The organism is Bartonella sp. AA126HLJHH, from assembly GCF_042197425.1.
Taxonomy (GTDB): Bacteria; Pseudomonadota; Alphaproteobacteria; order Rhizobiales; family Rhizobiaceae; genus Bartonella.
The window spans coordinates 1-57671 of sequence record NZ_JBHIRU010000011.1 but is presented as its reverse complement, the minus strand read 5'-3'; the positions used below and the strand labels follow the sequence as shown (position 1 = coordinate 57671).

Here is a 57671-nt window from a genome sequence, read left to right as displayed (position 1 = left end):
CGACGTAAACCTGCAGTATCAAAAAGTTTAATATGACGACCACGCCATTCCCAATCTACAGAAATAGAATCACGCGTGAGTCCTGCTTCTGGTCCTGTTAACAATCGCTCTTGTTTCAACATACTATTGATAAGAGTGGATTTTCCTGTATTGGGACGCCCCGCAATTGCAATCCTAATGGGCTTACTTTCATCGTAAATAAGCTCCTCTTCGTCCAAATCCTTTACATCATCACCAACAGATGTAGGTTGTATCATTCTATCTTCTTCTTTGTTGTTGCCAAAAACATGCTCTGACCCAACAGCATCTATAATTGCATCACGCAGATCACTAAGTCCCAAACCATGTTCAGCCGATATTGGGCATGGCTCCCCCAAACCTAATGACCACGCCTCATACTCTCCTCCTGTTGCCGCTCTTGACTCAGACTTATTGGCAACAAGCACAATTGGCTTTCCTGATTTGCGAACCAATGAAGAAAAATTTAAATCACTTGGTGTTATTCCGCTCTTTGCATCAAATACAAATAAAATAAGATCCGCTTCATCAATTGCAACTTTTGTATGAGAACGCATACGCCCCTCAAGTGTATGATCACCTGCTTCTTCCAGCCCAGCCGTATCAATCACATCAAAACGTAGATCTTGAAGTTTTGCCGCATGAATACGCCGATCACGTGTTACACCAGGCTTATCATCAACCAAAGCCAATTTTTGCCCAACCAAACGATTAAATAGCGTTGACTTCCCAACATTGGGACGACCAACGATAGCAATGGTAAGGCTCATCGATTTATTCCTTATTTGTCTTGCCCTCAGCTTGTATAAGCTCAAGCATCATTCGAGCCCGATCTGTTATTTTTAAACCCAAAGAACCTTCTTCAGAAATTTTCTTAAAATAATAAACCGCCTCATCCATTTTATCCGCCTTATAAGCAGCTAAGCCTAAAGCTTCTCTTGCAGACATACGCATAGGATCGGTATCACTTGCCATATCTTTAATGCGCTTTTCAACATCAGCTAATGTCCCTGTATCAACCAGAATATAAGCCGCCCGAATTTTTGCAACTTTCTGCAAAATCTGCGGTGCTTTCTCATCCGCTGCAACAGAATCAAAGATCTCCACTGACTTAATAATATCACCTTTCTCCATGAGTAAAGAAGCCTCACGTAAACGAGCAAGAAAAGGATATCCCCCAAAATGAGAGGTTTTAACAGTTTCTAATTGCTTTATCGCTTTATCAAAATCACGTGTATCCACAAGATCAAGACTCTTTACAAATGCATCACCAATATAACTAGCTTTCTTTATTTGTGTATGATGATAAACTTGATAAGCAACTATCATGAATATAAAAAGAATAGCTGCTCCAATAATTGAAAAACCATACCGTCTCCAAAAAGCAAGCGCCTTTTCCTGACGAAATTCTGCATTCACTTCAGCAATAAAACTATCATACGACATATATCATACCTTGAAAAAAGTTACTTCACCTGTGCTTTTACGCATAAATGGATAAAGATGGTAGCCCTAATTAACTAAAAATCTTTAAATTACTCGTTTATTTATTTTAAATCAACATGTAGCCAATTCAATCAGATTTTTGCAACAGTCTTAATCGAAAATGATGTAAGCACCCTGTTTGTTCACATTACAGCTTTTACATATTATGAAAAATTCACTGCCTTAATATTTATCATGATTGCCTATCATCTCAAGCGAACTTTCTCTCCATTATATAGAGGGATAATCTTTTAAAGTCTTCAACCGCAATCGTTGGTTGTATTGGATTATACAATTTATAATAGAAAAACCAATTCTTGAAAAAACTTGAATAAACAGTAAATTTCCATGAATATCTACTAAAACCAAATAGATAAATTTTTATCTGTATCCAAAATACCGAAGCGCCATGATTACAGTGTGGTATAATTCCAAATCTTCAGTTAAAGCTCTTTATATAAAGTATATCCCTTCAACTTATCTTCATACGATTAACAACCTTTTATAATTGATCCTTAAAGTTTCTAAAAATATCCTATTGTAAGGGCCAAACCCACATAAGCATTGGAACAGCAATAATAACGATCAACACCGCCAATGGAGCACCCAAACGTGGATAATCACTAAAACGATATCCTCCTGGCGCCATCACGAGCATATTACTTTGATGTCCAATAGGTGTAAGAAACTCACAGCCCGCACCAATTGCAACAGCCATCAAAAAAGCTTCAGGCTTATAATGAAGGGAATGAGCAAAACTTGACGCAATTGGTGCTACCATCATCACTGTTGCTGCATTATTCAAAAATGGCGTGACCAACATAGCTGTCACCAACATAAGCGCTAAAGCACCGGATGGCGGGAAAAATATTGCCAATTGGCTCAGCCATTGACCAATGAGATCAGTACATCCTGTTTTCTCTAACGCTTCACTCACTGGAATAAGAGCCGCTAATAGCACTAATATTGGGCCATCTAATGCCTGATACAGATCACGCGCGGGCAAAACACGAAAGATCACCATTGCAGCAGCAGCAGAAAAGAAAGAAAAAGCAACTGGAACAATATGAAAAGCTGTAAAAATAATTGCTATAAATAAAACAGCTAAAGAGATGAAACCATGTCGTAAATTTCCAAACACAATATTTCGTTTTGCTAGGGGCAAGCATTTCAATTCTCTTAATAAATTTGGAATAACTGCATCCTGTCCTTGCAAAACAATCACATCTCCAAGATGGAAAATAATATCATCAAGTCTTCCCCGCACCCTTTCATGTTGACGACTTAACGCAAGCAAATTTACATTATAGCGATCAAATAAAGAAAACTCTTTCGCACTAATACCGATAAGAGGTGAATTATGGGTAATGACTGCTTCAATAATATCAATATCACTGTCCTTATCACCTGCAACAATAGTTCGCCCCTTAGAAAACTCTAAACGAGCAGAGTTCATCACGCTATCTAACCCTGTATGTGATCCTTCCAGCAAAATAATATCATTTTCAGACAAAACAAAATCTGGTAATGGTGAAATAGATACTTTGTTTCTGATGATTTGAATCACCATAACATCACCACTTGATGGCTTAACCAAATCAACAATATTTTTTCCCACAATCGGTGAATTTATTGGAATATGTACTTCTGCAACATAATTACGAATATCAATGGCATCATCAAACGATACACCCGAACGCACACGCACAGGCAAAAGCCAATAAAAAAGAACCAAATATACAACACCAGCCGTCGCAACAACCGCACCAACTGGTGTAAAATCAAACATAGTAAAAGGTGTTCCTGCTAAACGTTCTTGCATCGCTGAAATAACAACATTGGGAGATGTTCCTATCTGTGTCATAAGCCCCCCCAACAAAGAACCAAAGGCCATGGGCATCAAAAAGACAGAAGGAGAAACCTGAGAACGACGTGCAAACTGAAAAGCTATCGGAAGCATAATCGCCAAAGCACCAATGTTTTTAACAAACATTGATAATACGACAACAGAAAGAACCAAAAAAGCTAATTGAAGACGCACCGATTTCACGTCTGGCCATATCCGTTGGATAATAAATTCCATTATACCAGAGCGAGATACAGCAGTACTGACAACAAACACACTCCCCACGATAATAACGATATCATTACTAAAACCGCTAAAAGCTTCCTTCGGACTGACAAGACCAAGGGCACAAGCTATTAATAAAGTACAAATAGCAACAAGATCATAACGAAATCGATCCCAAATAAAAACAACCATCATGAGACCAATGATCGAAAAAGCCATTATTTGATTTTCTGTCATAACACTTACCTCTCCCCATTAAATTATAATGAACAAGAACATATTTTTTATGTTTTAAATATTCCTATAAACAGCAGCAAGATAAAAGCAGACATCGAAATATTTTAGGATAATTTTAAAGTGATAAAAAATTATGATGCGCATAAACTTGCCTCTCCTTATTATGCGTGCTTTTCTATAAAGTGCTGAACCCAAAGAAAATTGATAAAAGTTGATAAAGCTATATTGTAAAAAAGATGAGAATAACTCTAATATAGAGAGTAGATAATTGTTGAAACTGGTACACGCTATATTTAAACCTTTGTCGTTGCTTAAAAGAATTTATCTTCACTCTCAATTCAAAGAGTGGTAAAAATGAAAGAAGAAAGAATGGTCAATCTTAATAGTGGGTATCAAAGTAACCTCAGATATTGGCTCACTTGCATTATTGGATTTGTTGCTATCTTAGCAATTATAATTGTTGGTGGATTTTATATTGCAAAACCCTATCTTGACAGTTTTGTAAGAAAAGAAATAGCCCGTCATTCCATAAAAGCCGAAACATCTGAAGTAAGCATTCTAGGTAAAATCAATTTGAAGAATGTGACATTACCTGTTCCAGCTGGTACATCACTTAAAATTGGTGCCATTTCTGCCCGTCCTCCTCTTTCCTTTATTCCCGGAACTTTTACATTTTATAATGTTGATTTAAAGCATAATAATATTCACGTGCAAATTCCCCAAATTTCTCTTCGGAATGTATCCTTAAAAGAAAAGGATAGAACGATAACATCACGTCTTTTACAATCAATGATGCGTATTGAGCTTTCCTCAATTATTGCTCCCAATATACAACTTTCTATAGAAAATAAAAATAACCGAACAGAAACGGTTGAAATCAAGAATTTCCAGCTTTCTGATTTTAGAAATAACCATATCCATTCAGTTAGTATCAAAAATATGGATCTTAAAACGGTCGTAGCAAATGGTGCCAAACAGATGCAACTTATGGCTAAAAGTGATACAATAAAAGCCCATGATATCGATATCAACTATGCCTACTCTATCATTTTTGGAAAAAACAATGCTCTCAATCAAGGTAAAACCGTTACTGGCCCCATTTCTTTGAATAATATAAGTGTCGATATTTTTGAAGAGGCAGAAAAAAACAGCTCTTTCTTCCTTGGACAGTTTAAAACATCTGGTTTAAAGATGAAACCGCTTGAACAAACTCCTGAAAAATTAATCAAAGCTTATCTTAATGCAAGAAAAGAGAATAATAAAATCGCTGAAAAAGTAGCACAAAATGGTCTTCTTCTAAACATACTGCTCGCCATTACCTCAGCGGATGCCAAAGTTGATAATATCACCGTTGATATACCGCAGTTGAAAGCAACGCTCGAATCATTCCAATTCAAACCAAGTTTGTGGAAACAGCCTATCCCTAAAAAGCTTTTTCTTTCTCTCAATAACCTTTCCGTTTTACCTAAAAAAATGAATGAAAAAGACTTAAATTTGCTTAAAAAAATCAATCTTGAGCGCTTTAATGTTTCAGGAAAAATTGATATTTCTTACGATGAAAAAAAACGTATGCTCTTTCTTGATACAATGTCTTTCAATATGAAAAACGTTGGATCTGGGAACATATCTGCTAAGGTTATTGATGTTGATGAAAAGCTTTTTTCTGGTCAGAAAAATATAATGATTGCTGCGTCTCAAGACCTTGGCATCAATGAAATTAATATACAATATACGGATGCAGGTTTCATTGATAAGCTTTTTTCTTATCTTGCGCAAAACCTTAATGACAGCCAACATGATCTAAAAAAGGAACTTTATGACGATTTCTATCTAATGATGACGCAGACCCCAAAAATTCTTATAAAAAATCATGACGAAGCAGAAAAAATTTCAAAATCCTTAGGAGAATTTGCTAAAAATTCACAAACATTGATCGTTAAAATTAAAGCAAACGATAATAAAGGTCTCGCAATAGTTGATCTCGAATCTGCTCTACAAAATGATCTATCCAAGGCTTTAAGCAAAGTACATCTCACTATTAAAAATGAAACATCACCTTAAACATTTTGTGCTTTAAACATGATGATCTTACCTATAAATTAAGAACTTTATTCCTCTTTTTTCTTTTATATGATACAGAAGGTATCACACAGAGTCATTTATACAGAGAATATAGAATCTAAAATTGTCGATTCTTGGAGTTGTTCATGTCTGATTTATCTTCAAATCGCCTGCCTAATCGCGCTTCTCGTGTCACCAATCAAGCGCTTTCTGCTATCGAGCGTTTTCTCCATATTGAAGCTCTTAGTGGTGTTGTTCTTTTATTAGCTGCTGCTGCTGCACTTATTTTTGCCAATTCTAAATATGCTGCTTTCTATGAATCTTTTTGGCATACACCTCTTGGCTTTAATTTGGGTCATTTCACTCTTTCATGGGATTTACATTTCTGGGTTAATGATGCCCTTATGACTATTTTCTTTCTCGTCGCAGGAATGGAAATTCGACGCGAAATTCATGAAGGTGCTCTTGCCGATTTTAAACAAGCAATCTTACCAATTGTTGCTGCAATAGGGGGCGTTTGTGTTCCTGCAATTATTTACTTTATCTTTAATTTTAACGAGGGACATATCCGCGGTTGGGCTGTGCCAACAGCAACAGATATTGCCTTTGCTCTAGGTATTCTTGCTCTTCTAGGAAAAAAAATTCCTTCTAATCTTCATATTATTCTTCTATCATTAGCAATTATTGACGATATTATCGCTGTTCTTATTATTGCTTTTTTCTACTCAACAAACATTGATCCTAGCGGTTTAATGATTGCAGGAGCGGGTATTGCTTTGGTACTATTTTTTCAGTGGATCGGGCTTGCATCAGCATGGCTTTACATTTTACCTGGTGCAATCATTTGGTGGGGTTTAATGGTAACAGGTGTTCACCCATCGCTTGCTGGCGTAATCTTAGGGATGATGACTCCCGTTCTTCCTACCCGTACTCTTGTAGCGCCACTCACCATGCTCAGTAACGCTATGCAAATTCTTCAAGAAAAAAATACAAAAACAGATCTGCATCATATTTCAACAGCATTGAAAAAGATGCGCAAAGGACAACGGGCCATGATTGCCCCAGTAACACGTGTTCAAAAAGCATTGCATCCATGGGTTGCATACGGTATCATGCCAGTTTTTGCCTTCGCAAATGCAGGAGTAAGTTTTGCAAACTTTGATCTTTCTTCTGACAAATCATTCTTGATTGTTCTGGGTGTTGTCATTGGTCTTTTCATCGGTAAGCCTCTTGGTATTATCACTGCCAGTTATATAGCTGTAAAATCAGGGCTATGCCGCCTACCCCCTCATATGACCTGGACAGGCGTTTTACTCATTGGTTTTTTAGCAGGAATTGGCTTTACAATGTCTATTTTTGTTTCAATGCTCGCTTTTAAAGATATTATTCTGCTTGATGCGGCAAAAATTGGGGTCCTTTGTGGCTCAGGTTTATCTGCCCTTATCGGTCTGGGATATGGATTTATTTATATTAAGCGCAATAAAGGAATTTCTCATAGTTCCTAACAAACTAACTGAAAATACATTTTTATGCAGAACTTTTAAAAAACGATTTCGCTCATTTGTTGGGTTCGGACGATATTTAATGTAAAAGCTGTTGTCTCGCCTCATCTTTACACTTATGAAGGAGAAAACTAACATCATCATACTATTTACGAGCCTCTAATGTTACAACACCTTTAACTCTTAAGAAGACTTATAAGAGATATTTTTATTTCTTTCTTCAATATTCTTTTACTCATGCACCAGCTCCACTCATGATATGCACAGAAATGATTTTAATTGTTTCAATATAAAAGGCTTCGTGGTTTCAGAAAAGCTACCTTTCGTCAGGACTATTATTCACTATAAAAAAATTAATTATTATGAATCAATATCTTATGTTTAATCATACGAAACAGATAAGAATAAGCAAAATTCAATAATCAGTTAAGTAATTCCATGGTTTATTTTTTTCCAATGAACCACCCTCCTCGTTACTGATTTTATTGCGGTATTCTAAATAACTTTAATTTTTATCTGCTTAAAAGCACATTATTTTTGGATAAAAAATATTTAATTTATCATTATAAATCTTGAATGGAGTTCAAATATCGTATGATTTCTTCATTTCAAATCTGTACATGATAAATCAATCAAGACTATTCTCTTACACGTCACAAGCCGAGGAGAAATATGGATTATTTGAAGAAAGAAGACTGCTTCACCATATCCATACAAGAGTTGTTCAACACGAAAACTAAAAATTAAATGATGACGGCCAACTGACACCTTTGATCTAAGAAGGAGATGGGGCGCACAATGGCTTTACCGTTATACCATTCATGGTCGGTGCCGTGAAATGGACTTGGGGGGCTTGAGAGATATTTTTTCAAAACAAGCGCGTAAATTGGCACTATAATAGCGTTTTGTTTTACGTGAAAGGTATATACGATTTAAATAACGCAATAAACAAAAACGTGAACCAATGTGTAATATCCATTATTTAAAAGATATTGCTGTCAATACCTTTGAAAATTGTAAAGCAGAATTAAAAGGAAGTTGGTTTTCACTTTTATGGCTTCATATTCTCACCCAATTAGGTTTTATCTCCATTTCAGAAATTACCCCACCAGGTATACGCAACATCCTTATTCCTATCTGGCATACAAAAACAGGAGTTGCTCGTAGGCCCCTTATCCGTCTCAATATACCATCAAATATGCATCTGCTCTGACATTAGATATTGATACAGGTAACAAAAAACAAAAGATTTATTTGGAATAACAACGTCATAACATCACTATTAAATTGACAATGGAGTGGAAAAATATTCCCGTTTTTTATCATCGACACATCGCTTGTCTCACTCCATGAAAGAATTAAACTTGAAGCATGCTTCCATAGGGAGCACTCTAGTTTACGTAATTAACTCGCGGGAAAAAAGAAACCCCTAGTCATTTAGACTATTCTAAAACATATGATTGATGGAAAAATAGAGCATATATATCGTTGTTCTCCCCTTTTTCCGCTCTTATTTGATATTTATTTTCTTTTTGTTTAAAGAGGTCGCTCTATATTTCTTGATACCATAAAATACTCTTCATAGATAATTTAAAAAGCAATGTTTCCGAGACTTTCGAATTTATACAACGCCACATAAAATACAAGAAGAGTAAAATAATATGGCTATATTTCTCACAAGAAGAGCTTTACTTACAAAGACCACCATTTGCAAAATATGTAAACATGATAAGAAACTAGCACAATATACTGCAAAAACGAAAGAATGTATTTCATGTGTGATTGGCAGTATGACACAGAAAATACTTATAATAGAGTAGTTAAGGGAAGAAAGTTAACCTAAAGAACATATGGAGGTATCAAAAACTTTGTAAATCTTAATCATAATTCAAAAAAGAGAAATAGACATGAAACAAATTTAAGTAATAAAATCATAAAAGCAACACACTGTAACATTATCATTAATTTTGATCTATATTTACATGATTTTATGAAAAGTACTTCTGAAGAAGCTATAAACGCATAAGACATGGTAATTTTATAACTTATAGTGCAACATAAATATTATCTATAGAGATATATTTTTTATTGCCTCGTAATACGGAAAAAATTAAATTTTCAAGATATACATAAAGTCATAAACAATCATTTGATGACAAACTAAACATCTCTAGAAAATACATCATCAATTCTATTTTGGTAATTCCGTCACTAATCCAATGAGCTCCCATTTCTCTAAGATTTATAATATTAAATCTGTATTCACGAGGCTGTCCCTCATGTAACATGCATTCTTTGAATAAACGCAGTGCATTGTTCCTTAGTTCTATTAAGGCTTATCGTAAAGTCTTCTCCATCTCACTCTATAGGCTCTAAAACGTTTATAGACGGCATATTTTATATCCCTTCTTAAACCGTTTTTTACCCAAACATCTTTCTCTTGTAATGTATAAGTGACCATTTTAAATTCATCATGAACAAGTTTAAAATGAGAGAGTCCTGCTGTATTAAATATTCCATTTAAGTTAAAATATAAATATCCTTAACAAAAATTATTAATATATATTAAAGCTTTACGTTATTGAAACTCTGTTGAAACTAAAAAATACTTATCCCTTATCAAGTGCATAAACAGCATGTAATGTTCTAACCGCAAGTTCAGTGTAAGCACTATCAATCAAAATAGAAATTTTAATTTCTGAGGTCGTAATTGCTTGAATGTTAATACCCTTTTCAGCCAAAGCCTTAAATGCTGTAGCGGCAACACCTGCATGGCTACGCATTCCAATACCAATCACAGATACCTTGGCGAGATCGCTTTCAAACTGGAGAACATCAAATCCAATTTCTTTGCGATTCTTTTCAAGAAGTGTAACGGCTTTTTCTACATCTGATGATGGTACAGTAAAAGTCATATCAGTTTTTGAGCCATCTTCAGAAATATTTTGCACAATCATATCAACATTAATGCTTTCTTCAGCCAAGGGACCAAAAATTGCTGCCGAAATCCCTGGACGATCGGCAAGCCGACGAAGGGAAATTTGTGCTTCATCCTTAGCAAAAGCAATACCAGTAACATTTTGTTGTTCCACAATTTCATCCTCATCGCAAATAAGTGTTCCAGAAGAACTCATTGGATCCTCCATGCCTAACGCATCAGGATCCTCAAAACTTGAACGCACAAAGGTACGAACCTTATGAACCATTGCCAATTCAACAGAACGAACCTGTAAAACCTTTGCACCAAGAGAAGCCATTTCTAGCATTTCTTCAAAAGCTACTTTTGGTAAACGACGCGCTTTCGGCTCTATACGTGGATCCGTTGTATAAACACCATCCACATCCGTATAAATATCACAGCGATCAGCTTGTACAGCAGCGGCTATAGCAACAGCACTTGTATCTGATCCCCCACGCCCTAAGGTAGAAATCCGGTTATCCGGAGATAACCCCTGAAAACCAGCAATAACGGCAACCTGACCTTCCTGAAAACACTCGATTAAAAAAGATCCATCAATATTAGTAATACGTGCACGGCCATGCGCATTGTCTGTATGAATAGGAATTTGCCAACCAAGCCATGAACGTGCATTCACCCCCATTTCTTGAAGTGTCAAAGCCAACAAACCTGACGTAACCTGTTCACCAGAAGCAACCACAACATCATATTCACGAGCATCTCTATGCATAGAGGAAGCATCACTTGTCCACTGAACAAGTTCATTTGTTTTACCAGCCATCGCAGATACGACAACGGCAACCTCATTGCCTGCATCAACCTCTCTTTTGACATGCCTTGCAACATTATGAATACATTCAATGTTTGCTACAGATGTTCCACCAAATTTCATGACAATGCGCGCCATTAATAACACTCTTACCTTTACATCTCTTATCTCAAACAGTAATGAGAATTAGATGCTGTATCAACTAACCATTTTCTCGACATAGCGAATATCTATCATTTGTGCAAGTTTCATTATGATTATATTAATTTCTCTTGACTTTGTATAAAATCTACTTGACCTGATCATTAAAAATAAAGGAAGGCAACATGATCGATGAAACACAAACGACTATTGATCAAAGTGAAATTGATCATTTTTCACGTATTGCTACAGAATGGTGGAATCCACAAGGAAAATTTCGACCTCTTCACCAATTTAACCCAACACGCCTTGCTTACATCAGAGAAAAAATCTGTTTAGAGTTTAATCGTGACCCTTCTTCACTTACGCCCTTTCACAATTTGAAAATTCTTGATATTGGCTGTGGAGGAGGCTTGTTATCTGAACCAATGGCACGTCTTGGTGCTATAGTTGTAGGCGTTGATGCTGCACAAACAAATATTGAAGTCGCAAAAACCCATGCAGCTCAAAATGACCTTTTAATTGATTACCGCACGACGACAGCAGAAGTACTTGCCAATGAAGGAGAAAAATTTGATATCATCCTTAATATGGAAGTTGTTGAACATGTCGCTGACGTTAATCTCTTCATAGCAGCTACAGCAAAAATGTTGAAACCACAAGGGTTGATGTTTGTCTCAACACTCAACCGCACATGGAAAGCATGGGGGCTTGCTATTGTAGGCGCTGAATATATTCTACGTTGGCTTCCTAAAGGAACCCATGATTATAAAAAATTCCTAAAACCTCTAGAACTTAAAAATTTCTTATCAAAAAACGCTCTGACTGTCGTTGATGAGATAGGTATTACTTATAACCCATTAAACGACAGCTGGAATCGCTCAAAAGACATGGGCGTTAACTATCTCCTTCTTGCAAAACGGTCTTAAGAATATGTAATTTACAAATATTATATGCCTTGTAATAAAGAATTGAGCTTTCCCTCAGCCTCTAAAGCATAAAGATCATCACAACCGCCAACGTGATAATCACCTATGAAAATTTGTGGAAATGTATTACGTCCATTTGCACGCTGTACCATTTCTTGGCGAAGGGATGTGGAAGCATCAATATCTGTATACTTTACGCCTTTTTTATTAAGCAAATCACGTGCTTTTGTACAATAAGGACAGTTAGGGCGTGTATAAATTATTACCTCTTTCATAGTATTATCCTCCAATATTTTTTAATAATATTCATTTTAAATTCCTCTTAAGAAGAGGGAAAAATAGAATCTTCTTTGAGAACACGCGAAAATGTTAGCACATCAACCTGTCGTGCACCTGCATCTTTTAATGCAGCAGCTGCTGCTGTAACTGTTGCACCCGTTGTAAATACATCATCAATCAGCAAAACAGAACATCCTTTGAGATATTTTTTAACTTTATGCGAAACCTTAAAAGCATTTTTTACGTTAAGTTTTCTCTCTCTCGAAGAAAGACTAACCTGCGGACGGGTATGCCGACAACGAACAAGCCAACTCGGTTTTAAAAGCTTTTTTTGTGATGCTGCAATATAACGTGCAAGCTCAGCAGATTGATTATAACGCCTCTCCCAAAAACGACGAAAATGCAATGGAATGGGAATAATAACATCACAATCATCAATAACCTCGCGTCCAGCAAACATCATCCAATTGGCCATAAATGATGCCAATTCTATATGATCACCATATTTTAAGCGCGTTACTAAAGTTCGTGCAAGCCCTTTATGAACAATGACTGAGCGAACACGTGAAAAAGGATGGGAATTACGGAGTGCTTCACCACTAAGAAAACCATCCCCCATATCACAAACAAAAGGAGTCCCCATAACAGGACAATAAGGTTTCGTGATAAATTGAAGTTCTTTCCAACATTCGGAGCAAATCGTACCATAAGTAGAAACATTTTGCTTACATCCAGGACAAATTGGTGGATAAAGCATCGTTTTCAAGCGTTCAACGAACTTACTTAGTATATCTCCGCTATTTAACGCCGCTTCTCGAAAATACAACATTATAAATTTAGGCTTTTACAAGTTTCCCTCAGAACAAAAGTTCCTTTGTATTTCCTCAATTTATAATTTTAATTCCTTTAAAAACTCTTACCTTCTATAAATTTATTTTCTTTCATATTATAAACTTGACAGAGCTTGCACAAATAATGAACCTTTTTAAAATATATTCTTTCATAGATCGAAAGTGTTCTACAATATGTCGCATCCTTTAATTTTTGATCATAACCGCATTGAACAATTCCGAAAACGTGCCTTTCAAAAAGCAAAAAAAGGATGTGACTTTTTACTCTCTCACATGGCAGAAGATCTCTATAAACGCCTTAGCACTGTTGATCGCCTCTTTACATTAGCTCTCGATTTACACAGCCATACAGACCTTGCTGCGCAAGCTTTAATGAAATCTGGAAAAGTTTGTTCCATAGAACGCATTGAGACCGATACGCTTTATCAAAGCCATGATAAAAAATTTCATTTACGTCATCGAGAATTTCTTGATTTACCTCAAAGTTACTGTGACCTTATTGTTTCACTTCTTTCATTACAATTGACCAATGATACCCCTGGTATTCTAAGCCAGATAAAAAATACTCTTAAACCAGATGGCTTATTTCTTGCTGTTATGGCAGGAGCTGGTACATTAAGAGAATTGCGGGAAAGCCTGCTGCAAGCTGAAAGTGAAATTTATGGTGGAGCAAGCCCTAGAATCTACCCTTTTGCCGACATTCGTGATGCAGGCGCTCTTTTACAGCGTGTTGGCTTTGCCCTGCCTGTAGCAGACGTTGAAGATATCACAATACGTTATAATACAATGTTTGACCTTATGCACGATCTTAAAGCTATGGGAATGCAAAATGCACTCATCAATCGTTCACGACGCCCTGTATCCAAACGTTTTTTTCTCCGCGCAGCTGAAATCTATGCACAACAATTTAGTGATCCTGATGGACGTATTCGTGCACATTTTTCTTTCATCTGGCTCTCTGGTTGGGCTCCTCATCCCAACCAACAAAAACCCCTACAACCTGGTTCAGCGCAAATATCTCTTACAGATGTTTTACAGCCCCAAAAAATATAACCTAAAATTATTTTTTTAAAATACTTTTATCTGTTGTCCGTAATATTTGACTAGTGACCGTTCCAGCTATCATTGAATCGCTCACGTTTAGAGCAGTACGTCCCATATCAATTAGCGGTTCAATAGAGATAAGTACAGCAACCAAAGTAACAGGAAGCCCCATAATTGGTAACACAATCAATGCAGCGAAAATAGCACCTCCCCCCACACCAGCAACACCAATAGAACTCAACGTTACAACACCAACAAGCGTAGCAATCCAAGTGGGATCAAGAGGATTAATACCCATAGAGGGTGCAATCATGGTCGCAAGCATTGCTGGATAAAGACCAGCACAACCATTTTGTCCAATTGTTGCCCCAAAAGAAGCTGCAAAACTCGCAATGGATTGTGGTACACCTATCCACTGTGTTTGCGCTTCAATATTCAAAGGAATACTTGCAGCACTTGAACGACTGCTAAAAGCAAATGTTAAAACTGGTAAAACCTTTTTGAAAAAACGAAAGGGATTAATCCCAGAAATACCAAGCAATACACCATGAATTCCAAAAATTAAAATAATACCGACATAAGAGGCAATGATAAAAACCAGTAAATTTAAAATATCTGTAATACGCGATATTGCTCCTACTTTCGTCATAAGTGCAAAAATACCATAAGGCGTCAAAGCAATCACAATACGGACTAACCGCATAATCCAAGCTTGTGCCACTTGAATAAATAAAAGCGCTTTTTCTCCTTTTTCTGGCTCATCTTTCTTTAAAAGAAGAACCGATGCACCTAAAAATGACGCAAAAATAACAACACTGATAATTGACGTACGTTTAGCTCCACTCAACTCAGCAAATGGATTTTTAGGAATCATAGACAAAATCATCTTTGGTATATTCATATCTCCAAGTTTAGAAATATGACCTTCAAGAAGAGCAGAAACATTTTGCCCTTCATGCACTAAACCATCGGTTGTTAATCCAAAAAAATTAACCACAAGCACACCAACCAATGCTGAAAGAGCCGTTGTAAAAAGCAATATTGAAATTGTTATTATACTCATCTTTCCAACAGCATAAACAGAATGTAAATGAGCAACTGCTGAAACGATAGAGATAAAAACCAATGGCATAACAATCATTTGCAACAATAAAATATAGCCCTCACCGACAATGTTAAACCATTCAACGGATTTCAATAAAGTGCTTTCACCCTCTCCATAAATAAACTGCAAAACACTTCCAAAAATCAAGCCAAGGATAAGCCATAGCATAACACGTAGTGAAAGACTCCATTGCATTTTCTTACTTTGAGAAACCAATAATAAAAAAATAACAAATAGAAATAAATTGACGAAAAAATTAAATGTCATTGTCTATACTCACTATTATTATGGTTGACATAAATAATCTGCATAATTCAAAATCAATGCATGATATTTAAAATTAACCTATAAAGCTTACAAGGCTTTTACAAAATCATTATTTTTTTAATTTATAGATTAAAAGAGAATTTTTTATCTACTAATAACTGTTTAAAGAAAATAAATAAAATTATTTTCTTATTCTTTAAATTTTCACTCTCATAAAATATTTAAAAAAGAGAAATATAAGCAACATTCATTGCATCTTAATACTGAATAATTACAGCATATCTTATCCTATAAATCTCCTTACCTCTCTCTTTTTCTATTTGAACTGAAGCGGGCTTTCCAAGCAAGGATGAATTAACAATTGAACATTCATGATTTTTCTAGAAAATACACCAACAAGCTACTTCTGCTCATTTTATGGACTGCACTCTCAATAGCTTTGATCAGCACTTCAAATATAATTATTTTATTGAAAATACTTTTTATACATTCTTTCTTTGCTCTCAATGAAAGCTTTTTTATTTTTCAAAACTCTTTTTATAGTCATAAAAAGGCTTTGAAATACAACATGTTGATTTATAATCATAATTTACTGTTTTGCATATTAAATTTGCATATTAAATGAGAGTCCCGAATAACGTAAGATTCTCTCATTTCAAACCTGTTTATCTTGAATCAATCAAAATCATTTGCTTGCACATCACAAGCAGGGCTGGCGTATGGGTAAAAATGTATAAGAAAGGAGTAAAAAGACCTTTTATGAAACATCTTAATGCAAGAGCTGTCGCAACATTGGAGGGCGGAGCTTGAGCAGCAAATATAAATAATATGATTGCTTTTTATAATAGCGCAGTAAAACGTTTTAACGATACCTATTCATATGCTGATCGAACAACACGTGCACATGCTATAGATAATTTTGTCACTTTAGATATAAAAAAGATAAGTTGGAGTTATAATCTTACGCAAGAACTAATAAGAGGAAAGGTTTTTGAATTTGAAGAGGCATGCCTCACTCAGAGTTCATATCATCCTTTTACGCAACAGTGGTTTTATTGTAATCGGAATCTCAACGATGGAATTTACCAAATGCCTCGTATAGTCCTGATAGGACAAAAAGTTGAAAATAGGATGATACAAATTACAGGCATAGGAGCACGAAGCGTTTTTTCTGTATTGATAGCTAAGAATTTGCCTAATCTAGATGCAATAGATACAGGTCAATGCTTTCCACGGTATCTTTATAAAAACGTTGAATCTCTGTAACTGTTCATGATGAAAAACAATCCCATTTGTTTGCAAATTCAATAAAGGAAAGAAAAACATCTGGTTTACAGAGGCGTGATGCCATTAGGGATGAAGGACGAGCACATTTTAAAGCTGCTTATCCTAGTGAGAGTATAACAAAGACGATTACAAATTTCTAGATAATGAAAACAATGGAAAAGACTGAGGATATATGATTAAAATGGGAGGCTTTAAGCCTAAAAATATTATAAATTTTATGAATAATACAGTTTAAAGCATTAAAAGCAGTCTTACAGTAGATTTACAATGTATGGGGATAATTAATTGCCTATAATAAGTTGCGCTCATACTGATAAAGATTATTCTGCTATAGAAATGTTGTGCTTTTTTGACTTTTTGTGCGTATTCAAACACTCATTCGTTGCAAATTCAATCTCTTTATCTCGTGCCTCTTTATCAAGAATAATAGTATTTTAATATAATACCCCTTTGCATACAAATAGTTATTTCTTATCTATGAATAGCTTATAATTTCATATAACTCTATGAAGATAATATTTTTTATTTATCAATATTTAATGATGTAATTAACACATTCATTATATATATATAATAATCTTTATTTCTATCTATTTACATAATATATTTCTTTTTTTATAAAAATAAAATTGAGTTATACATACATCGATCTATCGGTATTTTTTCTACTTTCTTTTTAGCGCACTGAAAGATTGATATCGTAATTTTTGTATAATAAAATACTCTTTCATATAAGCATCGTATATTGAATTATAATAATTGACTATTAACGGCAAATAATATTTTTTTATCCCTTTTAAAAGTAAAAAATATTATTTTCAGACCTATTCATAAGTAGGCTTAGCCAAGTGAATAAAAAATGTTTGATAATAAGCTTTATCTCTTATGAACTATCTTTTGTACAAAGGGACAACATTATGATTACGGAAATATCGTGATATTATTAGGTATAAAAATCACACTCCCCAAGAAATTTTTGTATTGTATCCTTTCCGTTATGAGAAATGTTAAAAGCAAGATAGGGTATGCTCTCTAGAGCAAATGAGTGAATGAACCACCACGGTGATATGTATTTTTAAAAAAATAGGAAGTATCTTTGCTTCAAATTTAATAGGCACATTCTAAAAATAAAGGTTCTACAGACTCATTCCAAATAGAATAGTAATGGGACAAATATTTTTCAGCATCTGTTTGTCCCATTGCAACAACCTCTTCTAAAGGATTAAGAAAATTTGTTTCATCAAAACCATTCGTATCATACTGTTTGCGATTTTTTAAGCCTTTGCGAGCAATAGTAAGAGCTTGACGTGCTAACTCTAAAAGAATAGTTTGACGAAAAGGAGTTCTTAACCCTTCTTTAGGAACACGTTGGCGCAACTCTAAAACTTCTTCAAAACACCAATCTTGTGTCAAAGCCTCTGCCTCATTAAGTGCTTCCCTATCATAAAGAAGCCCAACCCAAAAAGCTGACAACGCACAAATGCGCTTCCAAGAACCACAATCAGCTCCCCTCATTTCTAAAAATCTTTTTAATCGGACTTCAGGAAATAACGTTGATAAGTGATTAATCCAATCTCCCATGTTTGGAATTGAATTTGCAACTTGTCCTTTTAATGCTCCATTCATAAACTGACGAAACGTTATGTGTGTACAATCATAATAACGACCATCACGCACAACAAAATACATTGGAACATCAAGGGCCCATTCAACATAATCAGCAAAACCAAAACGCTCAGAAAATACAAAGGGCAGAACGCCTGTCCTCTGATTATCCGTATTACGCCAAATTTCAGAACGCCACGATAAAAAGCCATTTGGGCGCCCTTCTGTAAAGGGCGAACTTGCAAATAATGCCGTTGCAATGGACTGTAACTTCATGGATACTTGCATTTTTCGCCGCATATCACTTTCAGATGAAAAATCAAGATTAACCTGAACTGTTGATGTGCGATACATCATATTAAGACCATTATACCCCACTTTAGGCATATAATCAGTCATAATCTGATAACGTGATTTAGGCATTCGCGGCGTTTCAGCTAAAGTCCACTTTGGACTAGCTCCAAGACCTAGAAAACCTATACCTAATGGTTCTGCAATTTTTTTGAGAAGAGTTAAATGCTCCATCAACTCGTAATATGTATGGCTTACTGATTTTAATGGTGCACCAGATAATTCAAATTGTCCCCCAGGTTCCAAAGAAATGGCTCCCTGATCAACTGATCCTACGAGCCCAATAATATTCTCTTCATCTAAAATAGGTTTCCATCCTAAGGCGCTTTGCATCCTCTCTAAAAGCGCTCGGATTCCCCTCTCTCCTTCATAAGGAACAGGGTGAAAACCATCTCTATAAAACGGAAATTTTTCATGTTCTGTACCAATGCGCCAATCATCTTCTGCTTTATACCCCCCTTGGAAATAGCTAACCAAAGAATCTAAGTTATAAATTTCACTTTCATCAGTTATATCAAGCGCCATAACTTACCGTATCCTATAATTGGTATCATCATCTTAAATAAATTGTTTAGAATGATTTTACAGATTTCTCAATCCATTGCCCAATCCCCCACGGTAGCATTAAGAAGAGCCAAAGCAGCAACAGCGGCAGTATCAGCGCGTAAAATACGCGGACCTAGTGATATTGGAACCACAAAAGGATGTTTTTTTAAAAAGCTCCGCTCTTCTTCACTAAAGCCACCTTCCGGTCCAATAAGAATACCAGGTGTTGTAACGTCACGCTTTTTAAAAAAAGGTAATGGATTATGCGATTTATGCTCTTCATCACAAAAGAATAAAGGCTGTGTCTCATCCCACTGTGCTAAAAGTTCTGCTAATGATAGAGCCGATACGCATTCAGGAAGAGATAAAATTCCACACTGTTCAGAAGCTTCAATAACATTGGCTTCCATACGCGCCATATTGATACGCGTAACCTGCGTATGATGCGTTATAACAGGCTGCAAAATCGATACCCCCATTTCAACAGCTTTCTGCACCATATAATCCAACCGCGCATTTTTGAGTGGAGCAAAGCAATAAATAAGATTGGAATGCGTCGTCTGTAATCTTTCTTGATGGATAAGCTGAACCACAACAAATTTTTTCTTAACAGTGATAAGTTTAGCAAGCCACTCACCATCCTGTCCATTAAAAAGTAAAATTTCTGCTCCTTCTTTCATACGCAAAACATGCATAAGATAAGAAGCTTGTGCCCCCTCTATCTTTATTTCTTCATTCAAAGCCAATGTCTGTCGGATAAATAATCTTTTAAGTTTATAATTTATGCGCATAAAAATTTTGCCAATGCTCACTATCGTCATCAAGAAAATGAAGAAAAATATATAGCAAAAAGAAAAAATTATATCTATAGAACTATAATATATTAAAGAATTATAGAGTTTTTTTAGCTTTATGAGATAATAATAGGAACTTATAGATCCTTAAGTGATTCTGCTTTCATAAAAGTTTAAATAATGCACCATTCATCTTTGCATTCAGTCATTGATGCATCCGTGGAGGAAAAATATGTCTGCTAAAAAAGCTACAATTATTACGATTACAACCCTCTTAGCCTTTATTTTGATTACAGTGGGAATTGGTTCTGTTGGAGCCGACGGGAAGCATACAATTACCAAAGATGGCTATGGTATTTCTTCTGCGATTCAATAAGCACTGGCCAACATCCTCCTTAAAATTTTAATGTTTTTTAGCAATTTTTATAAGATTAGCACCAATATTATGAATCTCTTGTATTTGAAAGATTCCATAAGAAGGTTTTTTATTCCTCTCTTCAGTCATTTATCTATACCAACCTCACTTATTATGACGGTGAGGATGGTTTTTACTGCTTCACGACGAACGGATTTAAAATGAGAGAATCTTCCGATAATGGGAGCTCTGATTTAAATTTAAAAGACAATTTTAAGTTGCAAAAAGACGAATTACCATTATAGGATAGAATATTATACAGATGAAAAACGATACTCAATCTGCGTCAATATCTTTTGTAACCCAAAAATCACCATGATTTTGTCCTTTAGAGCTTAGAGAAAAAGTAAAAGGCCATGCAAGGCTATTAGCAAGACATTGGACATCTTTACATAAAGTTTCTGATCTATAGTTTTTGCGTAGTTGTGCCTGTAATATCAGTTCATTTTCCTTCCCTTGCGCAATAGCAGTTGCAATGGTTCCTTGAATGGATAAGCTCAAGTCTGCTGTACGCATTAATGACTCTGTTACCTTCATCATACCTTCTGAAAAGCTTGTCTGAATATCCCAGTAATCAAATGTTGTTAAAAAAGTATCATTATTCATTAAAAGAAATTGTTGTTTATTTGAAAGTCTTGTTTGTAATTCATTCAGATCATACCCTAATAGCCGACCAGAAGACATCTTCAGTGTTAACTCACCCTGCATTTTCGTAAAAATTTCTGGCCAAGAATCAGCAAGTGTTCGTACCGTTGCAGTAAAATTCGTTTTGCTTTGTATAAATGGAATAAATCCCCAAATTTCTAAAGTCTCCTGCATATCAATAGAAGCGCCTGAAATATTTCCTCCAATACGCACTTTCTGTCCAGCTGACGTAACTTCAATATTACTTTGCACGGATCCACCAAAAATATTCGCATGTCCAAGATCAAAAATACCATGCCCATCTCTTATTTGTATTGCAGCAGCTAAATTTGTGAGTGAAATATTTCCTATTTTAGCTTGTGGCGCAGAAAGTCGTATATCCACGCCAATACGATCAAAAATTCTCATGTCAAAGCAGGCATTTTTCTTTTTACCTGAAAAAAACATTGAACCCAAGAGGCTAAGGTCTAGGTTATCAAAAGCTAAAGAGCCCATGAGATTTGGTACATAATCTTGAAAATCGAGTTTTAAAGCTCCTCGCGCATTGGCTTTCCCCATCGTAAATGTAACATTGTTCATTTGGATATGCATTGGCTGCGCTAAAAAATGAGATTCCCATACAATGGGTATTTTTAATTTATGTCCCCAAAACTGATTTCCACCAACCCAAGACAATGTCTGATTCCATCCAGGAGAACGCATCGACACTTTTCCGTCAAAAATATAATATTCAGATAATCGAGCCTTTCCTGTAAAAGTTATTCCCCCACGTACAGAATTGAGACTTGCCCTAATATGACTTTTGCCTCCTGCAAGAAGCAGCAATGCTTGAGAAGCATCAAGTGATAATTTTGTAAATTCTCCGCGCCAACGCGCATCTGCACGTAACCGTACTTCCTGAGTTGATTCCGGCCAATCTAAAGTTGCATTTAATCCTGTTATTTTTTCTGCTACTCCTGAAAAACTATCGTGATACACAAGAACACCATTTTTAATGACAATCCGTCCAAAAGGTTGTTTTAAAAGGTGCTCTATCTCTGGATGCTCAGGATTATGTTTTAATATTTCACGCGTATTACGTATAGCCACCCCTAATGCACCTTGTGAGCGAGAAAACCGATCAAAAAAATCTGCTATTGTTTTAACAGGCTTTTCCATAACAAATTGAGGACGCATAATCCGCGTCTCTGAAAAAGAAATATGTCCCCAAAGAAGATCGACGACAGAAAGATCAACTTCTATTGATTCAGCTTCCATTAATGGCGCAACATCATCCATTTTTGATGTTAAAGTAACGCCAGAAAGAAATGCTTTAGGATAAGGAAAAAGATGTAACCGCGGTGGATCACGCAATTGCACATTGTAACCCGTCCATGCACTTAAATCCTGCGCTAAACGAATACGAATCGCATCTGTAGAAATAAGATAAGGTAAAACGAGAATCCCCACTCCAAATAAAAAGATAATTGTAATAAAAACTCCGCTCAAAAATTTTATTATTCTGATGCGCACATTATCCCTCTATACTTATCCCCCTATAACAGATTAAAAACAAACTTAAATGATCATAAAAAGTTTTTATAATCCTATAATTCACTATATCCACTTTGTATCTTCATTATTTTTGTTCTTTATCCAAAATTTATTCAAACAGCAATGTTGCTGCTTCTTTATAAAGCAATTATTTAAAAGTCTTCAAAACTATAAATCCACAACATTATAAAACCATTCTTACTGTTCTCATATGAATATTGCTATAAAACTCTATCGTATTATTAGAAAATGCTTTACAAAAAAAACAAACAGCCTTACCGAAAGGATCTCTGAATGAATAATATTATCGACGGAAAAAAACTTGCTGAAGAGATTATTGTGAAAGTTAAGGCCGAAACAGCAAAGCTCCGCCATCACTATAATATACAACCTAGTATCGCTGTTATTATCGTTGGAGATGATCCTGCAAGTCAAGTATATGTCACCTCAAAAAATAAAAAAGCCGAAGAATGTGGGTTTCTTTCAATCAAACATGTCGTTTCCAAAGAAACGCAAGAAAAAGATCTCCTTCAACTTATTACAACATTAAATTCTGATCCCAAAATTCATGGTATTTTGGTACAGCTGCCTCTCCCTGCTCATATGAATACAAATCGCATAACACAAGCCGTTGCTTTCCAAAAAGATGTTGATGGTTTTCATTATATTAATGTAGGAAAACTCGCGGCAAACGCACTTGAAGATGCGATGATTCCCTGCACTCCAGCTGGTGCCATGATGATGATTGAACAACAATGTGGGCAAGATTTATCTGGACTTGATGCTGTCGTTGTTGGACGCTCTAATATTGTTGGAAAACCTATGGCTGCCCTTTTAACAGCAGCCAATGCCACTGTGACAATTGCCCATAGTCGTACCCGTGACCTTGATGATGTGTGTCGAAGCGCTGATATTCTCGTAGCTGCTGTAGGCCGCCCACAAATGATTAAAAAAGACTGGGTGAAAAATGGTGCAATTGTTATTGATGTCGGTATTAACCGCGTTGCTGCACCAGAAAAAGGTATAGGGAAAACACGTCTTGTTGGTGATGTCGATTTTGAAAATGTAAAAGAAAAAGCTGCTGCGATCACCCCTGTTCCAGGAGGCGTTGGACCAATGACAATTGCCATGCTTATGGTTAATACACTCAAAGCGGCCGCGCGATCATACAATCTGCCTATACCAAAATTCTAAAAATTGTAACAATTCCTTGTATATGGTTTAATTGTATATGATTCAGCTTATTTATTTTTGCATTTTTCATGTCATAAAAACAGATGCCCCTTGATCTGCACGATTAACGGATTGACGAAAAACATGAAAAAGTTCGCGTCCAACACCATGTTCGTTTTTTGAAAGATCCGGAGATATGATTTTTCGCGCGTTAAATTTTGCTAAATCCTCCAAAAGGGTTAATTTACCCTCATGAGCATCAAGAAAAACAATATCACCATCCTGCAAACGTGCAATGGGGCCATTATCCACTGCTTCTGGTGTCACATGGAGAGCAGCAGGAATTTTTCCTGACGCTCCTGACATACGCCCATCGGTTATCAATGCTACCTTTTGACCGCGATCTTGTAAAACGCCTAAAATGGTCGTTAATTTATGAAGCTCTGGCATACCATTGGCTTTTGGTCCTTGATAGCGAATGACAGCGATAAAGTCTTTATTATGCAACACTCCAGATTTAAAAGATTTTTGTAGTTCCTCTTGATCATTAAAAACAAAGACTGGTGCTTTAATCTGCCAATACTCTGGTTTAACAGAGGAAACTTTTATAATAGCTGTTCCCAAATCTCCTGATAAAACACGAAGACCACCATCAAGCTGAAATGGCTTTCTCCACCCCGCTAACACCTTATGATCACCACTTTCCTTAAGAGCCGCTTCACGCACCACATGACCATCAGCAGAAAGCTTTGCTTCAATTGCATAAGCATTGAGATCTTTACCAAAAACCGTAGAAACATCTTCATGGACCAAGCCTGCCTCGATAAGCTCGCGAATAATAAATCCCATTCCCCCCGCAGCGTAAAAATGATTAATATCTGCTAAACCGTTAGGATAAATGCGCGCTAAAAGAGGCACAACGGATGAAATTTCTGCAATATCATGCCATGTCAATTTAATACCGCAAACAGCAGCCATAGCAATCAAATGAATCGCATGATTGGTAGAACCTCCTGTTGCATTTAATCCTACAATGGCATTCACAAAAGAACGCTCATCAATGATCATACCAAGTGGACTATAATGATCACCAAGATCTGTCATTTCAAGTACACGTTTCGTAGCTTCTTTTGTTAAAGCATCACGCAACGGTGTATTCGCATTAATAAAAGAAGCTCCAGGCATATGAAGCCCCATCATCTCCAGTATCACCTGATTAGAGTTAGCTGTTCCATAAAATGTACATGTTCCTGGCCCATGATAAGAACGTGCTTCTGATGCTAAAAGTGTTTGGCGATCTATTTTATTTTCCGCGTAAAGTTGACGTATCTTCGCTTTTTCATCATTACCTTGACCACTTGTCATGGGACCAGCTGCTATAAAAATTCCTGGTAAATGACCAAATGTTAGGGCACCAATCAATAAACCTGGCACAATTTTATCACACACCCCAAGATACAATGCTGCATCAAAGACATCGTGTGATAAGCTTATAGCTGTTGCCATTGCAATTACTTCACGCGAAAAAAGGGAAAGCTCCATCCCCGCATTTCCCTGCGTAACACCATCGCACATCGCGGGAACACCACCTGCAACCTGTGCAACACCACCAACCATACGGGCCGACTCTTTAATTAAGTGAGGAAATTTTTCAAAAGGTTGATGTGCTGAAAGTATATCGTTATATGCCGTGATAATGCCAATATTCCCAACGATATTTCCCTTCAAACGCTCTTTATCTATTGCACCACAAGCAGCAAAGCCATGAGCCTGATTGGCACATCCTAAAAAACTCCGTTTGGGGCGATGAACTTGTGCTTTTGCAATACGATCTAAGTAAATTTCTCGTGTTGATTGAGACCGTTCATAAATCCTTCGTGTAACTGTGGCAATTGTCTTGGAAAGTGCCATATTTCTCTCCCCCTTTCATTGTTGCTGCCCCTCATTCATTGAGAGAGATTACGTTTTTATTCACCTTGTGTCGCATATTTTGATTCACTTATTTCATTTTCTGCAGGCGACCAATAAACCTGAACGAGATGAGGGGAATTACGCAAAATTGCCCGAATAGGCATTTCTATTTCAGACCCGTCTTGACAAGCCTCTTCAAAACAATCGCGTTTCTGAAAACCTTCAAAATGGAGAATAATACAACGAGATTGCATAATAACTGGCAAAGTTAGTGAGAGTCTTGGCTCAACAGCACTCTTAGCATGAAGGGGTAAAACAAGTGCTTGTGTTCGTAAATCAAGCGCTTGCTTTAAACGATCAGCATCAGGAAAAAAAGAAGCCGTATGTCCATCCTCCCCCATTCCTAAAACAACAACATCAAAGGGTTTAGGCAAAGTATTAACACGACTCGCCGCTGAAAAAGCAGCAAGTTCAGCAGTAATTGCTTTATGATAAAGCCCTACAAAACGTGCTTTTTCGGCAAAATTTTGTAACAAATGACACCGTACCATATGTTCATTTGAACGTTCATCGTGTGTAGGGACAAAACGTTCATCGACCAACGTGATAATAATCTTTTGCCAATCAATATCCGCTTTTGACAAATAATGAAAAAACAATTCTGGTGTTTTACCACCAGACACCGCTAAAACAGCTCTCTTGCGCTCAAGAACAGATACACTAAGCTCTGCTGCTACTCGATCTGCTAATGCCAAGGCTAAAGTCTGAGGGGTTTCAAAATCTAAACGGTCAATATTCATTCTATACATACTTATTGCTCTAAACTAAATTGTTCCATATACGCCCATCACGTTCCATGAGGCTCATCGAAGCAGACGGCCCCCATGAACCAGCGTTATAACTGTGAACAGGCTGTTTTATTTCTTCCCATCCCTCAATGATTGGATCAATCCAACGCCAAGCAGCCTCAACTTCATCACGACGCATAAACAGTGTTTGATCTCCACGAATAACATCCATTAATAAACGTTCATAAGCATCAGGATTACGTTCAGAAAATGCGGAAGAAAAACTCATGTCTAATGGAATGTGACGAAACCGCATACCGCCATAACTTGGATCCTTAATCATCAACCATTGTTTTACACCTTCATCAGGTTGGAGACGAATTACAAGCCGATTAGAAAAAATTTCATCTAAATCCACATTAAAAATATTATGAGGAATAGGTTTAAAAACCACAACAATTTCAGACATTCGCGTGAACATGCGCTTACCTGTTCGTAAATAAAAAGGCGTATTAGCCCAACGCCAGTTATCAATCTTAACCTTAAGTGCTACAAATGTTTCACTCTTACTCACTCTTCCCAGATCATCAAAATAAGACTCTACCGATATACCATTTGATAGACCAGAAAGATACTGCCCACGTACAGTATGCTGCCCTACATTATGGACATCAAGCGGTGTTAAAGAATGTAAAACTTTAAGTTTTTCATCGCGCACAGCATTAGCACTGTTGGTAAATGGTATTTCCATCGCAACCAAACAAAGTAATTGTAGCATATGGTTTTGAACCATATCGCGTAGAGCACCAGTGCTTTCATAATATTCTGTACGGCCCTCTAACCCTAAAGATTCAGCAACGGTTATTTGAACATGATCAATATAATTGGAGTTCCATAGCGGTTCATAAAGTGTATTAACAAACCGCAATGCCATTAAATTTTGAACAGTTTCCTTCCCAAGATAATGATCAATACGAAAGATCTGCTCTTCATTAAAGGCACTTGCAAATACATCATTAAGTGAAACCGCTGTTTTTACATCGCAACCAATTGGTTTTTCAATGATAATCCGTGTTTGTGGTGTCACCAAATCATTTTTTTCCAACTTCATCGCAATATCAGCAAAAAGTGACGAACCAACAGCCAAATAAAAAGCTCGAATATCCGCTGAATCTTGTGACAGAAGGAGGGCTAAATCCTCCCACCCGCGATTTGAGGTCACATCAACAGAAACGTAAGTTAAACGTGCAAGAAAACGATTGAGTTCTGTTGAATTGAGATCTTTTGGATGGATATGTTTTTCTAAAGAAATGCGGACAAAATTTTGATATTCTTCACGACTTAAGGAAGTGCGCGAAACCCCAATAATACGTGTTGGCTCACTGAATTGCCCAGCACACTGACAATGATACAAAGCCGGCAAAAGCTTGCGCAACGCCAGATCACCATTGCCACCAAAAACAATACAATCAAAGGAAGAAACTGGAATAATTTTACGCACCATGAACTTGTTTATTTTTCTATTCGATTATGAAATCCCATATCACTTATAAAAGCTTTCATCATTAAAGCAGACAGATACTAAATAAGCCATTAATTTTCTTCATTTCAAGCAATGTTTCCATTAAAGGCGATCCAATAAAGAAAACCAACGCATTGCTAAAAATATAAGCGGATAACGCAAAACTCTTCCTCCCGGAAAAGATGAAATCTTTAAGTCTTGGAAATAGGAAAAACGTTCATATTTTCCAGTTAACCATTCTGCGTATAATTTTCCCACGAAAGGAGCCAACATAACGCCATGCCCTGAATAACCACCACAATAAGTTATCCTTGAGAAAAGTTGGCGAACATAGGGCATGCGCTCAACTGTAATCGCTACCGTTGCTCCCCACCGATGGCTTAAATTGATAGAATGTAATTGAGGATAAATTTCAACAATTTGCCGTTTTATACGTTCATCTAAATTTAGAGGATGCTTATTATCATAACTTTCTACACCACCAAATAAGAGACGATTATCAATGCTTTTGCGAAAATAGCGAACCATAAAACGGGAATCATCAACCGATTCCCCCCCTATAAGAATTGAACTATGCTTTGGTAATGGATCCGTTGCTCCAATATAAGAGCGAATAGAAACAATATTTTTTTCAATAAAACGCTCCAGACCAAGTTTATACCCATTTGTTGCAAGTAAAACATGTTCTGCTGTTACACTGCCTTTTTCTGTTATTACTTTCCAATGGGCTTGCTTGCGCCTTATGGTCGTTACTTGTGATTTCTCATAAAGCTTAGCACCAGCATCTTGGGCTTTTTTTGCCAATCCAATAATCAATTTTAATGGATTTATATGACCGGTATCCGCATCATAAATACCACCACAATAAAAAGTTGATCCAAGTCGCTCAAATGTTTCAGCCTTATCCATAAAAGTAAGCGCGTGATAGCCATAACGCTGCATCGCCTCAATATGCTGTTGATAAGAGAGAAGCTCACGCCTTTTATGAGTTACAGAAAGCTGTCCTCCTATCAAATCACAAGGACAATTAGGCATTGCGCATAAAGCTAAAATATCTCTTTTAGCTTCTTCTGCTAAATCAAATAGAGCCTTACTTCGCTCAAAACCATACTTTTTTTCTAATGTTTCTACCCATTGCCGTTGCCCTGTTCCCAGCTGTCCACCATTGCGCCCTGAAGCACCATCACCAAAACGTGATGCTTCAAATAAAACAACATCTACTCCAGCCTTGGCTAAATGATAAGCAGCCGAAAGACCCGTAAATCCGCCTCCAATAATGACCACATCACACTGTCTGTTTTCACAAAAAGAAGGATAAGAGGGACGTTCTCTTAAAGCATCTTCATACCAAGAAATTCCTGGAGAAATTGAATTATAATCAATCATCGTCATAAAATTTAAACATTCAGCAGGAGATATTCACGCTCCCACGGACTGATTACTTCCATAAAAGTTTCAAACTCTTGTCGTTTGATTGCAGCATAAGTACTGACAAACACATCCCCTAAAATAGCACGTATCACTGTATCTTGTTCAAACAAATTGACTGCCTCAATGAGCCCACGCGGTAACTCAATATTATCAGCGTTTACATTATTTATCGCTGGCTCATCCGGCTCAATTTTTTGTTGCAAACCAATAAGACCACACGCTAAAGAAGCCGCAAGGGCTAAATAAGGATTCGCATCTGATGAAGGAAGCCTATTCTCAACACGTCGCGCTTGAGGAGCAGAACGGGGAACTCGAAAAGCTGTAGTACGATTATCATATCCCCACCGCAAATTAACAGGAGCCGAATTATCAGGGACAAGACGTCGATAAGAATTCACATAAGGCGCAAGCATCACAAGTACGCCTGGCATATGTTTTTGCAATCCACCAATAAAATGGCGAAAACAGATACTTTCTTCACCATTTTCCTGTGTAAAAATATTCATACCGGTTTTCTTATCAACAACCGATTGGTGAATATGCATAGCAGAACCCGGCTGCCCTTGAATGGGTTTTGCCATAAAAGTTGCATACATATTATGTTTTAGTGCTGCTTCACGAATTGTTCGTTTAAACATAAAAACTTGATCCGCTAATTCAATAGGATCACCATGACGTAAATTGATTTCAAACTGTCCTGCTCCTTCTTCATGAATGAGGGTATCAATTTCTAATCCTTGTGCCTCTGAAAATTGATAAATATCATCAATCAAATCATCGAATTCATTAACACCAGCAATGGAATACCCCTGTCCACCACCAATTGAACGCCCAGAACGACCAACCGGTGGAACTAACGGATAATCAGGATCGGGATTTTTTTGTACCAAATAAAACTCAATTTCTGGTGCCACAACAGGGCTTAAACCCATTTTTGTGTAAAAATGAACCACTGTTCGTAAAACATTGCGTGGTGTGTAATCCACAACCTGACCATTTTGATACACAAGATCACAAATCACCTGTGCCGTAGGAGCATCTTCCCATGGAACAATGCTTAACGTAGAAAGATCAGGCTCAAGGCGTAAATCACCATCTGCTTTAGGATATTCAAAACCATGACCATCTTCCGGATAATCCCCTGAAATTGTTGCCATAAAAACTGCTGAAGGCAATGCCAATGATGTTTCCGATGTAAATTTTTTAGAAAGCATCATCTTGCCCCGTGGTACCCCTGCTTGATCAGGCGTAATACATTCAATATCCTCTACCTTACGAAAAGCAAGCCATTGTGAAACTTGTTCCCAATTGCGCACACCACGTAAACTTTTGAGAAAACGAGAGACAGGTTTAAAATTCTTACTTTTCGTTTGTTTACCATTTTTTACAGCCATAACATACCAACTTTAAAAACAATCAAGTCCTATTCTTATTGTATCAGCCCATGCATAAACGACACGAAAAAAATTTATCAACTGATATTTTTGAAGAATACTATAAGATCTATCAAGGTAAAAGAACTTTACGCTCAAAAAGCTATCCTATCACCATAGTGAAAAAATTGATATTGCACCCGATACATCGATGCGAACCTTCTCCTTATATAAAACAGCGAGAAATACCATATTGTACGTAACCTAATTCCGATTCAAATAATCATATATAAGCAAACATTGACGAGAATAATAAAGGCGAGATATTTAATTTCCTTTTGGTTGTAGCAATGCTTCATATTAAAAGAAAAGAAACTTTTCTTTTAATATGAAGCAAGTTTTGTAACTCTATTGTTATCCACATAGAAGTAAACACCCTAGGATGGTGAGTAACCTTTACAGCTAGTGCTTACAAACACTCACCCCGCCATAATATGCGTAAATGTATTTTCAGGATAAGTCATACGCTCAGCATTTCCGACATGAAACTTAACCATCGTCTGCATAACAGAGCTATCAACCTTGTTCTGAGTGGATGGTACAGACTCTGCACTTATATCAATTCCCACCGCTTGACATTGCACTTCGCACACAATATTTAGAGCTGAGAATCCAGTAGAGCATACCAAATCCAATAGATAGGATTTTTTGCTAATTGCGCCATGCGTGATCCAACATTTGATAGTCTCCAGCCCACTAGGAGGTGTGTTATTTATATCTAAAAAGCCAAAAAATCAGGATATGAGAACACAATAATATCAATTTCCTTTTAACTAACGTCCTTTATCGTCGATCTTCCACCATCGTAAAATCTATTTTGTATCAGTTGCTTTCATATACTTTGACTTATGATCTCGTGATACTGGGCAGACTAAGTACACATCCCCAGAGCCCAGATTATAATTAAGTTCGTACCATTCTGCTCTTTTATAGAGCTAATATTTGAAAATAAATAACCATAATCTTTAGATATAATACGCCTAGGTTCAATAATTACCGTAAGCTTATGTAAATCACAACCCAATTGTGATAATGCCTCATAAATTTTACGAGGGTATTCGTCATTGACCGTCACGACATGGCAGAACGCTGTGGAAGTCCGATATCCTCCGCCTAGACTGATAAAACTTTTTTGATCCTTCAATGCGTAAATATCCTTTCCAGCCTTAGTTAAGGTGGATACTATTAACTCAGTCGAATTCAAATTAGAGCCCACATGCAAAGGCACCCCATTAAGCCTAATCCTATTGGATTCTAGCAAAGATAATGCGGCACGTAACTTCGCCGCAGTCATACCAAAACACGATCTATCCCCGTTTGCCAGTACATGGCACAATCTCAATGAGATTTTAGGTAATATATCAAAATGGCGTGCAAGAGTGATGATGTCATGTAATTCGATAATATTATCACACTGGATATTTATATGTTTTCTAATAGGATAATTCTATCTCTTCTCGAAGTTTTACAGGGATATAAAAAATGTATCTCTACCTTTAAAACCATCTTTTTGCGCTAATGATATTTCATAACCAGACGCAAATTCCAAGTCCTAACAACATAACAATGATGCCCCGCACATCCATTAAAATACCCTGCTTTTTCTCGCTCTAGGCATTCATAGCCGGACCACGTAAAACAGGATACCAATTACAATATCAGACCATAAGGCTGAAAGAGAAAGTTTTTTTATATTTTTATCTTTACATTGCCTCTTAAACAAGCTGGCCTGTTCATATAAGAAGTTATATGTATAATACATATAACTTCTACAAAAGGAGGATTCATTATGTTCCGTGAAAATCTTTGGTAATACACTCGGGTGATTGGGTCACCAGTCGCCCGTCAATAATATAGTGCGAGTTAAGAAATTGGGGGAGGTAAGCTATGCAACTCGTGGATCATCCTTTTGTGAAGTTCGATCAACTCAAGCCGATTTACAACTTCACATATCCGTTATTTCGCACTATTTCAAATGAATTTTACGATGACCTAGACTTTAATAAACTAGCGCACAGTAAGCAGATTCCACAAGCGCGTACCATTTCTCTTTATTTGCATATTCCCTTTTGCGAAACCATCTGTTCCTTCTGTCCCTTTCAGAAAGGGGCCTACAAGCTCGTTAAACAAATCGAATCTTATATTTCAGCGCTTACCACAGAGATCAGAAACAAAGGAAATTTCATTCGCTCGCTTAGAGGGCCCATCCGCAGCATCTATATAGGGGGTGGCACACCGTCGCTTTTGTCCGCAGATAATATCCGACACATCGGAAAAGTATTGCATGCCGAATTTGAGCTCTCTTCCTTAGCCGAATTTACACTGGAAAGCGAACCGAAGAGCGTCACACGTGATAAACTTTATGCTGCCCGTGAGATCGGCGTTAACCGGATCAGCTTCGGTATACAGAGTTTCATTGAGCGTTTCCGATCATTGTTTAACCTCACCTCAACACGTGAACAAATCAACAATACCGTGGCTTGGTCACAAGAGATAATTGGACATGTCGGTTTCGACCTACTATATGGCATACACAGCCAGCAAGCCGAAGAACTATTATACGATTTGAAGCAAGCCAGCGAGCTTCACCCTGAAACCATCAACCTCTATGCAATTAACAATCTGGCTATCACGTCGCAACTGCATAAGTCTTACGCACAAAAAGGGCTAAAGCCATCCAGCCTACAGCATCGACAGATGCTTCGCTTATTTAGCGACATCGTTATGCGCAGCTGCGGCTATGCGCCGTGTAATGGGCATTCCTATATCAAAATTGCCAACAACACTCCTCTAACGCTCGCTAAAACGAGTTCAGCTAATTATTTCCGCTATCACAAATATTTGCATGGTTATCATGACGATTATGTGGTTGGCTTCGGGGCGTCAGCAATGTCGATTCTCGGCTCACTCGTCACACGAGCCAATCCCAGTCGAAGCGGATACATTACCGACATACAACTTAAAGGCAAATCCAAAGTATACTACAATTGGGTATCAGCAGAGCAACAAGCCTCCAAGGCTTCGTGTATGAGGCTACCTTATAACGGTTATGCCAAAAAAGAAAGAATTGACTGGACCGCACTCCCCTCTTTCGTTTACAATAACCTACAACAGCTCATAGGTGCAGGTCTCATCGCAGAAAGTGATAACGATCTCCAGCTGACTCAGCGTGGTTGGCAATGGTATTCCAACCTTATGTATTTTCTTCTACCTCAGGCAGATAGGAATATCTTGGACGGCTATGTCGCAAACATGCTGAATACAACCGCCGTACTTGATGGAACAGTGGAAACCTGTGTGGCATCTTAAGGAGAACAGAATGTTCACGCTTTTTTCCAACAAGAACATACGCTATTTTTGCCTAACCGTTAGTCTGCTCGCCTTACTCAGCGGTGCTTTGCGCACTGCCATCCCGCTATTAGCAAGACAATCTGGATATGGCGTAGTCGGAGTAAGTTGGGCGCAAGGTCTCTTTTCATTAGCGTGGCCAATTTTCGGCATCCTTGCAGGCGCTTTACTTGATCGCTGCGACAAAATAAAACTTGCCACCTCGGCTCTCCTCATCTTCACGCTACTGCATATTGTACTGTTCGTACTGCTCATGATACAGATTGCTCCAGCCGAACAAATTTTCTTCTATGCAACCATTGCTGGATTCATCGTCGTTTCTGCCGAAGCTTATATAATGACGATTCCACCACTTATCATGGAGGGAGAGCGATTGATGACCTTCTACTCAATTGTCTTGTTTTTAGATTTCGGGGTCTCCTATTTTCTTGCCCCTGTCATAACAAGCAGCATTTTAGCGCATAGCACACTGCTATTTCTCGGCCTGTTAATCGTGCTTTTTATCACATTGATTTTTACCGCTCGCCGTGCTGTTCCGACATCGCCAACACCTGATAAAGAAAACATCACTTTCCGTTATATCATTGCCGGCTTTCATTTCATTTTTTCAAATCGGCATCTTACCTCCCTTACATTACTCACATTCTTTCTATCGGTGGTATTTGGAGCATTCCTAACCTCGTTCATCTTCTTCGTTACCGACGGTCGGTATCTGGGCCTACATAGCAGCCAATATGGCGTGATGTTTGCAGCCTACGCGCTTGGAACAATGGCAGGTGCCCTATTTGCACCGCGTATACGTTATGCACCGGTGCGCCTAGCTGTTCTCACTGACGGTTTAGGAACGGTTGTCTTACTGCTGGTTCCAGCCTTTTCAAAAAGTGCTGTCGTCGTATGGGGCGTCACCTTTATCGCTGGCGTTGGAGCAAGCTTATGGTTTATTGGTGTTACCGCCTTCAGGCAGCGCCTCACACCAAAGCAACTTCTCGGGCGAGCTAATTCTGCTTTTCGAGTGATAGGCTATGCTGGAACGCCGGTCGGAAGCTTTTTGGTCGGCGTCCTTGGTTCTTTTATATCATTGCAGTTTGCTGCCACCTTTATCGCTGGGCTCCTATTGGTGGCTATCGCGATAACGCTTCCTTTTCTTTGGCAGGCTGATCATATAAACACACCCAATCCTGCCACGAGGTAACAGCTGCTTTTTAAAAAAGACACGGTCAAAAAAGGCACACATACCCTATTACGCAATCGATTGATCTGTTCTTTGGACGAGAAAATTATCACCATAGTGGCTGATAGAGCCAGCGGCACTATAGAAGCAGCCAAACAAGCGCTAAAGACAAAACAGCCCCTTTACGTTGCATTGGGCGATGATCCAACGCCTATATGAAAGATGCAGAGAGCTTATAGCGTACGAAGTGCAATTCTTAACCAAAAACTCCGCCCTAGCAATACCCACTTATACTCCAGTTAATCCGTTACCCGCTGGACATCAAATGCCTCACCCCTTTACTGCTCCTCAAAATACATTTTGCTGCACTTACGCGCCGTATTCTTCCTTTGTAATCAAAAGAGCAGCCCTCCTTTCCTAGTTTAGGATCTTTGCCTACACAACGCAGCAACAGATGCGACCATATATGCAATCACGCCTTAGGGCCTGCATAGTAGAAAGCTTAGTTCGAGAGATTCATAAAGCCTATATCCCAATAAATTTTCCACCCAATCCACCTTTTAAAAGGGCGGCTTTATATAAACCGTTAGAGCAAGCTATGAAATCCTTAGGTGTATTAGAAATAATTGGCGGTTTTACCTCAGACCAATGTTGATTGACTTTTACTCGTGCATATACGCAAGCGGTGCTACTCTTTTCTCAGATAGAAAGGACATAACCGTTACCATCTGACCTATTATTGTTTGAAAATAAAGAAAAAGTATCAGTGTGACTAATGATATTGAAGAGCTATCTCATTATGTGGCTGTACTTAATTACGGCATTGGGAAGCTAGTCACGTAATCACCCCCTTCTGCGCGCGCCTTCTGCATGATATTCATAAGATTTTATTACGCGGTAAACGCAGTACGTCCAAAAGCCTTAGCGAATTTCGCAAAGCACAAAATTAGCTTGGCGGTACGCAACTAAAGACAGCGTCATTCGTGCCGCCCACTCTTACCACAGCCCCACTCTCTCTACCACCATCCCCGCTTAGAATCGCGCCAACTCATCACCGGTGCCTCGTTAAACACCACACCAGTCTCAAGAGCGGTAAAATGCGCCTTGCCGCATTTAATCTTCAGCATTTCTTTAAGGCGCAAATCAAACTCGCTATTCGTTCCTTTTGTTTCCAGTACAAAATAAAGCTTTTGTGCGCCATCTCACTCTAAAAAAACATCCAATCAGGCGTATAAGAACCAATGGGAGTGGCTATTTTAAAACTTCTTGGCAGTTTAAAAAACAATCTTACATCAGAGTCATTATCGAGATTTTGCGCAAACTCTTTCTAAATACGGCTCTCACAAATCTCATGATCATAAACACTTTTCTTATTGACCACCGTCAGCTCTATGATCGCCTTTTCCGACCTAATTTTACAGATGTAGAATCCATCTTATTATGATGCGCACATCCAGAGATTATTTTATCCTCTGCATTAGAACCAAAAACATGAACAATACGCAGAGGCTTCGGTAAGAAGGCCAACCGCTCAATCTCAATCTACACAAAAATACATGTGCAGGCGAATGCCCTCCATAATATGCAATATTTCAAGCCCGTCCATAGTGGTACCCTTTTTAAAAATTGTGTCTATGGCTTATAATAATCTCCAAAATATACATTTAGCCCTTGTCTGAAATAGCTCAATTTTGGATTGATGAGAATAAAAACGCGCTGCGATAATCACGTTGTTCAGCCCTCATGACCGGCAAAAGGGCGCCAATATTCCTGTACTATCAACGACTAACTAACGGTATTTCTTATCATTTTTGATCATATCCTCCACCCTTATTATTTTAAAATTTATACATTTCATCAACAAGATGTGCGCAGCGAGCCCGTACATCTTCACTGTTCAATCTCCATGTACGGCCTGCATTCTCAGACACAAAATCATCTTTAGCCGAAGCAACTTGATATTGCAGAGCTTGTCTATAAAGCGTATGCACAACTGGTACCAAATATTTACATGACAGTAGCGCATTTTTTGCTGTACTGCCATGAGAGAGAAGACCAACAACTTTATCCCAAAAAGCATCACAATCTAAATTATCAAAAGCGTTCTTCAAAGTCTCTGAATAAGACCTGTGATAAACAGGGCTTGCAAGAATAACATCGTCAGCGTCTGCGATTGTTTTGACAAATGTATACACTTTAGCATCGCAATGGTAATAACTTATAAAAACAATAACTTTTTTAAATGACTCCTCAACGGCGTATGAATATAAGCACGTTTTTCTCGTCATTTTTTAAGGTATTAAACTCTTCCAATCTACCGAACTTACTCTTAAATTGTAGCCGAATGATTTTAATAAACCTATATTATTTTAAAAACTCAATAAATAATATTGAGACTACAATCAAAGACACTTCTTTTCAATATTAAGCAAGTTTTGTAACCTATATTGTTATCTCCATAGAAGTAAAACAGCCTCTATGGACGATGAGTAGCTAAGCCTTCACAGCTAGTGCTTTACAAGCGCTTTTATAACACTCACTCTGCCCCAAACATAGGATTGCATTTTATTAAATAACCCACGCGCATATAATTAAAGATAGAAACGATTAAGCTTGCACCAATCATGCCAAACCAATAGCCAATAAAGCCATATTCAAAAAAATGCGCCATTAGCGCTCCCCCAAATAGGCCTAACCCCCAATAACTTATTGCTACAACAATTGTTGACCAAAACGTATCAAGCAAGCCCACAAGTATGCCATTGAGCATAGCACCTAAAGTGCCAAAAGCAAAAGACAATAAAATGAACGGAAGCAATTTCCAAGAGAAAACAACAACGCGTTCTGAAGAAATATTAAAGATGGTTGTAAGGATGAATCCATAAGAGAGATAAACAATCCCTGATAAAAACAAGACATAAGTTACAGCAAAAACAGTGACATTCATACGCAATTGTTTTAGAGCCATATTATTCCTATCTGCTCTATACCACGCTGCTATTGTTGCGGCTGCGCTGGAAATCCCCAAAGCCACCACAGAAATAAGCATATCGAGACGCATCCCTATCGTATGTGCGGCCAAAGATTCGACCCCATAAGCCGTAATCATGAATGCAATGAACGAAGGAAAGCCCTCCGCAATAAGAATACGTATACCAATGGGTAGCCCTACTCGCAGCAATTTTATTATTCGTGAAATCTCTAACTTTTGTCTCAAATAATTAAAGCGAAAAGAATGAAAAGCAGAATTGCGGGACAAAATTATTGCTGCTGCAATAACAATTAAAATACGGATCAAACTGCTCGCAATTCCTGCACCAAAGACACCTAATCCGCTTATAGAACCTATACCAAAAATAAGCGGCCAAGAGATAAGAAAATTCACAAGGATAGCCGCAAGCATAACCCAGGTTAACGGCTTTGGATTACCAATTGCTGACAGTAATCCCCGGCTATTCACATAAAGATAAAAAAACACCACCCCTATAGCAGCACCACTATTATATTCCTGCGCTATATTGGCAATTGTCCCATCTTGGCCGAGAAAACACAAAATATTCCTCGTGTTGAGTAAAATGATCGCACTCATCATTCCAATCAAAAGGGAAAGCCATATTCCTTGATCAAACCATGCCTTCAATGCATATCTATCTTGTCTACGAAAACTTTCCGCAAGTTTTGGTGCAACCGCGGTAATAATACCTAGCCCAAACAACATAACAAAACTAAATATACTCAGAGCTAACATTGTACCACTCAAGGCTTGCACGCCTAAATGCGCTACAAGCGCTGCATCTGTGAAGGAAATCATCATCTGAGAGATAAACCCAACAGCCAGAGGCATGCCAAGAGAGAGCAATTGCTTCATCACAACAAACATTGTGAAATACCCTTCCATATTGAAGGGCATATTAAGCTCGGATCTTTTAAACAAAACACATTGATTTTTTCCGTAAAGTCTTTCCATCGCAAGTCTTGTGTAAAGGATGCATAATGAGAACGCATTAAGGTAAGAGGAGATGCCCAGTTCTTAAAAGAGAAGTGCAATGCGCCTTTATTGGTTTTCTGTACTTTATGCCATGCGTTTTTTTTGTACAATATTATGCCCCCAAGCAACTACAGTCATTGATAAAAGATCCTCAGTGAGCCGTTTGTTCGTCTTGTATATCCATTTTCAGTATTTTCAATAAAATTTTTTGGTACGGTTGGTGGGATTTGAACCTACGACCTCTGGTGCCACAAACCAGCGCTCTAACCAACTGAGCTACAACCGCATAAAAAGAAAATGTATCATAACTGTTCACGATTTCGTAAACATTTATTCTTATGCTTATGTGACATAAGGAAAATCAACAAAGTTTGCAAGCCCCTTTAAAAAAATCTCGCAATTTTTTGTGAAGAAAAAAGCGTTTTTTACAAAGGAAATTTTGCCCAATGCTCAAGACTATGATCACGATAGCCTTTTATGTTATCAACGCCATCTTGTTGCATCATCTGCAAAATCTCTTGCAGAATAGTTATGACAAGATCTGGACCTTCATAAACCATCCCACTGTATAATTGAATCAAATCTGCACCAGCTTTTACTTTTTCCAAAGCAGTCTGTGCATCCTTTACACCGCCAACGCCAATGATTGCAATCTCCTTCCCTAATTTTTGACGCATTTTTGCAAGCATAATAGTAGAACGCTCAAAGAGTGGACGTCCAGAAAGCCCACCCTCTTCATTACGGAAGTGACTATTACTAAGACCTTGGCGTGAAAGAGTTGTGTTAGAAACAATCAGCCCATTAAAATCAGAAAGTTTTATTTCTTCAGCAACATCATCTAATTCTTTCTCTGATAAATCGGGAGCAATTTTTAAAAAAATGGGAATGGAGAATCCGTGCTTGTTCTCTTGCTCATTTCGCTCTTGCGAAATTGCACTCAACAAAAGATGCAAACTGTCACGGGACTGTAAATCACGTAAACCTGGTGTATTAGGAGAAGAAATATTAACCGTAAAATAATCAGCAACATCATAAAAATGAGCAATACCAACAGTATAATCATCAATCTTATCGACCGTATCCTTATTGGCTCCAATGTTGACTCCTATAACACCAGTTTTTTTACACGCACGCAATCTATTGTAAACAACTTGATGTCCATCATTATTAAAGCCCATTCTATTAATAATCGCTTCATCTTCTTTTAAACGAAAAAGCCGTGGTTTAGGATTTCCAATCTGAGGGTTTGGTGTCACTGTCCCAATTTCAGTAAAACCAAATCCTAACCGAAAAATACCATCTACAACCTCTGCATTTTTATCAAACCCCGCTGCAAGACCAATAAAATTTTCAAACTCAAGACCAGCAACAGTTACACACAATCGTTTATCGACAACCTTTTGACAACCATTTAATCCACTTTTCAGCCCAAGAATCGCTAAACCGTGTGCTTGCTCTGGATCCAACATAAATAAGGCAGAACGGCCAATACAACGAAAAAAACTCATCAATTCTTCTCCACAACATAAAAATGATCCATCGCACCTAACCTCTACCTTTTAACACAAAAGATTTCCAATCAAAGCAAGCATATTATCCAAATAATATTCCCCTTCTAGAAGAAAACTCATCACATAATAGTTATACATGTTTATATTGGTTATATTATGTAAAGAACTTTTTATTCTTAAAAAATGTTTCTCTTTTTCGACATTTTTTAAAGATTAAAATATGAATCCTAATCTTATAAAATTCAGCATGAATTGAAACATCAATGGCCCTTACCATAGTCATGGTTTTATGACGTCTTATGCAGGCACGCTCATAATTTTCTTAAAAATGCAGGCAAATTATCTCTATTCCCAAAGTTCCTTTGTGTAATATTGTTTTCAATAGAAACAAAGCTTGTTCTATAAAGCTATTTTTTCCTAGCATTTATAGGATACATGGTTCATAAAATCATCTAAGTTCATACTATTGTTGCACTATTTATGAGCAACAGAATGTTCAATCAATTTGTACTCTATTGATAATCTGCGTTGTTTTCTTTGCCATTTCTGATGTATTAAATACAATTTTGCATCTATTAAGTGCTCTGCCTAACATATATTTTAAGTAATGACAGTTGATTATTGAACTCAAACATTATACCAACGACTTCCAAACCAAAATGATCTTGCAAACCCTAGAGCTCTGCTATTTATAAACTGATACAATCTTCCAGCAGATGAAATGTGTTTCTTCCATCCGAATTATCGCCATTTTAGCTCATGTAACCCAATACAAATAGCTTTTAGATAAGCCATAATGCCCTCCTAATTGCTATTATCGCTTACTAAATTAAGAGGAATTAAATTATAAGTTTTACTCCTGCCTCATCTATCTATTTCTTCTATCAGTGCTGAAATATATTTTTTATTCCTAAATTCTCTTTTTATGACAAAATGTTATGCTAATATATGCACTTCATTTGAAAAGCTTTCTGATAGCTCAACTTTCAACACTACTCATTTTGTAGTATTGTGTAAAAATCTCTCTTTTTAATGTTATCATAAAGATCTTGAGGAAATTATATAAATTAAGCTACAGTTTTCTACTTTCTGTTGAAAAAGCAGATATAGTTTTTATCAAAAAAGCTTTTTTCTAGGAAATATTCTATGTACATTCAAATAGAGCCCTAAAGCTCTTTATTAAACCTTATAAAGTTCTTTGAAAATAATATTAATATCGTAATATAATCCTAAAAATAAAATCTGCCCTTTCCTTTTTCATCAAAAGCGGTAAGTAAATTACCGTATATCGCTTATATAAAGGGGAAAACGCAATGCTTAAAGAATTCAAAGAATTTGCCCTAAAAGGTAATATGATTGATCTTGCTATCGGTGTGATTATAGGGGGTGCTTTTGGTAGCTTGGTCAACTCAATTGTCAATGATATTTTTATGCCAATCATTGGGCTGATTACAGGTGGGATTGATTTTTCTAATATGTTTATTCAACTTGCTGGCGAAAAACAAGCAACATTGAGTGCCGCCAAAGCAGCTGGAGCAACCATTAGCTATGGACACTTTATTACTTTACTTATCAATTTTCTCATTATTGCTTGGGTTCTTTTTTTATTCGTTAAGGCTATGAATAAAATTCGTAGAAAAGAAGAAGAAAGCCCCAAAAAAACGTCTTCAGAAGAACAACTTTTAACAGAAATTAGAGATCTTTTGGCTAAGAAAAAATAATTTTATGCAAGATTTACATCATGGAACACGAGGAAAAAACATTTCCACAGTTGTTCCATGATTGGGTTTTGAGAACAGTAAAAATTGTCCCCCTCTTTCTTCCACCATTGCTTTACACATTGGGAGGCCTAAACCTGTTCCCATAAAAGCGCTATCACCAGATCGTCCATCTTTGCGCTCTACTTGACCATAAGGTTGCAGTGCCTGTATAATCTCTTCTTCGTTCATCCCTATACCATTATCACTCACTGAAATTTTTACACGTTCTTTTCTATAAGAAACGTGAACAATAATCTGTCCACCCAAAGGTGTAAAACGAATAGCATTGGAAAGAAGATTCCATATAATCTGGCGAAACACTTGTTGTGATACAGGAATAAATGGAACGTGAGGTGGAGCAACAATACGCATGATAATGCCATTCTGATTGGCTTGAGTTTCAAGAAAAGCTATCGTCGCACGTAAACAAGATATTACATCAAATGTTTCAGAAATAAGGGAAGAATCAATCTGGTTATCGGAACCAGAATAATTTATCTTGGAGCACTCTAGTAATTGATTAATAAGCAATAATATATGTTTTCCAGAGGAAATAATATCGCGTAAATATCCATGATAGCGCTCATTTTCTATCGAACCAAAACGGCCTTCTCTCATAATTTCTGCAAAACCAATAAGAGCATTCAAAGGTGTTCGTATTTCATGAACAACTCCAACGATTTTATCCTCTTCTGCTTTTTTTTCTCCTGATGGAACTGTTTGTGTCCTATCACGCAACATAACAGCATAATTGCCTTGCTTTGCCAAAAATACAATCGTTATCAAAACGGTTATATTTTTATGATTTTTTGTCATTAAATCAGCGGTTTCACTGCGATTTAAAACCTGATTTTTTCCCTCCATACGGATTGATTTAAAATACTTTTCAACCAAAAGTCGGCTTTGCAAAGTAAATAATGAAGAGAATGGTTGTCCTCGTAGTTCATTTATTTCATAACCCATTAATGCTAAGGCTGCCCTACTCGCTGATTGAACAAAGCCCTCTTCATCCAACCATAAAACACCATTTGTTGCTGTATCCAACAATGATAAAACTGCAGCGGGCTCTTTTACGAGAGCTTGTTCTATAGCATTTACCGGCAATGTTTGTGCATATGGTAACTGAATAGCTGTTTCTTCAACTAAATTTTCTTCTTTTACCGATGAATTCAATTCATCACGCAATTGCTCTGCAATTTCACGAAAAGCTGAGCGTTCTATCTCCGTAAGACATGGCATTTCTGTTTCTAGCTTTTCATTTCTTTTTTCTTGGACTTTTTTTTGTATTTTTAAAACACCAAAGCCACGAAACCCCTTAAGCTGCTTTTTAACATCAAAAATTGGCAAAGCTGACAATTCAACATCAAGCCATTGTAAGCAACCATCAACAGGCCATTGAACAATCTCTTTACTCCAAGGCATAGCCGCTTCAATAAAACGACTGAGAACCAGATATCGATCATCATTAAATTGATGAGCAAGCTCATGAAAACTACACCCTAAAATAGAAGAAGAGAGAGGACCAACAACTTCAGCTAGCTCTTTTGAGACTTCACAAAACAAACCATTGTGATCGATTTCCCACGTAAAAGGCCGTGGCAAAAGCTCTGGTGTAAAACGAAAAGCTTCTTGCTGACATTTTAATTCATTTGTATTTAACTTTAACTCATCTGCTTTTAATGGCATAACTAAAACTAAAAAGTGTTGAATTTACTCTCAAATGAATAATGCTAATTTGTTTACAATTATCTATTCTGGTTAAAATAACTTGATATCTCATATCAATTGTCTGTAGCAAAATTTTGACTGTTTCATCAACAAAACAAGAATAAAAAGAAGCTTCCAGCTCTTGTTGCTTATTCACCCATTATTGTAATAAATCTTGTTACAATAATGGTAACATCTCCCTCGCATAAATAGTACTCAAAAAGAATACACTTATTTTACGCATTCATGCGCCTGTTTTGAAAAGATATCTCTCAAGATCCGCAAGCTTATTTTACGACAGTATCCGTAAATGGTGTAATGTAAAGGTCCCTATAGAGGATATCAAGGCATTGTGCACTACCATTTTTATGCTTATAAAAGAGCTTGTTAGCACCATCATTATACTAATTTCAGCCCCTAATGTTACCAATAGTTCTCGGCATTTGAAGGCGTTCATAAGAAGCCTTTTTATTTTTTAACTTTTTTACTCGTACATTATTATGATACGCAAGAAAATGTTTTTAATTGTTTCAACAGAAACAGATTTGAAATGAGAAAATCTTACAATGTTTGAGACTTTTATTCACTGTGAATAATGATAAATTACTATAAATCAATATACTGCATTATAAAAATCTCTTTTTCAAATAAAGCTTCTCGTAAGAACATCTTTCTTGAGCCAATAATATCAAATGATAATAAATTCAGCGTGACGCTTTAAAGTATCCTATGCAACAGAACTTGCATATTGGGCATTTTTCTTATGATGCTCTCAATAATCTCCCAAAGATCTTTCTTGCATTAGAATCGCTACAAAAGAAAAAACAAAAAATATGCCACCGCACTATTTTATTAAAAAATTTCTCTGTAAAAAAGAGAACACAAATCATCTGTCCTCATATAAAGATTTGTTTAATTTCTTTATATTCCAGATCATTTAGAAATGTTAAAAATATCTCATAATCTCCTTTGATATCAGCTTGTTTACCTTATCAGAAGTCTTAATACAAAAGATCGCTTTTTCTTTATTACTCTCCATTTAAATTTTTAATATTATATAAAAAATAAAACAAGCACATTTAAATAATGACTGTCAGATATTTAAAAAATTGCATATTTTTAAATGTGTTTGTTTATTTTCCTTCATTGAGTAGAATTTCACGTTTTCCAACATGATTAGCGGCTCCAACAATGCCTTTTTCTTCCATCCGCTCGACGAGAGAAGCTGCTTTATTATAGCCGATTGAAAGTCGGCGCTGAATATAAGATGTTGAACATTTTTTATCACGCATAACAATTTTTACAGCTTGGTTATAAAGTTCCTCACCCTCTTCATCAAAATTTTCTTCCTCAGAATTTCCAGCAGCTGAATCAGCAGAAGTATCCTCTTTGTTATCGTCTTCATTATCTGTTACCGTTGCTAAATAATCAGGTTTACCTTGCATTTTTAGATGTGCAACGATGGATTCAACTTCTTCATCAGAAACAAAAGGTCCATGAACGCGCACAATGCGTCCACCACCAGCCATATGAAGCATATCCCCCTGACCTAAAAGCGTTTCAGCACCTTGTTCACCCAAGATCGTACGACTATCAATTTTTGATGTTACTTGAAAAGAAATGCGGGTAGGAAAGTTCGCTTTAATTGTACCTGTGATAACATCAACAGAAGGACGTTGCGTTGCCATAATAAGATGAATACCTGCCGCACGCGCCATTTGCGCTAAGCGCTGAATGGCATTCTCTATCTCTTTCCCTGCCACCATCATAAGATCAGCCATCTCATCAACAATCACAACAATATAAGGAAGCTGCGTGAGATCCATGGCTTCTTCATGATAAAGCATTTCCCCTGTTTCCTTATCAAAACCCGACTGAACAGTACACATGATCGTTTCGCCTTTTTGAGCGGCAAGTGCAACGCGTGCATTAAAACCATCAATATTACGCACACCCAACTTAGCCATTTTGCGATAACGCTCTTCCATTTCACGAACCGCCCATTTTAAAGCTGTTACTGCTTTTTTGGGATCTGTGACAACGGGTGTTAAAAGATGTGGAATGCCATCATAAACAGAGAGCTCTAACATTTTAGGATCAACCATGATCAAACGACACTGCTTTGGTGTCATACGATAAAGAATCGACAAAATCATTGTATTAATTGCAACAGACTTGCCTGATCCTGTTGTTCCTGCAACCAATAAATGAGGCATTTTTGCTAATTCTGCAATGACCGGTTCACCATTAATCCCCTTCCCCAAAGCAAGAGCAAGTTTAAATTCACTTTCACGAAAAGAACGTGTTTGGATTAATTCCCGTAAATAAACGGTTTCACGAACCGCATTGGGTAACTCAATCCCGATAACATTCCGTCCAGGAATTACAGCAACGCGTGTAGAAATAGCAGACATAGAACGCGCAATATCATCAGAAAGATTAATAACGCGTGATGATTTTACACCCGCAGCGGGTTCAAATTCATACATTGTTACCACTGGCCCTGGATGAACATGGATAACTTCACCCTTAATGCCAAAATCTTCCAAAACACTTTCTAAAAGTCCAGCACCACGTTCTAATGTTTCTTGAGGAATCATCGTACCTTCATGAAAAACAGGTTCCTGTAATAAGTTGATCGGAGGAAATTCATAAACATCACAGTCAATAGATTGAATATTTTGCATAAAAGCAGAATCATAATTACCTAATGGCATACGAGTAGATTGCAATGTTTTAGTTTTACTGTTTGCTTGCATCACAGAAAAATCTTTTGAATTCTTTTTGACGGCTTTGTTTATACAATCAACAGTATTATTGGCGACAATATTATTGGTATTTTCAGTCTCTATACTAGCCCCTGCATCACTTAACGCCCCTGTATTACTTAACGTATGAGCAGAATCTTCAACAGAAAGCTTAGAATGACACTCTTTAGTAGTATCATTATTTGTATGCATTAAATCAGAAATTTTCTCAACACCTCGCATCCTTTCCGCTGGAGATTCTGATGTAATTGAATCATAGAGTTGTGGAAAGCGGTATTCAAGAACACGGTAAAGAGCAGTTATTGACTCATCAAAGGCTGTGGGAATATCCGGTGTAATTTCATTTGTCGTGTCAATTGATGTTCCATCCTCTTTTGATATTTGAGTCTCCACATGTTCAAATATCAAAGATTCACACTCAAAAAATGCATCATCAGAAAGATGCAACGCAGGTTTTATTTTTTGTAGCACATTTTCCACTTGTAATTTATGTTCTTGTTTATCCTCCTCAAGTGGAATATTTGCTGACGGCATACGAGTAGTTTGACGTGACAACTGCTTCAAAACCGTTGAATGACAAACTGATGTTTTATTCTCTATTGATTGAGGATTAATGACTTTTTTTGTCGAAAGAATATTTGTTGTTTTCTTGTTACAACGTACAATATCTGTATCTGTAATTTTTTTTTGATCTTGCTTCGTAAAAATTTTAAACTGTTTTGCAAAAACTGGATCTGTTTCTATACGACGACGCAAAATCTCAACTTCTGGGGTTCTCGTGAAACGGACGTTTTTTCCGAGAGCAAATGCCTTTTTCCACACTTCCGGATAAGGAAATATCTCAGTAATCTTAACAGATAAATCTTCTCTTGATGCACCTTTTGTACCATCATCAGAAAAAGAAGACGTAGAAATAGATTTTGTTTTCGAATTATGCATGGCACCCAACAAATTTATAGCAATGAGAAAAATAACCTTTTCAAAAAGAATTCGTAGAAACTATCATACGAAGGTTAATAACCTTTTGCTGATGGTTACTTTTTAATGAAAAAAATAATGCCATAATGCATATTCATAATCTGCCTTTTGCATATTTACGATATAAATTGCCCAGTTTATGGTGTCATAGAGCTCGTATTTCATTTGTTTTGAAGAAAACTTCATGATAAAAAAGCTTCAAGAAAATTGTCTATGCCTCTCTTTCTCTCCCTTTTCATAAAAGAAACTAGTCTCAATAATACAATAAGCATTGCTCTATTGAATTCTCCATGCTCAATTATCACGATATAATCTAATTTCTCACGTTTTTATAAGATTATCCTTGTTATCCTCGTTTAAAAAGGCTTAGACTAAGACAATCATAATTACATAAATATAAATAGAAAAAAGGGAGTGAATTATGTTTGATAAACGGAAATTTTATATCAATGGTCTATGGGATGAGCCAAGCACTCCTCACGATTTTGACGTCATTAATCCATCAACAGAGGAGGCTTGTGCTGTCATTAGCCTTGGAAGTACAAAAGATGCTGATAAAGCAATTAATGCGGCTAAAGAAGCCTTTCAAAAATGGAAAACAACATCACCAAATGAGCGTCTTGGATTTGTTGAAAAAATTCTAGAGATCTACGAAAAACGTTCCAAAGACATGGCAAAAACCATTTCAATGGAAATGGGAGCACCGATTGATATGGCGCTTAATGCGCAAACTGCAACAGGAAGTTCCCATATTCGCAATTTTATCGAAGCTTATAAAGAGTTTTCGTTCCAAGAAACTTTAATAAAGGGAAATGAGCAAGCAATCCTTCACTACGATCCTATCGGCGTCGTAGGATTAATTACGCCATGGAATTGGCCCATGAATCAAGTAACTCTTAAAGTTATTCCTGCTCTCTTGGCTGGCTGTACCATGGTGTTAAAGCCCTCTGAAATTGCGCCTCTTTCTGCTATGCTTTTTGCTGAATTTTTAGATGAAGCCGCACTTCCAGCCGGTGTTTTTAATTTAATCAATGGTGATGGTGCGACTGTCGGCTCTTACCTCTCTGCACATCCAGATTTAGAAATGATCAGCTTTACTGGTTCAACTAGAGCAGGAAAAGATATTTCTAAAAATGCCAGCGCTACTTTAAAAAGAGTCTGTCTGGAACTTGGGGGAAAAGGAGCGAATATTATCTTTGCTGATGCCGACTCAGATGCTGTTCAACGTGGTGCACGACATTGCTTTTATAATAGTGGACAAAGTTGTAATGCACCGACTCGTATGCTTGTGGAACAGAGCATCTATGACAAAGCCGTGAAAATAGCCAAAGATATTGCAGAAACAACAAAAGTAGGACCAAACTGCCAAGAAGGAAATCATATTGGGCCCGTTGTTTCAAAAAAACAATATGATAAAATTCAAGATCTTATCCAATCGGGAATTGATGAAGGTGCAACTCTTGTTGCAGGCGGGACTGGTTTACCAAAAGGAATGGAACGCGGTTATTATGTCCGTCCAACAGTCTTTGCTGATGTAAAACCTCATATGCGTATTTTTAAAGAAGAAATCTTTGGTCCAGTTCTCTCGATTCTTTCTTTTAGTACAGAAGAAGAAGCCGTCGCTTTAGCGAATGAGACTGAGTATGGTCTTACAAACTATATTCAATCGCAAGATCGCAACAAATGTCGTCGTATTGCGGAACAAGTACGCTCTGGTATGGTAGAAGTTAATGGACATGGATTACCCAGTGGAAGCTACTTTGGTGGTGTAAAATTTTCTGGGCGCGCTCGTGAAGGAGGACATTGGGGAATTAAAGAATTTCTCGATAGTAAAGCAATTTCGTACTGGTAAAATCTTATTAAAAACTTAATAGGAATCGTATGGTAATACAGAAAATAACGGATGAAGGTGCTCTTGGGCAACGTCTTGATCAGTGGCTCGCAAAACAATATCATGATGTGCTCTCACGTTCGCGTTTGCAAACTCTCATCCGTGAAGGCTGTCTTAAAATTGATGGTCAATTCATAAAGGAACCAAAAACAAAATTAAAACCTAACCAAATAATTGAATTGGAAATGCCGGACCTTCGTGATGCAGAACCTAGCGCTGAAGCCATTGCATTGGACATTCTTTTTGAAGATGATCATATCATTGTTATTAACAAACCAGCTGGTCTTGTTGTTCATCCTGGGAATGGAAATTGGACCGGTACATTGGTTAATGCCCTTATTTACCACTGTGGGAATAGTTTATCTGGTATAGGTGGTGTTAAACGCCCTGGTATTGTCCATCGTCTTGATAAAAATACAAGCGGTGTTATGGTTGTTGCAAAAAACGATCTAGCTCATAAAAGTCTCAGTGCTCAATTTTCTGATCATGGACGTACCTGCGCATTAGATCGACGCTACCATGCCTTGATTTGGGGAACACCTCAGCGCAATGTCTGGACAATTGATGCATCACTTGGCCGTTCGCCCCATAACCGGACAAAGCAAGCTGTCATCCATAACCAAAACCCTTATGCTCGTCATGCTGTTACACATGTTTCTCTGCTTGAAAAATATGGCTCTCATGCAGACTCAACATCTTTTGCTAGCCTTCTGGAATGTCGCTTGGAAACTGGACGCACCCATCAAATCCGTGTTCATATGACTCATATAGGGCATCCACTCATAGGCGATACAGTTTATGGAAACGCTTTTAAAACAAAATCAAACATATTCAACCCCACTATTAGAAATACAATCGATCAATTCAACCGACATGCACTCCATGCTGCAAGTCTTACTTTTGAACATCCTTCTACCGGTAAAGTTATGTCGTTTTCCGCACCACTGCCTCAAGATATGGCTAAACTTATTGAGCTTTTTAAAAAAATGAATTGAAACTTTTCCCCTTCTCAAGATTTCACAATAAAATATCTTTTTTTGAACAAAATTGAAAAATATGCTAGAGTGAAGTTATGAGGATAGTTAGCTATCTAAAACATAGAATTTGCCTTATCAGGGAATTCAAACAAAAGGAGGGTGCTATATGGCCCATATGAATTTATTATCAGTAATGACAGGTGATGGTGGTTTAAACCGTTACTTGGAAGAAGTGCGTCGTTTTCCAATGCTTGAGCCAAAAGAAGAATATATGTTAGCTCAGCGTTACCGTGAGCATAATGATCTAAAAGCTGCGCATAAGCTAGTAACCAGCCATTTGCGTCTCGTAGCTAAAATCGCGATGGGATATCGGGGCTACGGACTTCCCATTGGGGAAGTCATTTCAGAAGGCAATGTTGGACTCATGCAAGCTGTTAAACGTTTCGAACCAGAGCGGGGTTTTCGTCTTGCAACCTATGCAATATGGTGGATTAAAGCGTCAATCCAAGAATATGTATTGCGCTCTTGGAGTTTGGTGAAAATGGGGACAACAGCTAATCAAAAGCGCTTGTTTTTCAACCTTCGTAAGTTAAAAAGTAAACTTCAAGCACTTGATAGTGGCGATCTCAATGCAGAACAAGTGAAAGAAATTGCAACCCAGTTGAATGTCACAGAAGATGAAGTTGTATCAATGAATCGTAGGCTTGGTGGTGACACTTCACTCAACGCACCAATTCGAACAAAAGAAGGGGAAAACAGTGAGTTGCAAGATTGGTTGGTGGATGAATCTAACGATCAAGAACAAATTTTAATTGAAAAAAGTGAATTAGAAAATCGCCGTTCCATGCTCATAAATGCCATGGACAATCTCAATGAACGCGAAAAGCGTATATTTAAAGCGCGTCGTTTAAACGATGTACCACTAACCCTAGAAGAACTCTCTGGTGAATTTAATATTAGTCGAGAACGAGTAAGACAAATTGAAATGCGTGCATTTGAAAAAGTGCAAAACTCTATCAAAGATTCTACTTTATCTCAAAGTCAAGTATAAAACCTAGAGTTAAGTATAAAGCCAATGGTTTGCACATTCTTTAAATGTGAAAATGAAAAAAAGCATGCCTTGGCTTTATACTTGTAAATTAGCCTATCGAATTCTTTAAGTTATTGATATGTAAAGCTTTATTGAATATATTTGGTATATAATTGATAAAGACGGTCGTAGAAAATTCTTCACAGCCGTTTATTTTTTTGCATCTATGTTTTATTTTTTTGACCAAGAACTGTTAACTTATCTTGTTGTGCAAGCCATTGTCCAATAACTTCATTAAAAATAGACTTACCTGTTGGTCCTTTTGCAAAGGTTAATTCACTTATACGCCCGTTTTTATCCGTTAACACCAAACGCATCCAATCTAATTCTCGCATCAATTGTAAATTTCGATCAAGAAATGGATGATTTCCACTCAATGCGACAAGAAAAAAGTCATCGTTAATCTTTGCAGCAATGGTTCTTGTTAAAGCCTGTCCAATGGATTGTTCACTTGCTTTAAAGGTTAATGCTTGAACATTGCTTATAGCTTTACCTGAAAATTTATCAGAAAGAATAAAAACAAGGTCCATAATATATGCAGCAGGAAATGACTGATCGGTATTACGACGTAAAATTAACCGTAATGATACCCCTTCATCAGGAATTGTTATATCACCTTGTATAGTTGTTTCTTCTGGAGCCCCCTTCACTTGAGACTCTTTTATAAGCGTCCAGCGAGCACTTCCCGTTGCTATCTTTTCTGCATCATAATTTGTACGTGCTTGATAGAAAACAGCTTCACCTGATTTTTCAAGCGATTGCAAATTGCTATCAACAACTGTTGAGAGTACTTCTTCATCCGAAGAATCTATCGCTTGTTTTAAACCAACATCAATTTCACTTCCATCCTCTAATAAGCGTTGTGTTAACTTTCTCTTAATTGGAAATGCCTTTGGTACTCTGTGAGAAGCTTGAAGATTTTCTTCTAAAAACTGATGATCATTTGATACAAATACACGCTCACCAACAAAAAAAATACCAACAAGTAAAACAACAAAACTAACAACAGAAACAGCACTTATCACAATACGCCTTTGCACTAACGATTTATTAGCACGACGTAAAGCCTGAGAAAAAATGTGCGAAACAATATGCGGATTATCTTCCTGCGAAGGAGAAATCTTTAACACACTGCTATTAACATGCTGAGAAGGCACATCAGTCTCCATATTAACAGGTTCTGCATCTGGTATATCTGATACACAAAGCTCAACAAATACCTTGTTATCCTTTGAACGTGTAACAAAATCTTGCTTTCTTTTTATGTTTACCTCTGACAATTCATTATTTTTTGGTAATATAGTTTTTTTTGTATATTTCTTATCTTCATTTATATTTGTGGGATTCCACCCAATAACTGAAGAAAGCCGTTTCTTTTCAACTGCTAAATATTCTCCTTCAACAGTTGCAATAGAACTTTGAAGAATCTTTCTTTGTTCATCCGCTATTGCTTGTGGTATTTTTGCTGTTACAAATTGATGTTCTAGTGTTTCGGTAGCCCGCTTATAAATCCGCTTACGCACTTGTGGTGTAATATTATTTTGTGCATTAATTGTCTTTTTTAAGATTCCAACGAAATCTACCATTTCCTCTATAATCTCTCTTAAACTGAGAAAAAATCAATAGTAAAGCCAAAAAACTTTATTTTAGCCTTCTAAATTGGTTGCCATTTAATATTGGTACAACTATTGCAATAATGTAAAATGAATATGAAAAATAAACAATGCTATTTTGCACCTTTCTTTTACGTGCTCTTAAAAACTTTTTTGTAAAAAGATACAAAAACGAACAGAGAGCATATATAGAAATCTAAAAACAATAATCAATTAACAAAGGGATCCGTAATAAGAATAGTATCTTCACGCTCTGGACTTGTGGATAATAAAGCCACTTTTGTATTAATCAGTTCTTCAATATAGCGTATATATTTAATAGCCTGCACTGGTAAATCTTCCCACCTCAATGCATGTGCTGTTTCTTCCTTCCAACCTTCTAATGTTGCATAAATAGGCTTCACCCGATCCTGAGCTCCCATGGAAGAAGGTAAATAATCAATCCTTTTACCATCAAGCTCATAACCAATACAAATTTTTATTTCATCCAAACCATCTAAAACATCAAGTTTTGTCAATGCTATACCTTGAACACCGCAAATTGTTACCATCTGACGTACTAAGACAGCATCAAACCAACCACATCGACGCTTTCGACCCGTTACAACACCAAATTCATGTCCACGCACTCCTAGAAATTCACCAATATCATTTATCTGCTCTGTCGGGAACGGCCCTTCTCCAACGCGTGTAGTATAAGCTTTTGCAATACCCAAAACATAATGAATTGCATCAGGTCCCATCCCCGAACCTGTACATGCTTGCCCAGAAACTGTATTAGATGACGTTACATAAGGATAAGTTCCAAAATCATTATCTAATAAAGCACCTTGCGCACCTTCAAAAAGAATGTGTTTCCCTCCTCGATAACCTTCATCTAAAAGACGCCACGTACAATCCATAAAGGGCAAAATTTTATCCGCAACTTGCATCAATTCATCATAAAGTGCTCGAGAATCAATCTCTGAAACACCCATCCCTCGACGCAAAGCATTATGATGCCTCAAAAGCCGCTCAATCTTAGCCATAAGTGTATCTTTTTCTGCTAAATCCATCACTCGGATAGCACGACGTCCCACCTTATCTTCATAAGCCGGTCCAATACCGCGCTTTGTTGTACCAATCTTTAAACCAGATAAACCGCTTTCTCGAATTGCATCAAGATCACGATGCAAAGAAAGAATCAAAGGAGCATTTTCAGCAATACGCAAAATTTCTGGTGTGATTTTTACACCCTGATTACATAGTTTTTTTACTTCTGCAACAAAATGATGAGGGTCAACAACAACACCATTACCAATAATTGATAACTTGCCACGCACTAAACCAGACGGTAAAAGTGATAATTTATAACTGTCTCCATCAACAACCAATGTATGGCCAGCATTATGCCCCCCCTGATATCTCACCACGATATCTGCTCGCTCAGACAACCAATCTACAATTTTACCTTTGCCTTCATCACCCCATTGTGTACCGACAACAACTACATTGGCCATAACTTTCTCCGTCGTGTTTGGTCAAAAAAACCAGCATTCAAAAACAAACTCTTCTTTATAACGAAACCTTAGAGCAAGTGCGACTCCTCATTTCAGATTTTTCTCAATCTTCAAGTGATTAAATTTTCAAATTTATGATAATAAAGATAAGCAAATACCCAAATATTTTAAATCTGTCATTTTCGCTACAAAAAGTAAAAACATTAGAGATTTTAATTTGTGCGTATCTAACACCTGACAAAGCATTCATTCCCCGTCTTAATCTTTTACAATTCATGTAATATTTAGAGGCTGTTTGTCTGATACAAGAATACGAAAGATCATCATAATCTCTCGTATCCTTTTTTGTTTAAAAACACGTTTTGAAAATCACCAGTAATTATTTAAAGCTGTGCTTTTTCAACTTGGAACGCCCACTCAAGCCACTGTGTTAAAATTTCAAGATCGGAAGCCTCAATTGTTATACCCGCCCAAATTCGAAGCCCAGGAGGAGCATCGCGATACGAACCGATATCATAAGCAACCCCTTCCTCATCAAGACGCTTCACAACCGCTTTTATAAAAGATACTCGCCTTTCCGTATCCAAAGCAGTAATCACTGGATCCACAATATCTAAACAAATAGCGGTGTTAGAACGCACTTCAGGATCTTTTGCCAAATATTCTAACCATGGCGTTTTGCGAACAAAAGCATCAAGTACAGAAAAATTTTTCTCAACCCGTGCTCTTAATGCCGCTGCACCTCCTAGAGATTTTGCCCACTTCAACCCATCAAGGAAATCCTCAACACAAAGCATAGAAGGTGTATTGATGATCTTTCCTTTAAAAATATCTTCGTTCAATTTTCCATTTTTTGTCATATAGAAAAGTTGGGGCATAGGCCAAGCTGGAACATGATTCTCAAGCCTCTCAACAGCACGAGGACTTAAAATCACCATACCATGTGCAGCCTCGCCTCCCAAAACTTTCTGCCATGAAAAAGTAACAACATCTAATTTTGAAAAATCAAGATATTGCGCAAAAGCTGCCGATGTTGCATCACAAATGGTCAATCCAGCCCGCTTATGCGGAATGAAATCTGCATTAGGAATACGCACACCAGAAGTTGTCCCATTCCATGTAAAAACAACATCCCGATCAAAGTCAAGTTGTGTTAAATCTGGTATTTCACCATAAGGAGCTTCAAAACGACGCACATCAGAAAGCTTTAATTGCTCGACAACATCTTTATTCCACCCAAACCCAAAACTTTCCCACGCTGCCATATCAATGCCACGCTCACCTAATAGAGACCATAGAGCAGCCTCAACAGCACCGGTATCTGATCCTGGCATAATTCCTATACGATGATCAGAAGGAACCTCAAGAATCTCACGGGTTAAATTAACAACTTCAGCAAGTTTTAATTCTGCTTCTCTAGATCTATGTGAACGCCCAACTAATGCATTTTTAAGAACATCAAGAGTCCAACCAGGCCGTTTGCTACAAGGACCTGAAGAAAAATTAGTATTATTGGGACGATTACTTGGTTTTTGTAACATTATCATTATTTCTCCCCTTTTAGATGTTTCTCTTTCTTTATAAAGAAAAACAAATTATTATAAAGACTAATCAATAATCTTTTTAGAAAAAAGTCAAAAATGTTGTCTATTATTTCGTATGCTTAAAATTTAGGGAAACTTTATAAAAAAATCTTTCTTAATCATTCTTCTCGATTGATTCTTTTAATTTTTTTCGTATTACCACCACGATAAGACAGCATTCTAATAACAATACACTAAAGTGTCCAATATACCTATCAAATTTATTTTATGATAAAGATTCATTGATAACGCTCTAGAATAGGGAGATAAACTTATTAAAAAATCAATTATTTTTCTTTTGATGACTGGACAGAGAAAATTTTAATGTTATAACCGCAAACGCTTTATATTTTTTATGAAGCATGCCCAGATAGCTCAGTTGGTAGAGCAGCGGACTGAAAATCCGCGTGTCCGTGGTTCGAATCCGCGTCTGGGCACCACTTTTTGTGTTTAACATATTGAAATATATAGATTTTTTCTTTAAATAGCCATTTTCAGACCACCTTTTAGACCACCTTCTACAGTTTATATAATTTTACCTAATTTGTTCTTATTTGCTCCTTATTTTTCTTTGGAGTGAAGGCTAAGATCTCTTTTTTTCTCCATCTCACTGCTCTCCCTAGCTTATATGGCTC

At 37.0% G+C, this 57671-nt stretch carries 41 protein-coding genes, 2 tRNA genes and 1 pseudogene (1 of these 44 running past the window's edge); 15 read left to right on the top strand and 29 right to left on the bottom strand.

All coding sequences use genetic code 11. The features are described from left to right. From der to ACFIQC_RS06515, 3 genes are all read right to left on the bottom strand, one after another. Nucleotides 1–788, bottom strand: partial view of a ribosome biogenesis GTPase Der gene (gene der / locus ACFIQC_RS06525; RefSeq protein WP_375706902.1) — the 5' portion only. It extends 637 nt beyond the left edge of the window; 788 of the gene's 1425 nt are visible here — the first part of the coding sequence; it begins with the start codon at nucleotides 786–788; its stop codon lies beyond the left edge, outside the window. A gap of 4 nt (nucleotides 789–792) precedes the next feature. Then, on the bottom strand, nucleotides 793–1464 hold the full coding sequence (locus ACFIQC_RS06520) for a tetratricopeptide repeat protein (protein ID WP_375621095.1): 672 nt from the start codon (nucleotides 1462–1464) through the stop codon (nucleotides 793–795). Nucleotides 1465–2038: 574 nt separating this feature from the next. After that, nucleotides 2039–3811 carry an SLC13 family permease gene (locus ACFIQC_RS06515; protein WP_375621096.1) on the bottom strand — a complete coding sequence of 591 codons (1773 nt, stop codon included), beginning with the start codon at nucleotides 3809–3811 and terminating at the stop codon, nucleotides 2039–2041. Nucleotides 3812–4165: 354 nt separating this feature from the next. Between ACFIQC_RS06515 and ACFIQC_RS06510 the strand changes: the two genes are divergently transcribed. The 3 genes from ACFIQC_RS06510 (at nucleotide 4166) to ACFIQC_RS06500 (ending at nucleotide 8587) form a co-directional block, all read left to right on the top strand. After that, nucleotides 4166–5872: a hypothetical protein gene (locus tag ACFIQC_RS06510; RefSeq protein ID WP_375621097.1), complete on the top strand. Its 1707-nt coding sequence runs from the start codon at nucleotides 4166–4168 to the stop codon at nucleotides 5870–5872. A 146-nt stretch (nucleotides 5873–6018) separates the two neighbouring features. After that, nucleotides 6019–7377, top strand: a complete 1359-nt coding sequence (nhaA, locus tag ACFIQC_RS06505) for a Na+/H+ antiporter NhaA (protein WP_375613536.1) — start codon at nucleotides 6019–6021, stop codon at nucleotides 7375–7377. 961 nt (nucleotides 7378–8338) lie between these two features. Next, nucleotides 8339–8587, top strand: coding sequence for a hypothetical protein (locus ACFIQC_RS06500; RefSeq protein WP_375621098.1), 249 nt, complete (start codon nucleotides 8339–8341; stop codon nucleotides 8585–8587). Nucleotides 8588–9983: 1396 nt separating this feature from the next. Here the strand turns inward: ACFIQC_RS06500 and ACFIQC_RS06495 are convergent. Then, nucleotides 9984–11240 carry an aspartate kinase gene (locus tag ACFIQC_RS06495; RefSeq protein WP_375612083.1) on the bottom strand — a complete coding sequence of 419 codons (1257 nt, stop codon included), beginning with the start codon at nucleotides 11238–11240 and terminating at the stop codon, nucleotides 9984–9986. A gap of 188 nt (nucleotides 11241–11428) precedes the next feature. Here ACFIQC_RS06495 and ubiG point away from each other — a divergent pair, with 188 nt between their 5' ends. Next, nucleotides 11429–12172, top strand: coding sequence for a bifunctional 2-polyprenyl-6-hydroxyphenol methylase/3-demethylubiquinol 3-O-methyltransferase UbiG (ubiG, locus tag ACFIQC_RS06490; RefSeq protein ID WP_375629567.1), 744 nt, complete (start codon nucleotides 11429–11431; stop codon nucleotides 12170–12172). Between the two features lie 20 nt (nucleotides 12173–12192). On the opposite strand, the gene grxC is transcribed toward ubiG, so the two are convergent. Together grxC and ACFIQC_RS06480 are read right to left on the bottom strand one after the other, a co-directional pair. Continuing rightward, nucleotides 12193–12447: a glutaredoxin 3 gene (gene grxC, locus ACFIQC_RS06485; RefSeq protein WP_375612081.1), complete on the bottom strand. Its 255-nt coding sequence runs from the start codon at nucleotides 12445–12447 to the stop codon at nucleotides 12193–12195. Between the two features lie 47 nt (nucleotides 12448–12494). Then, on the bottom strand, nucleotides 12495–13280 hold the full coding sequence (locus ACFIQC_RS06480; RefSeq protein WP_375646111.1) for a ComF family protein: 786 nt from the start codon (nucleotides 13278–13280) through the stop codon (nucleotides 12495–12497). 196 nt (nucleotides 13281–13476) lie between these two features. Between ACFIQC_RS06480 and ACFIQC_RS06475 the strand changes: the two genes are divergently transcribed. After that, nucleotides 13477–14355 carry a methyltransferase gene (locus tag ACFIQC_RS06475; protein ID WP_375629570.1) on the top strand — a complete coding sequence of 293 codons (879 nt, stop codon included), beginning with the start codon at nucleotides 13477–13479 and terminating at the stop codon, nucleotides 14353–14355. Between the two features lie 7 nt (nucleotides 14356–14362). Here the strand turns inward: ACFIQC_RS06475 and ACFIQC_RS06470 are convergent, their stop codons facing one another. Beyond that, nucleotides 14363–15718 (bottom strand): L-cystine transporter, encoded by a 1356-nt coding sequence (locus ACFIQC_RS06470; RefSeq protein ID WP_375621102.1) that lies wholly within the window; start codon nucleotides 15716–15718, stop codon nucleotides 14363–14365. A gap of 828 nt (nucleotides 15719–16546) precedes the next feature. Here ACFIQC_RS06470 and ACFIQC_RS06465 point away from each other — a divergent pair. After that, on the top strand, nucleotides 16547–16984 hold the full coding sequence (locus ACFIQC_RS06465; RefSeq protein WP_375706901.1) for a type ISP restriction/modification enzyme: 438 nt from the start codon (nucleotides 16547–16549) through the stop codon (nucleotides 16982–16984). 1128 nt (nucleotides 16985–18112) lie between these two features. Here ACFIQC_RS06465 and ACFIQC_RS06460 read toward each other — a convergent pair. Beyond that, nucleotides 18113–19486: a glutamate--cysteine ligase gene (locus ACFIQC_RS06460; protein ID WP_375706900.1), complete on the bottom strand. Its 1374-nt coding sequence runs from the start codon at nucleotides 19484–19486 to the stop codon at nucleotides 18113–18115. Nucleotides 19487–19554: 68 nt separating this feature from the next. Next, nucleotides 19555–20298, bottom strand: a complete 744-nt coding sequence (locus tag ACFIQC_RS06455) for a 16S rRNA (uracil(1498)-N(3))-methyltransferase (RefSeq protein ID WP_375621105.1) — start codon at nucleotides 20296–20298, stop codon at nucleotides 19555–19557. 235 nt (nucleotides 20299–20533) lie between these two features. Between ACFIQC_RS06455 and ACFIQC_RS06450 the strand changes: the two genes are divergently transcribed. Then, nucleotides 20534–20677: a hypothetical protein gene (locus ACFIQC_RS06450; RefSeq protein WP_273790383.1), complete on the top strand. Its 144-nt coding sequence runs from the start codon at nucleotides 20534–20536 to the stop codon at nucleotides 20675–20677. A gap of 315 nt (nucleotides 20678–20992) precedes the next feature. Here the strand turns inward: ACFIQC_RS06450 and ACFIQC_RS06445 are convergent, their stop codons facing one another. Further along, nucleotides 20993–22873, bottom strand: a complete 1881-nt coding sequence (locus tag ACFIQC_RS06445; RefSeq protein ID WP_375621106.1) for an AsmA family protein — start codon at nucleotides 22871–22873, stop codon at nucleotides 20993–20995. 315 nt (nucleotides 22874–23188) lie between these two features. Between ACFIQC_RS06445 and folD the strand changes: the two genes are divergently transcribed. After that, nucleotides 23189–24088, top strand: coding sequence for a bifunctional methylenetetrahydrofolate dehydrogenase/methenyltetrahydrofolate cyclohydrolase FolD (gene folD / locus ACFIQC_RS06440; RefSeq protein WP_375706899.1), 900 nt, complete (start codon nucleotides 23189–23191; stop codon nucleotides 24086–24088). A gap of 66 nt (nucleotides 24089–24154) precedes the next feature. On the opposite strand, the gene edd is transcribed toward folD, so the two are convergent. The 7 genes from edd to ACFIQC_RS06405 all read right to left on the bottom strand — a co-directional run bounded on the left by edd (nucleotide 24155) and on the right by ACFIQC_RS06405 (nucleotide 32572). Continuing rightward, entirely contained in the window at nucleotides 24155–25978 is a 1824-nt protein-coding gene (edd, locus tag ACFIQC_RS06435; protein WP_375621108.1) for a phosphogluconate dehydratase, read from the bottom strand. 56 nt (nucleotides 25979–26034) lie between these two features. Further along, a complete protein-coding gene (gene pgl, locus ACFIQC_RS06430; RefSeq protein ID WP_375621109.1) occupies nucleotides 26035–26787 on the bottom strand; it encodes a 6-phosphogluconolactonase in 753 nt (250 codons plus the stop codon). A gap of 10 nt (nucleotides 26788–26797) precedes the next feature. After that, the gene (gene zwf, locus ACFIQC_RS06425; RefSeq protein WP_375629588.1) at nucleotides 26798–28270 is read right to left on the bottom strand and encodes a glucose-6-phosphate dehydrogenase; all 1473 of its coding nucleotides are present in this window, start codon (nucleotides 28268–28270) and stop codon (nucleotides 26798–26800) included. A 120-nt stretch (nucleotides 28271–28390) separates the two neighbouring features. Further along, nucleotides 28391–29674, bottom strand: a complete 1284-nt coding sequence (locus tag ACFIQC_RS06420) for an NAD(P)/FAD-dependent oxidoreductase (RefSeq protein WP_375706911.1) — start codon at nucleotides 29672–29674, stop codon at nucleotides 28391–28393. Between the two features lie 11 nt (nucleotides 29675–29685). Further along, nucleotides 29686–31113, bottom strand: a complete 1428-nt coding sequence (locus tag ACFIQC_RS06415; RefSeq protein ID WP_375618430.1) for a glutamine synthetase family protein — start codon at nucleotides 31111–31113, stop codon at nucleotides 29686–29688. A 458-nt stretch (nucleotides 31114–31571) separates the two neighbouring features. Next, nucleotides 31572–31808: a class I SAM-dependent methyltransferase gene (locus tag ACFIQC_RS06410; protein ID WP_375706910.1), complete on the bottom strand. Its 237-nt coding sequence runs from the start codon at nucleotides 31806–31808 to the stop codon at nucleotides 31572–31574. A gap of 215 nt (nucleotides 31809–32023) precedes the next feature. Next, a complete protein-coding gene (locus ACFIQC_RS06405; protein ID WP_375706909.1) occupies nucleotides 32024–32572 on the bottom strand; it encodes a hypothetical protein in 549 nt (182 codons plus the stop codon). Between the two features lie 467 nt (nucleotides 32573–33039). Between ACFIQC_RS06405 and ACFIQC_RS06400 the strand changes: the two genes are divergently transcribed. Further along, nucleotides 33040–34461 carry a coproporphyrinogen-III oxidase family protein gene (locus tag ACFIQC_RS06400; RefSeq protein ID WP_375706898.1) on the top strand — a complete coding sequence of 474 codons (1422 nt, stop codon included), beginning with the start codon at nucleotides 33040–33042 and terminating at the stop codon, nucleotides 34459–34461. Nucleotides 34462–34471: 10 nt separating this feature from the next. After that, nucleotides 34472–35692 (top strand): MFS transporter, encoded by a 1221-nt coding sequence (locus ACFIQC_RS06395; RefSeq protein ID WP_375706897.1) that lies wholly within the window; start codon nucleotides 34472–34474, stop codon nucleotides 35690–35692. A 995-nt stretch (nucleotides 35693–36687) separates the two neighbouring features. Here ACFIQC_RS06395 and ACFIQC_RS06390 read toward each other — a convergent pair. The 6 genes from ACFIQC_RS06390 to ACFIQC_RS06365 form a co-directional block, all read right to left on the bottom strand. Beyond that, nucleotides 36688–36813 (bottom strand): hypothetical protein, encoded by a 126-nt coding sequence (locus ACFIQC_RS06390; protein WP_375621113.1) that lies wholly within the window; start codon nucleotides 36811–36813, stop codon nucleotides 36688–36690. Between the two features lie 65 nt (nucleotides 36814–36878). After that, nucleotides 36879–36956 carry a hypothetical protein gene (locus ACFIQC_RS06385; protein WP_375629624.1) on the bottom strand — a complete coding sequence of 26 codons (78 nt, stop codon included), beginning with the start codon at nucleotides 36954–36956 and terminating at the stop codon, nucleotides 36879–36881. A gap of 553 nt (nucleotides 36957–37509) precedes the next feature. Beyond that, on the bottom strand, nucleotides 37510–37866 hold the full coding sequence (locus ACFIQC_RS06380; protein ID WP_375629599.1) for an NADPH-dependent FMN reductase: 357 nt from the start codon (nucleotides 37864–37866) through the stop codon (nucleotides 37510–37512). A 341-nt stretch (nucleotides 37867–38207) separates the two neighbouring features. Continuing rightward, nucleotides 38208–39551 carry an MATE family efflux transporter gene (locus tag ACFIQC_RS06375; protein WP_375621116.1) on the bottom strand — a complete coding sequence of 448 codons (1344 nt, stop codon included), beginning with the start codon at nucleotides 39549–39551 and terminating at the stop codon, nucleotides 38208–38210. 317 nt (nucleotides 39552–39868) lie between these two features. Continuing rightward, nucleotides 39869–39945, bottom strand: a tRNA-His gene (locus ACFIQC_RS06370). Between the two features lie 139 nt (nucleotides 39946–40084). Further along, a complete protein-coding gene (locus tag ACFIQC_RS06365; protein WP_375706896.1) occupies nucleotides 40085–41167 on the bottom strand; it encodes a quinone-dependent dihydroorotate dehydrogenase in 1083 nt (360 codons plus the stop codon). Nucleotides 41168–42483: 1316 nt separating this feature from the next. Between ACFIQC_RS06365 and mscL the strand changes: the two genes are divergently transcribed. Then, nucleotides 42484–42891, top strand: a complete 408-nt coding sequence (gene mscL / locus ACFIQC_RS06360) for a large conductance mechanosensitive channel protein MscL (RefSeq protein WP_026500234.1) — start codon at nucleotides 42484–42486, stop codon at nucleotides 42889–42891. A gap of 18 nt (nucleotides 42892–42909) precedes the next feature. On the opposite strand, the gene ACFIQC_RS06355 is transcribed toward mscL, so the two are convergent. Beyond that, on the bottom strand, nucleotides 42910–44616 hold the full coding sequence (locus tag ACFIQC_RS06355) for an ATP-binding protein (RefSeq protein ID WP_375629605.1): 1707 nt from the start codon (nucleotides 44614–44616) through the stop codon (nucleotides 42910–42912). Nucleotides 44617–45770: 1154 nt separating this feature from the next. Continuing rightward, nucleotides 45771–48344 (bottom strand): DNA translocase FtsK, encoded by a 2574-nt coding sequence (locus ACFIQC_RS06350; protein WP_375646186.1) that lies wholly within the window; start codon nucleotides 48342–48344, stop codon nucleotides 45771–45773. Between the two features lie 460 nt (nucleotides 48345–48804). On the opposite strand from ACFIQC_RS06350, the gene ACFIQC_RS06345 reads away from it, so the two are divergent. The 3 genes from ACFIQC_RS06345 to rpoH all read left to right on the top strand — a co-directional run bounded on the left by ACFIQC_RS06345 (nucleotide 48805) and on the right by rpoH (nucleotide 52302). After that, nucleotides 48805–50235, top strand: coding sequence for an aldehyde dehydrogenase family protein (locus tag ACFIQC_RS06345; protein ID WP_375646194.1), 1431 nt, complete (start codon nucleotides 48805–48807; stop codon nucleotides 50233–50235). 29 nt (nucleotides 50236–50264) lie between these two features. Further along, the gene (locus ACFIQC_RS06340) at nucleotides 50265–51269 is read left to right on the top strand and encodes an RluA family pseudouridine synthase (RefSeq protein ID WP_375706895.1); all 1005 of its coding nucleotides are present in this window, start codon (nucleotides 50265–50267) and stop codon (nucleotides 51267–51269) included. A 148-nt stretch (nucleotides 51270–51417) separates the two neighbouring features. Further along, nucleotides 51418–52302, top strand: a complete 885-nt coding sequence (rpoH, locus tag ACFIQC_RS06335; protein ID WP_375621122.1) for an RNA polymerase sigma factor RpoH — start codon at nucleotides 51418–51420, stop codon at nucleotides 52300–52302. A gap of 203 nt (nucleotides 52303–52505) precedes the next feature. Here the strand turns inward: rpoH and ACFIQC_RS06330 are convergent, their stop codons facing one another. The 3 genes from ACFIQC_RS06330 to ACFIQC_RS06320 all read right to left on the bottom strand — a co-directional run bounded on the left by ACFIQC_RS06330 (nucleotide 52506) and on the right by ACFIQC_RS06320 (nucleotide 57000). Beyond that, a complete protein-coding gene (locus ACFIQC_RS06330; protein ID WP_375621123.1) occupies nucleotides 52506–53927 on the bottom strand; it encodes a hypothetical protein in 1422 nt (473 codons plus the stop codon). Nucleotides 53928–54163: 236 nt separating this feature from the next. Continuing rightward, nucleotides 54164–55453: an adenylosuccinate synthase gene (locus tag ACFIQC_RS06325; RefSeq protein ID WP_375706894.1), complete on the bottom strand. Its 1290-nt coding sequence runs from the start codon at nucleotides 55451–55453 to the stop codon at nucleotides 54164–54166. Between the two features lie 383 nt (nucleotides 55454–55836). Then, complete coding sequence (locus ACFIQC_RS06320) at nucleotides 55837–57000, bottom strand: phosphoserine transaminase (protein ID WP_375612053.1); 1164 nt, start codon at nucleotides 56998–57000, stop codon at nucleotides 55837–55839. A gap of 400 nt (nucleotides 57001–57400) precedes the next feature. Between ACFIQC_RS06320 and ACFIQC_RS06315 the strand changes: the two genes are divergently transcribed. After that, nucleotides 57401–57476, top strand: a tRNA-Phe gene (locus ACFIQC_RS06315). Nucleotides 57477–57575: 99 nt separating this feature from the next. Here the strand turns inward: ACFIQC_RS06315 and ACFIQC_RS06310 are convergent. Next, nucleotides 57576–57671: pseudogene (locus tag ACFIQC_RS06310) on the bottom strand (DNA-binding protein); the annotation flags it as partial.

What these genes read in the sequence shown, in the direction of transcription:
- ACFIQC_RS06400 (WP_375706898.1), top strand. Translation starts at nt 33,040, where the DNA reads ATGCAACTCGTGGATCATCCTTTTGTGAAGTTCGATCAACTCAAGCCG.
- ACFIQC_RS06455 (WP_375621105.1), bottom strand. Translation starts at nt 20,298, where the DNA reads ATGCGCATAAATTATAAACTTAAAAGATTATTTATCCGACAGACATTG.
- ACFIQC_RS06365 (WP_375706896.1), bottom strand. Translation starts at nt 41,167, where the DNA reads ATGAGTTTTTTTCGTTGTATTGGCCGTTCTGCCTTATTTATGTTGGAT.
- folD (WP_375706899.1), top strand. Translation starts at nt 23,189, where the DNA reads ATGAATAATATTATCGACGGAAAAAAACTTGCTGAAGAGATTATTGTG.
- ACFIQC_RS06345 (WP_375646194.1), top strand. Translation starts at nt 48,805, where the DNA reads ATGTTTGATAAACGGAAATTTTATATCAATGGTCTATGGGATGAGCCA.
- ACFIQC_RS06350 (WP_375646186.1), bottom strand. Translation starts at nt 48,344, where the DNA reads ATGCATAATTCGAAAACAAAATCTATTTCTACGTCTTCTTTTTCTGAT.
- nhaA (WP_375613536.1), top strand. Translation starts at nt 6,019, where the DNA reads ATGTCTGATTTATCTTCAAATCGCCTGCCTAATCGCGCTTCTCGTGTC.
- ACFIQC_RS06465 (WP_375706901.1), top strand. Translation starts at nt 16,547, where the DNA reads ATGATTGCTTTTTATAATAGCGCAGTAAAACGTTTTAACGATACCTAT.
- edd (WP_375621108.1), bottom strand. Translation starts at nt 25,978, where the DNA reads ATGGCACTTTCCAAGACAATTGCCACAGTTACACGAAGGATTTATGAA.
- ACFIQC_RS06500 (WP_375621098.1), top strand. Translation starts at nt 8,339, where the DNA reads ATGTGTAATATCCATTATTTAAAAGATATTGCTGTCAATACCTTTGAA.
- mscL (WP_026500234.1), top strand. Translation starts at nt 42,484, where the DNA reads ATGCTTAAAGAATTCAAAGAATTTGCCCTAAAAGGTAATATGATTGAT.
- ACFIQC_RS06330 (WP_375621123.1), bottom strand. Translation starts at nt 53,927, where the DNA reads ATGGTAGATTTCGTTGGAATCTTAAAAAAGACAATTAATGCACAAAAT.
- ACFIQC_RS06420 (WP_375706911.1), bottom strand. Translation starts at nt 29,674, where the DNA reads ATGATTGATTATAATTCAATTTCTCCAGGAATTTCTTGGTATGAAGAT.
- ACFIQC_RS06480 (WP_375646111.1), bottom strand. Translation starts at nt 13,280, where the DNA reads ATGTTGTATTTTCGAGAAGCGGCGTTAAATAGCGGAGATATACTAAGT.
- ACFIQC_RS06375 (WP_375621116.1), bottom strand. Translation starts at nt 39,551, where the DNA reads ATGTTTGTTGTGATGAAGCAATTGCTCTCTCTTGGCATGCCTCTGGCT.
- ACFIQC_RS06520 (WP_375621095.1), bottom strand. Translation starts at nt 1,464, where the DNA reads ATGTCGTATGATAGTTTTATTGCTGAAGTGAATGCAGAATTTCGTCAG.
- zwf (WP_375629588.1), bottom strand. Translation starts at nt 28,270, where the DNA reads ATGGTGCGTAAAATTATTCCAGTTTCTTCCTTTGATTGTATTGTTTTT.
- ACFIQC_RS06460 (WP_375706900.1), bottom strand. Translation starts at nt 19,486, where the DNA reads ATGGCGCTTGATATAACTGATGAAAGTGAAATTTATAACTTAGATTCT.
- ubiG (WP_375629567.1), top strand. Translation starts at nt 11,429, where the DNA reads ATGATCGATGAAACACAAACGACTATTGATCAAAGTGAAATTGATCAT.
- ACFIQC_RS06475 (WP_375629570.1), top strand. Translation starts at nt 13,477, where the DNA reads ATGTCGCATCCTTTAATTTTTGATCATAACCGCATTGAACAATTCCGA.
- ACFIQC_RS06355 (WP_375629605.1), bottom strand. Translation starts at nt 44,616, where the DNA reads ATGCCATTAAAAGCAGATGAGTTAAAGTTAAATACAAATGAATTAAAA.
- ACFIQC_RS06320 (WP_375612053.1), bottom strand. Translation starts at nt 57,000, where the DNA reads ATGATAATGTTACAAAAACCAAGTAATCGTCCCAATAATACTAATTTT.
- grxC (WP_375612081.1), bottom strand. Translation starts at nt 12,447, where the DNA reads ATGAAAGAGGTAATAATTTATACACGCCCTAACTGTCCTTATTGTACA.
- ACFIQC_RS06415 (WP_375618430.1), bottom strand. Translation starts at nt 31,113, where the DNA reads ATGGCTGTAAAAAATGGTAAACAAACGAAAAGTAAGAATTTTAAACCT.
- ACFIQC_RS06340 (WP_375706895.1), top strand. Translation starts at nt 50,265, where the DNA reads ATGGTAATACAGAAAATAACGGATGAAGGTGCTCTTGGGCAACGTCTT.
- ACFIQC_RS06495 (WP_375612083.1), bottom strand. Translation starts at nt 11,240, where the DNA reads ATGGCGCGCATTGTCATGAAATTTGGTGGAACATCTGTAGCAAACATT.
- ACFIQC_RS06515 (WP_375621096.1), bottom strand. Translation starts at nt 3,811, where the DNA reads ATGACAGAAAATCAAATAATGGCTTTTTCGATCATTGGTCTCATGATG.
- ACFIQC_RS06450 (WP_273790383.1), top strand. Translation starts at nt 20,534, where the DNA reads ATGTCTGCTAAAAAAGCTACAATTATTACGATTACAACCCTCTTAGCC.
- rpoH (WP_375621122.1), top strand. Translation starts at nt 51,418, where the DNA reads ATGGCCCATATGAATTTATTATCAGTAATGACAGGTGATGGTGGTTTA.
- ACFIQC_RS06395 (WP_375706897.1), top strand. Translation starts at nt 34,472, where the DNA reads ATGTTCACGCTTTTTTCCAACAAGAACATACGCTATTTTTGCCTAACC.
- ACFIQC_RS06510 (WP_375621097.1), top strand. Translation starts at nt 4,166, where the DNA reads ATGAAAGAAGAAAGAATGGTCAATCTTAATAGTGGGTATCAAAGTAAC.
- pgl (WP_375621109.1), bottom strand. Translation starts at nt 26,787, where the DNA reads ATGTATAGAATGAATATTGACCGTTTAGATTTTGAAACCCCTCAGACT.
- ACFIQC_RS06325 (WP_375706894.1), bottom strand. Translation starts at nt 55,453, where the DNA reads ATGGCCAATGTAGTTGTTGTCGGTACACAATGGGGTGATGAAGGCAAA.
- ACFIQC_RS06470 (WP_375621102.1), bottom strand. Translation starts at nt 15,718, where the DNA reads ATGACATTTAATTTTTTCGTCAATTTATTTCTATTTGTTATTTTTTTA.